The 52778-nt window shown below is 70.4% G+C and carries 65 protein-coding genes and 1 tRNA gene (2 of these 66 running past the window's edge); 39 read left to right on the top strand and 27 right to left on the bottom strand.

The features are described from left to right. The 3 genes in view from AC27IY_RS28465 to AC27IY_RS28455 are tightly spaced (at most 53 nt apart) and all read left to right on the top strand, a layout consistent with a single transcriptional unit that may run on beyond the window. A protein-coding gene (locus tag AC27IY_RS28465; protein WP_364462830.1) for a Mur ligase family protein crosses the window boundary here: on the top strand, positions 1-522 show its end. Its footprint begins 708 nt before the window's first position; the window shows 522 of its 1230 coding nt (coding positions 709-1230); its start codon lies beyond the left edge, outside the window; its stop codon occupies positions 520-522. After that, positions 512-1225 carry a type 1 glutamine amidotransferase gene (locus tag AC27IY_RS28460; RefSeq protein WP_344217991.1) on the top strand — a complete coding sequence of 238 codons (714 nt, stop codon included), beginning with the start codon at positions 512-514 and terminating at the stop codon, positions 1223-1225. The genes AC27IY_RS28465 and AC27IY_RS28460 overlap by 11 nt, the downstream gene beginning before the upstream one ends. A gap of 53 nt (positions 1226-1278) precedes the next feature. Continuing rightward, positions 1279-2229, top strand: coding sequence for a YihY/virulence factor BrkB family protein (locus tag AC27IY_RS28455; RefSeq protein ID WP_344217989.1), 951 nt, complete (start codon positions 1279-1281; stop codon positions 2227-2229). A 5-nt stretch (positions 2230-2234) separates the two neighbouring features. Here AC27IY_RS28455 and AC27IY_RS28450 read toward each other — a convergent pair whose 3' ends face one another. Continuing rightward, positions 2235-2597 carry a DsrE family protein gene (locus AC27IY_RS28450; RefSeq protein ID WP_344217987.1) on the bottom strand — a complete coding sequence of 121 codons (363 nt, stop codon included), beginning with the start codon at positions 2595-2597 and terminating at the stop codon, positions 2235-2237. 38 nt (positions 2598-2635) lie between these two features. Here AC27IY_RS28450 and AC27IY_RS28445 point away from each other — a divergent pair, with 38 nt between their 5' ends. After that, positions 2636-3124 (top strand): heme-binding beta-barrel domain-containing protein, encoded by a 489-nt coding sequence (locus tag AC27IY_RS28445; RefSeq protein ID WP_344217985.1) that lies wholly within the window; start codon positions 2636-2638, stop codon positions 3122-3124. Continuing rightward, entirely contained in the window at positions 3121-3417 is a 297-nt protein-coding gene (locus AC27IY_RS28440; protein WP_020544689.1) for a DUF2470 domain-containing protein, read from the top strand. The genes AC27IY_RS28445 and AC27IY_RS28440 overlap by 4 nt, the downstream gene beginning before the upstream one ends. 16 nt (positions 3418-3433) lie before the next feature. Here the strand turns inward: AC27IY_RS28440 and AC27IY_RS28435 are convergent, their stop codons facing one another. Further along, the gene (locus AC27IY_RS28435) at positions 3434-4120 is read right to left on the bottom strand and encodes a DUF899 domain-containing protein (protein WP_449946610.1); all 687 of its coding nucleotides are present in this window, start codon (positions 4118-4120) and stop codon (positions 3434-3436) included. 371 nt (positions 4121-4491) lie between these two features. Between AC27IY_RS28435 and AC27IY_RS28430 the strand changes: the two genes are divergently transcribed. Both AC27IY_RS28430 and ygfZ read left to right on the top strand, forming a co-directional pair. Then, positions 4492-4905: a Fur family transcriptional regulator gene (locus AC27IY_RS28430; RefSeq protein ID WP_344217979.1), complete on the top strand. Its 414-nt coding sequence runs from the start codon at positions 4492-4494 to the stop codon at positions 4903-4905. 10 nt (positions 4906-4915) lie between these two features. After that, positions 4916-5854, top strand: a complete 939-nt coding sequence (ygfZ, locus tag AC27IY_RS28425; RefSeq protein WP_329585872.1) for a CAF17-like 4Fe-4S cluster assembly/insertion protein YgfZ — start codon at positions 4916-4918, stop codon at positions 5852-5854. Positions 5855-5862: 8 nt separating this feature from the next. Here ygfZ and dtd read toward each other — a convergent pair whose 3' ends face one another. Beyond that, positions 5863-6288: a D-aminoacyl-tRNA deacylase gene (gene dtd, locus AC27IY_RS28420; protein WP_487179774.1), complete on the bottom strand. Its 426-nt coding sequence runs from the start codon at positions 6286-6288 to the stop codon at positions 5863-5865. A 72-nt stretch (positions 6289-6360) separates the two neighbouring features. Between dtd and AC27IY_RS28415 the strand changes: the two genes are divergently transcribed. Next, positions 6361-7257: an asparaginase gene (locus AC27IY_RS28415; RefSeq protein ID WP_479724962.1), complete on the top strand. Its 897-nt coding sequence runs from the start codon at positions 6361-6363 to the stop codon at positions 7255-7257. Positions 7258-7261: 4 nt separating this feature from the next. Here AC27IY_RS28415 and AC27IY_RS28410 read toward each other — a convergent pair whose 3' ends face one another. Both AC27IY_RS28410 and AC27IY_RS28405 read right to left on the bottom strand, forming a co-directional pair. Next, positions 7262-8872, bottom strand: coding sequence for a DUF2207 domain-containing protein (locus AC27IY_RS28410; RefSeq protein WP_364462845.1), 1611 nt, complete (start codon positions 8870-8872; stop codon positions 7262-7264). 27 nt (positions 8873-8899) lie between these two features. After that, on the bottom strand, positions 8900-9988 hold the full coding sequence (locus tag AC27IY_RS28405; RefSeq protein ID WP_487179773.1) for an FAD-dependent monooxygenase: 1089 nt from the start codon (positions 9986-9988) through the stop codon (positions 8900-8902). A 106-nt stretch (positions 9989-10094) separates the two neighbouring features. Here AC27IY_RS28405 and AC27IY_RS28400 point away from each other — a divergent pair, with 106 nt between their 5' ends. Further along, on the top strand, positions 10095-11039 hold the full coding sequence (locus tag AC27IY_RS28400; protein ID WP_423477597.1) for a TetR/AcrR family transcriptional regulator: 945 nt from the start codon (positions 10095-10097) through the stop codon (positions 11037-11039). A gap of 6 nt (positions 11040-11045) precedes the next feature. Here AC27IY_RS28400 and AC27IY_RS28395 read toward each other — a convergent pair whose 3' ends face one another. Further along, positions 11046-12125: an ABC transporter substrate-binding protein gene (locus tag AC27IY_RS28395; RefSeq protein WP_487179772.1), complete on the bottom strand. Its 1080-nt coding sequence runs from the start codon at positions 12123-12125 to the stop codon at positions 11046-11048. After that, entirely contained in the window at positions 12122-12658 is a 537-nt protein-coding gene (locus tag AC27IY_RS28390) for a SigE family RNA polymerase sigma factor (RefSeq protein ID WP_487179771.1), read from the bottom strand. Before AC27IY_RS28390 ends, AC27IY_RS28395 begins: the two co-directional genes overlap by 4 nt. A 268-nt stretch (positions 12659-12926) precedes the next feature. Between AC27IY_RS28390 and AC27IY_RS28385 the strand changes: the two genes are divergently transcribed. Continuing rightward, positions 12927-13133 (top strand): cold-shock protein, encoded by a 207-nt coding sequence (locus AC27IY_RS28385; protein WP_020544678.1) that lies wholly within the window; start codon positions 12927-12929, stop codon positions 13131-13133. A 65-nt stretch (positions 13134-13198) separates the two neighbouring features. Here the strand turns inward: AC27IY_RS28385 and AC27IY_RS28380 are convergent, their stop codons facing one another. After that, a complete protein-coding gene (locus AC27IY_RS28380) occupies positions 13199-13459 on the bottom strand; it encodes a helix-turn-helix domain-containing protein (protein ID WP_423451631.1) in 261 nt (86 codons plus the stop codon). A gap of 581 nt (positions 13460-14040) precedes the next feature. After that, positions 14041-15057 (bottom strand): GlxA family transcriptional regulator, encoded by a 1017-nt coding sequence (locus AC27IY_RS28375; protein ID WP_487179770.1) that lies wholly within the window; start codon positions 15055-15057, stop codon positions 14041-14043. Between the two features lie 95 nt (positions 15058-15152). Between AC27IY_RS28375 and AC27IY_RS28370 the strand changes: the two genes are divergently transcribed. Then, positions 15153-16019 carry a dienelactone hydrolase family protein gene (locus AC27IY_RS28370; protein WP_487179769.1) on the top strand — a complete coding sequence of 289 codons (867 nt, stop codon included), beginning with the start codon at positions 15153-15155 and terminating at the stop codon, positions 16017-16019. Here the strand turns inward: AC27IY_RS28370 and AC27IY_RS28365 are convergent. From AC27IY_RS28365 to AC27IY_RS28345, 5 genes are all read right to left on the bottom strand, one after another. Then, positions 15958-16323: a DUF2516 family protein gene (locus AC27IY_RS28365; RefSeq protein ID WP_020544674.1), complete on the bottom strand. Its 366-nt coding sequence runs from the start codon at positions 16321-16323 to the stop codon at positions 15958-15960. The two genes, AC27IY_RS28370 and AC27IY_RS28365, sit on opposite strands and share 62 nt — an antisense overlap. 182 nt (positions 16324-16505) lie before the next feature. Then, positions 16506-16940, bottom strand: a complete 435-nt coding sequence (locus AC27IY_RS28360) for a hypothetical protein (RefSeq protein ID WP_344217956.1) — start codon at positions 16938-16940, stop codon at positions 16506-16508. 3 nt (positions 16941-16943) lie between these two features. Further along, on the bottom strand, positions 16944-17435 hold the full coding sequence (locus tag AC27IY_RS28355; RefSeq protein ID WP_364462864.1) for a helix-turn-helix domain-containing protein: 492 nt from the start codon (positions 17433-17435) through the stop codon (positions 16944-16946). 60 nt (positions 17436-17495) lie between these two features. After that, a complete protein-coding gene (locus tag AC27IY_RS28350; RefSeq protein WP_344217952.1) occupies positions 17496-18401 on the bottom strand; it encodes a M56 family metallopeptidase in 906 nt (301 codons plus the stop codon). After that, positions 18398-18754 carry a BlaI/MecI/CopY family transcriptional regulator gene (locus AC27IY_RS28345; RefSeq protein ID WP_487179768.1) on the bottom strand — a complete coding sequence of 119 codons (357 nt, stop codon included), beginning with the start codon at positions 18752-18754 and terminating at the stop codon, positions 18398-18400. The genes AC27IY_RS28350 and AC27IY_RS28345 overlap by 4 nt, the downstream gene beginning before the upstream one ends. Positions 18755-18842: 88 nt before the next feature. On the opposite strand from AC27IY_RS28345, the gene AC27IY_RS28340 reads away from it, so the two are divergent. Then, a complete protein-coding gene (locus tag AC27IY_RS28340; RefSeq protein WP_423477593.1) occupies positions 18843-19358 on the top strand; it encodes an O-acetyl-ADP-ribose deacetylase in 516 nt (171 codons plus the stop codon). Here AC27IY_RS28340 and AC27IY_RS28335 read toward each other — a convergent pair. After that, a complete protein-coding gene (locus AC27IY_RS28335; RefSeq protein ID WP_423451063.1) occupies positions 19355-20161 on the bottom strand; it encodes a class I SAM-dependent methyltransferase in 807 nt (268 codons plus the stop codon). The genes AC27IY_RS28340 and AC27IY_RS28335 overlap by 4 nt on opposite strands. 52 nt (positions 20162-20213) lie before the next feature. Continuing rightward, positions 20214-20954, bottom strand: a complete 741-nt coding sequence (locus AC27IY_RS28330; protein ID WP_487179767.1) for an SDR family NAD(P)-dependent oxidoreductase — start codon at positions 20952-20954, stop codon at positions 20214-20216. Positions 20955-21065: 111 nt separating this feature from the next. Between AC27IY_RS28330 and mshA the strand changes: the two genes are divergently transcribed. The 3 genes from mshA to AC27IY_RS28315 are packed head-to-tail and all read left to right on the top strand — an operon-like array spanning position 21066 to position 23615. Beyond that, a complete protein-coding gene (mshA, locus tag AC27IY_RS28325; RefSeq protein WP_344217942.1) occupies positions 21066-22343 on the top strand; it encodes a D-inositol-3-phosphate glycosyltransferase in 1278 nt (425 codons plus the stop codon). A gap of 11 nt (positions 22344-22354) precedes the next feature. Further along, positions 22355-22834 (top strand): type III secretion system chaperone family protein, encoded by a 480-nt coding sequence (locus tag AC27IY_RS28320; protein WP_344217940.1) that lies wholly within the window; start codon positions 22355-22357, stop codon positions 22832-22834. A gap of 37 nt (positions 22835-22871) precedes the next feature. Continuing rightward, the gene (locus AC27IY_RS28315) at positions 22872-23615 is read left to right on the top strand and encodes a phosphoglyceromutase (protein ID WP_329585812.1); all 744 of its coding nucleotides are present in this window, start codon (positions 22872-22874) and stop codon (positions 23613-23615) included. 4 nt (positions 23616-23619) lie between these two features. Here AC27IY_RS28315 and AC27IY_RS28310 read toward each other — a convergent pair whose 3' ends face one another. Both AC27IY_RS28310 and phoU read right to left on the bottom strand, forming a co-directional pair. After that, a complete protein-coding gene (locus AC27IY_RS28310) occupies positions 23620-23853 on the bottom strand; it encodes a hypothetical protein (RefSeq protein WP_487179766.1) in 234 nt (77 codons plus the stop codon). 49 nt (positions 23854-23902) lie between these two features. Further along, positions 23903-24547 (bottom strand): phosphate signaling complex protein PhoU, encoded by a 645-nt coding sequence (phoU, locus tag AC27IY_RS28305; RefSeq protein ID WP_344217935.1) that lies wholly within the window; start codon positions 24545-24547, stop codon positions 23903-23905. A gap of 133 nt (positions 24548-24680) precedes the next feature. On the opposite strand from phoU, the gene AC27IY_RS28300 reads away from it, so the two are divergent. Together AC27IY_RS28300 and AC27IY_RS28295 are read left to right on the top strand one after the other, a co-directional pair. After that, complete coding sequence (locus AC27IY_RS28300) at positions 24681-25856, top strand: sensor histidine kinase (protein WP_344218092.1); 1176 nt, start codon at positions 24681-24683, stop codon at positions 25854-25856. A 45-nt stretch (positions 25857-25901) separates the two neighbouring features. Beyond that, positions 25902-26594, top strand: coding sequence for a response regulator transcription factor (locus AC27IY_RS28295; protein ID WP_242377497.1), 693 nt, complete (start codon positions 25902-25904; stop codon positions 26592-26594). Positions 26595-26660: 66 nt separating this feature from the next. On the opposite strand, the gene AC27IY_RS28290 is transcribed toward AC27IY_RS28295, so the two are convergent. After that, the gene (locus AC27IY_RS28290) at positions 26661-27242 is read right to left on the bottom strand and encodes a copper chaperone PCu(A)C domain-containing protein (RefSeq protein ID WP_344217931.1); all 582 of its coding nucleotides are present in this window, start codon (positions 27240-27242) and stop codon (positions 26661-26663) included. Between the two features lie 274 nt (positions 27243-27516). On the opposite strand from AC27IY_RS28290, the gene AC27IY_RS28285 reads away from it, so the two are divergent. The 4 genes from AC27IY_RS28285 (at position 27517) to AC27IY_RS28270 (ending at position 29339) form a co-directional block, all read left to right on the top strand. Then, entirely contained in the window at positions 27517-27999 is a 483-nt protein-coding gene (locus tag AC27IY_RS28285) for a CarD family transcriptional regulator (RefSeq protein ID WP_020544658.1), read from the top strand. A gap of 17 nt (positions 28000-28016) precedes the next feature. Further along, positions 28017-28490, top strand: a complete 474-nt coding sequence (gene ispF / locus AC27IY_RS28280) for a 2-C-methyl-D-erythritol 2,4-cyclodiphosphate synthase (RefSeq protein ID WP_344217929.1) — start codon at positions 28017-28019, stop codon at positions 28488-28490. Between the two features lie 187 nt (positions 28491-28677). Continuing rightward, on the top strand, positions 28678-28974 hold the full coding sequence (locus AC27IY_RS28275) for a GlsB/YeaQ/YmgE family stress response membrane protein (RefSeq protein ID WP_364462888.1): 297 nt from the start codon (positions 28678-28680) through the stop codon (positions 28972-28974). A gap of 95 nt (positions 28975-29069) precedes the next feature. Beyond that, positions 29070-29339 (top strand): GlsB/YeaQ/YmgE family stress response membrane protein, encoded by a 270-nt coding sequence (locus AC27IY_RS28270; protein WP_091080742.1) that lies wholly within the window; start codon positions 29070-29072, stop codon positions 29337-29339. A 120-nt stretch (positions 29340-29459) separates the two neighbouring features. Here the strand turns inward: AC27IY_RS28270 and AC27IY_RS28265 are convergent, their stop codons facing one another. Next, positions 29460-30866: a DUF2637 domain-containing protein gene (locus AC27IY_RS28265; protein WP_487179765.1), complete on the bottom strand. Its 1407-nt coding sequence runs from the start codon at positions 30864-30866 to the stop codon at positions 29460-29462. Positions 30867-30918: 52 nt separating this feature from the next. On the opposite strand from AC27IY_RS28265, the gene AC27IY_RS28260 reads away from it, so the two are divergent. The 4 genes from AC27IY_RS28260 to AC27IY_RS28245 all read left to right on the top strand — a co-directional run bounded on the left by AC27IY_RS28260 (position 30919) and on the right by AC27IY_RS28245 (position 33877). Beyond that, positions 30919-31305 (top strand): PPOX class F420-dependent oxidoreductase, encoded by a 387-nt coding sequence (locus AC27IY_RS28260; protein WP_344217923.1) that lies wholly within the window; start codon positions 30919-30921, stop codon positions 31303-31305. A gap of 43 nt (positions 31306-31348) precedes the next feature. Further along, positions 31349-32740 carry a cysteine--tRNA ligase gene (gene cysS, locus AC27IY_RS28255; RefSeq protein ID WP_487179764.1) on the top strand — a complete coding sequence of 464 codons (1392 nt, stop codon included), beginning with the start codon at positions 31349-31351 and terminating at the stop codon, positions 32738-32740. A gap of 66 nt (positions 32741-32806) precedes the next feature. Further along, on the top strand, positions 32807-33784 hold the full coding sequence (gene rlmB / locus AC27IY_RS28250; RefSeq protein ID WP_423451059.1) for a 23S rRNA (guanosine(2251)-2'-O)-methyltransferase RlmB: 978 nt from the start codon (positions 32807-32809) through the stop codon (positions 33782-33784). Between the two features lie 20 nt (positions 33785-33804). Further along, positions 33805-33877 (top strand) — tRNA-Thr (locus AC27IY_RS28245). Positions 33878-33951: 74 nt separating this feature from the next. On the opposite strand, the gene AC27IY_RS28240 is transcribed toward AC27IY_RS28245, so the two are convergent. Continuing rightward, positions 33952-34944: a hypothetical protein gene (locus AC27IY_RS28240; RefSeq protein WP_487179763.1), complete on the bottom strand. Its 993-nt coding sequence runs from the start codon at positions 34942-34944 to the stop codon at positions 33952-33954. Between the two features lie 699 nt (positions 34945-35643). Between AC27IY_RS28240 and AC27IY_RS28235 the strand changes: the two genes are divergently transcribed. The 6 genes from AC27IY_RS28235 to AC27IY_RS28210 all read left to right on the top strand — a co-directional run bounded on the left by AC27IY_RS28235 (position 35644) and on the right by AC27IY_RS28210 (position 40989). Further along, on the top strand, positions 35644-35871 hold the full coding sequence (locus AC27IY_RS28235; protein ID WP_487179762.1) for a hypothetical protein: 228 nt from the start codon (positions 35644-35646) through the stop codon (positions 35869-35871). Positions 35872-36226: 355 nt separating this feature from the next. Further along, complete coding sequence (locus tag AC27IY_RS28230) at positions 36227-37159, top strand: hypothetical protein (protein ID WP_487179761.1); 933 nt, start codon at positions 36227-36229, stop codon at positions 37157-37159. Between the two features lie 284 nt (positions 37160-37443). Continuing rightward, positions 37444-38358, top strand: a complete 915-nt coding sequence (locus AC27IY_RS28225) for a DUF6461 domain-containing protein (RefSeq protein ID WP_487179760.1) — start codon at positions 37444-37446, stop codon at positions 38356-38358. A 77-nt stretch (positions 38359-38435) separates the two neighbouring features. Then, positions 38436-38567 (top strand): hypothetical protein, encoded by a 132-nt coding sequence (locus AC27IY_RS28220; protein WP_487179759.1) that lies wholly within the window; start codon positions 38436-38438, stop codon positions 38565-38567. Between the two features lie 83 nt (positions 38568-38650). Then, positions 38651-39442: a GNAT family N-acetyltransferase gene (locus tag AC27IY_RS28215; RefSeq protein ID WP_487179758.1), complete on the top strand. Its 792-nt coding sequence runs from the start codon at positions 38651-38653 to the stop codon at positions 39440-39442. Between the two features lie 131 nt (positions 39443-39573). Further along, a complete protein-coding gene (locus AC27IY_RS28210) occupies positions 39574-40989 on the top strand; it encodes a serine/threonine-protein kinase (RefSeq protein WP_423451053.1) in 1416 nt (471 codons plus the stop codon). Between the two features lie 77 nt (positions 40990-41066). Here AC27IY_RS28210 and AC27IY_RS28205 read toward each other — a convergent pair whose 3' ends face one another. From AC27IY_RS28205 to AC27IY_RS28195, 3 genes are all read right to left on the bottom strand, one after another. After that, positions 41067-41417 carry a DUF1330 domain-containing protein gene (locus AC27IY_RS28205; protein ID WP_423451052.1) on the bottom strand — a complete coding sequence of 117 codons (351 nt, stop codon included), beginning with the start codon at positions 41415-41417 and terminating at the stop codon, positions 41067-41069. Positions 41418-41523: 106 nt separating this feature from the next. Continuing rightward, complete coding sequence (locus AC27IY_RS28200; RefSeq protein ID WP_487179757.1) at positions 41524-42252, bottom strand: SDR family oxidoreductase; 729 nt, start codon at positions 42250-42252, stop codon at positions 41524-41526. 58 nt (positions 42253-42310) lie between these two features. Continuing rightward, positions 42311-43351 carry a DUF418 domain-containing protein gene (locus AC27IY_RS28195; RefSeq protein ID WP_487179756.1) on the bottom strand — a complete coding sequence of 347 codons (1041 nt, stop codon included), beginning with the start codon at positions 43349-43351 and terminating at the stop codon, positions 42311-42313. A gap of 300 nt (positions 43352-43651) precedes the next feature. Here AC27IY_RS28195 and AC27IY_RS28190 point away from each other — a divergent pair, with 300 nt between their 5' ends. After that, the gene (locus tag AC27IY_RS28190) at positions 43652-44206 is read left to right on the top strand and encodes a shikimate kinase (RefSeq protein WP_487179755.1); all 555 of its coding nucleotides are present in this window, start codon (positions 43652-43654) and stop codon (positions 44204-44206) included. Between the two features lie 241 nt (positions 44207-44447). On the opposite strand, the gene AC27IY_RS28185 is transcribed toward AC27IY_RS28190, so the two are convergent. Next, positions 44448-44906, bottom strand: a complete 459-nt coding sequence (locus AC27IY_RS28185) for a MarR family winged helix-turn-helix transcriptional regulator (RefSeq protein ID WP_423477563.1) — start codon at positions 44904-44906, stop codon at positions 44448-44450. Positions 44907-44969: 63 nt separating this feature from the next. Here AC27IY_RS28185 and AC27IY_RS28180 point away from each other — a divergent pair, with 63 nt between their 5' ends. The 3 genes from AC27IY_RS28180 (at position 44970) to AC27IY_RS28170 (ending at position 47161) form a co-directional block, all read left to right on the top strand. Further along, complete coding sequence (locus tag AC27IY_RS28180) at positions 44970-45473, top strand: SgcJ/EcaC family oxidoreductase (protein ID WP_487179754.1); 504 nt, start codon at positions 44970-44972, stop codon at positions 45471-45473. A 17-nt stretch (positions 45474-45490) separates the two neighbouring features. Then, positions 45491-45835, top strand: a complete 345-nt coding sequence (locus tag AC27IY_RS28175) for a VOC family protein (RefSeq protein WP_487179753.1) — start codon at positions 45491-45493, stop codon at positions 45833-45835. Between the two features lie 192 nt (positions 45836-46027). Continuing rightward, on the top strand, positions 46028-47161 hold the full coding sequence (locus AC27IY_RS28170) for an NAD(P)/FAD-dependent oxidoreductase (RefSeq protein ID WP_487179752.1): 1134 nt from the start codon (positions 46028-46030) through the stop codon (positions 47159-47161). Positions 47162-47167: 6 nt separating this feature from the next. Here the strand turns inward: AC27IY_RS28170 and AC27IY_RS28165 are convergent, their stop codons facing one another. Together AC27IY_RS28165 and AC27IY_RS28160 are read right to left on the bottom strand one after the other, a co-directional pair. Then, positions 47168-47623 carry a flavodoxin family protein gene (locus tag AC27IY_RS28165; RefSeq protein WP_487179751.1) on the bottom strand — a complete coding sequence of 152 codons (456 nt, stop codon included), beginning with the start codon at positions 47621-47623 and terminating at the stop codon, positions 47168-47170. Between the two features lie 168 nt (positions 47624-47791). Next, positions 47792-48784, bottom strand: a complete 993-nt coding sequence (locus tag AC27IY_RS28160) for a sugar-binding transcriptional regulator (protein WP_423451044.1) — start codon at positions 48782-48784, stop codon at positions 47792-47794. 297 nt (positions 48785-49081) lie between these two features. Between AC27IY_RS28160 and AC27IY_RS28155 the strand changes: the two genes are divergently transcribed. The 4 genes in view from AC27IY_RS28155 to AC27IY_RS28140 are tightly spaced (each overlapping or abutting the next) and all read left to right on the top strand, a layout consistent with a single transcriptional unit that may run on beyond the window. Further along, on the top strand, positions 49082-50074 hold the full coding sequence (locus tag AC27IY_RS28155) for a sugar phosphate isomerase/epimerase family protein (protein WP_344218090.1): 993 nt from the start codon (positions 49082-49084) through the stop codon (positions 50072-50074). Further along, complete coding sequence (locus AC27IY_RS28150) at positions 50071-50964, top strand: transketolase (RefSeq protein ID WP_487179750.1); 894 nt, start codon at positions 50071-50073, stop codon at positions 50962-50964. Before AC27IY_RS28155 ends, AC27IY_RS28150 begins: the two co-directional genes overlap by 4 nt. Next, positions 50961-51911: a transketolase family protein gene (locus AC27IY_RS28145; protein ID WP_487179749.1), complete on the top strand. Its 951-nt coding sequence runs from the start codon at positions 50961-50963 to the stop codon at positions 51909-51911. Before AC27IY_RS28150 ends, AC27IY_RS28145 begins: the two co-directional genes overlap by 4 nt. Continuing rightward, positions 51904-52778, top strand: the 5' portion of a protein-coding gene (locus AC27IY_RS28140) for an FGGY family carbohydrate kinase (RefSeq protein WP_487179748.1). 583 nt of this gene lie beyond the right edge of the window; the window shows 875 of its 1458 coding nt (coding positions 1-875); the start codon lies at positions 51904-51906; its stop codon lies beyond the right edge, outside the window. Before AC27IY_RS28145 ends, AC27IY_RS28140 begins: the two co-directional genes overlap by 8 nt.

Raw genomic sequence — 52778 nt, 5'->3', positions numbered from 1 at the left:
GGGCAGCGCTGGATGCTCGACATCCAGCTGCCCGGCTCGGCCAACCGCTCCAACGCGGTGATGGCGCTCGCGGTGGCGGAGACGTTCGGGGTGCCCGTGGACCGGGCGCTGCCGCGGCTGCGCGAGGTCACCTCGGTGGCCGGCCGCTACACGATGGTCGAGCGCGACGGCCGGCACGCCCGGCTGCTGCTGGCGAAGAACCCGGCGGGCTGGCTGGAGGCGTTCGACGTCGCCGACGCGCAACTGCCGATCATCCTGTCGGTCAACGCTCAGGGCCCCGACGGGCGCGACACGTCGTGGCTGTGGGACGTCGACTACCGCATCCTGCGCGGCCGGCCGGTGTTCGTGACCGGTGAGCGCCGGCTCGACCTCGCGCTCCGGCTCGACGTGGCGGACGTGCCGTTCACGCTGTGCAGCTCGTTCAACGAGGCGCTGGCCATGCAGCCGCCCGGCCGGGTCGACGTCATCGCCAACTACACCGCCTTCCAGCAGATCCGATCGGAGTTCGGTCGTGCCGTCTGACAGCGTCCTGCGCATCGTCTGGATCTACCCCGACCTGCTGAGCACCTACGGCGACCAGGGCAACGTCCTGGTGCTGGAGCAGCGCGCGCGGCGGCGGGGGATCGACACCGAGACGGTCCACGTGCGCTCGTCCGACCCGGTGCCGGAGAGCGGCGACGTCTACCTCATCGGCGGCGGCGAGGACCGCCCGCAGATCCTGGCCGCCCAGCGCCTGCGCAAGGACGGCGGCCTGCATCGCGCCATCGCAGGCGGGGCGTCCATGCTGGCGGTGTGCGCCGGCTACCAGATCATGGGCAGCACGTTCGGCGGCGAGGAGGGGCAGCCGGTCGACGGCATCGGCCTGCTCGACATCGCGAGCACGCGCGGCCCGGCCCGCGCCGTGGGCGAGCTGGTGGCCGAGGTGGACGCGGCGCTCGGCCTGCCCACGCTGACCGGGTTCGAGAACCACATGGGCGTCACCCGCCTCGGCCCCGGCGTCCGGCCGCTGTCGCGCACGGTCAAGGGCACCGGCAACGGCGACGGCTACGAAGGCTGCTACGCGGGCCACGTGGTCGGCACCTACCTGCACGGCCCGGCGCTGGCCCGTAACCCGGCGCTCGCGGACCTGCTGCTGGCCTGGCGGGTGGGGCAGCTCGCCCCGCTCGACGACTCCCGCTACGAGGCGCTGCGCCAGGAACGCCTGGCCACGGTCCTGGCCGACTGATTCCCTGATCAATCCGGGCGAACCAGGGTAGTCCGTTCGTCGTGGGTTCAACGGTGACGGTCCCCCAGACCCGGACGATGAGCGGCGAGGAGCTGTCCGCCGACGACGCCTGGGCGACCATGCGCAGCTACGGCGGCTGGCAGCTCGTACGCGACTCGCTGGTGAGGTTCCGCTACGGCGACGGCATGAGCCACGCCCGCGCGCTGGCCTTCCAGCTCTGCCTGGCCATCATCCCCGGCACGATCGCGCTGGTCGGGCTGAGCGAGGTGACCGACCACGGCCAGCTCGGCCGGGTGCTGGGGCTCACGCTGCGCGGCCTGGCGCCCGGCGGCGGGGCCGAGGCGGTCAAGGAGGCCCTGGAGGGCGGCAACCACCTCTCCGGCACGCTCGCCCTCCTGCTCGGCCTCGGCACCACGCTGGTGGCGCTGGCGACCGCGATGGCGCAGTTCGAGCGCGGCGCCAACCGCATCTACGGCGTCGAACGCGACCGGCCCTTCCCCCGCAAGTACGCGCGGGCGGCCGCGCTGGCGCTGACCGCCGGCGTCCTCATGATCACCGGGTTCACGGTCCTGGTGGGCGGCGGCGCGCTCGGCCACGCGCTCACCGAGGTCTACGGCTGGGGTGACGGGATGCGGCAGGCGTTCTCGCTGATCCGCTGGCCGCTCGGCTTCCTGCTGGCGATGGTGAGCACGGTCACGCTGTTCCGGGCCTCGCCCCGGCGGCGGCAGCCGGGCCACACCTGGCTGGCCGTGGGCGCGCTGGTGGCGCTCGCCCTGTGGACGGTCTTCACGCTGGCGCTCGCGCTCTACACCGACAACAACAGCTCGTTCGGCGAGACGTACGGGCCGCTGACCGCCGTCATGGCGCTGCTGCTGTGGTCGTTCCTCAGCTCGATCGCGCTCTTCCTGGGGATGGCGTTCGCGGCGCAGCTGGAGGCGTGCCGGGCCGGCTGCGCCGCGCCCGCCCACCCCGACCCGCTGCCGGACGGCACGGGCGCCCAGTAGACCGCTCAGTAGACGAGCGCCTGCACGCCCTCCGCGGTCGCCTCCTCGACGAACGTCGGCGCCCCGGCGATGCGTACGCCGTCGATGACGTCGTCCACGGTGATCCCGCGGCGGGCGGCGCACTGCGTGCAGAGCGTCACGCGGCCCGCGGCGAGCACGGCCGCGAGCAGGTCGGCGAGCGGCGCGGCGTGCGGGAGCTCGAACTCCGCGGCCCGCCCCGGCAGCGCGAACCACGACGACTCGCCGGTCAGCCACAGGGAGACGGGGACACCGCTCGCCAGCGCGGCGGCCGCGACGTTGAACGCCTGGTTGCAGCGCTCGGGGGCGTCGGCCCCGGCGGTAACCTTGATCACCAGAGATCGTGCCATGCCCGCCACCCTAGCCCCGGCCACTAGGCTTGGGGACCATGGAAGAACCTGAGGTGCACCCCGCCCTGGAGCCGATCGCGTTCCTGCTCGGCCGGTGGGAGGGCGCGGGCGTCGGCGGCTACCCGACGATCGAGAGCTTCAACTTCGGGCAGGAGATCGAGTTCGGCCACAACGGCAAGCCGTTCCTGACCTACGTCAGCCGCACCTGGCTGCTCGACGAGGACGGCAACCGGGTCCGGCCGCTGGCCACCGAGTCCGGCTACTGGCGGGCCCTGCCCGACCGGCAGCTCGAAGTGGTGCTCTCGCACCCGACCGGCATCGTCGAGATCTACATCGGCGAGGTCGTCTTCCACAAGATCGAGCTGCGCACCGACGTGGTGGCCCGCACCGCGAGCGCGAAGGAATACACCGCGGGCTACCGCCTCTACGGGCTGGTCAACGGCAACCTCATGTGGGCCTACGAGATGGCCGCGATGGGACAGCCGCTGTCCGACCACATGTCGGCCGAGCTGAAGAAGGTCGCGTGAGCACGCCGTTCACCCCCGACGCGGTCGAGGCGATCAAGCGCCACATGAACGACGACCACGCCGGCGACTCGCTGCTCATCGTCCGGGCGCTCGCCGGCCGGCCGTCCGCCACCACGGCGGTGACCAGCGACGTGGACGCCGAGGCGATCGAGTTCACGATCGACGGGGGCGAGCGCGTACGCGTGCCGTGGGGCGAGACGCTGACCGAGCGGGCGCAGGTGCGCAAGGCCGTCGTCACCCTCTACCGGCGCGCCTGCGCCGACCTCGGCGTCACGCCGCGCGGCGAGCACTGACCGACGGACCGACCGGCTAGCCGGGGCCGTAGCGCGCGGCGAGGTCCTGCGAGGACGCCCAGCCGCTGTAGGCCGGCCGCTGCGGCCAGCCCTCCGGGGAGTCCTGCCACTCCTCCTGCCGCCCGTACGGCAGCAGGTCGATCAGCGCGAAGGTGTGGGTGAGCTGCTCGGTGCCGCGCCCGTCGGTGTGCCAGGTGCGGTAGACGGTGTCGTCGCCGTCGCGCAGGAACACGTTGACGGCGAAGCCGCCGCCGGGCGGGGCGCCGACGTCGGCCCCGAACGGGCTGTTCGCGGTGGAGTACCACGTCATGGCGTTGCCGACGCGCCGCTTGTAGGCGAGCGCCTCGTCGATCGGGCCCTGGGTGACGACGACGAACCTGGCGTCGTAGTCGTGGAGGAACTCCAGGCGGGTGAACTGCGCGGTGAAGCCGGTGCAGCCCGGGCACTGCCACTCCTTGCCCGGGAACCACATGTGGTGGTAGACGATCAGCTGCCGCGCGCCGTCGAAGACGTCCGCCAGCCGGACGGGGCCGTGCTCGCCGTCGAGGACGTAGTCGGGCAGCCGCACCATGGGCAGGCGGCGGCGCTGGGCGGCGATGGCGTCGAGCTCGCGGGTGGCGGCCTTCTCGCGGGCGCGCAGCGCGTCGAGCTCACGCCGCCAGGTCGCGGCGTCGACGACGGGCGGCAAAGGGTTGGCGCTCATGGTCCCTCTCTCCACGGATGTGCGGGTACACAGCTGTGGACCGGAACCGGGCGCGGAACTCATCGGGGGTGCCGGGAAATGAAGAAGGGCCCCGGACAACACTCCGCCCGCTCGTGCGGACGGGCCGGATGGACCACGGACGGGATGCGTTCGCTCCCGCCCTCCGGCTGTCAGGGGCCCCGGTGGTTGCCTCGTATTCGCGTCACGTCACGAGACCGAGACAGGCGTCCGCGACGTCAGCGGACAACCACCTCGCTAGCCCGACTATGACTCACCATTATTCGGACCACCTCCTTTCCGCGTACTCATGAAGTTATGTGCTCGTTCGCGTGGGAGGCAAATGAATATCACCGGGCCGTAGACTCGGGAGCATGACCGACACGCAGTGGCACGAGGAACTCCGCGCGAAGGGCTACCGGGTCACGCCGCAGCGCCAGCTCGTCCTCGAAGCGGTCAAGGATCTGGAGCACGCCACACCCGAGGAGATCTGCGTCAAGGTGCGCGAGACGGCGCGCGGGGTCAACATCTCGACCGTCTACCGCACGCTGGAGCTGCTGGAGGAGCTGGGGCTGGTCACCCACACGCATCTCGGGCACGGCGCGCCGACCTACCACCTGGCGGCCGAGGCCGACCACGTCCACCTGGTGTGCCGGGGCTGTGACCAGGTGTTCGAGGTGCGGCCGGAGCTGGCCGAGGGGATGGTGAAGGCGCTGGACGACGAGATGGGGTTCGTCGCCGACGTCCACCACCTGACCGTCTTCGGACGTTGCCGCGACTGCCGATAGCCTGGAGGGCATGCGTAGCCCTCTGCTCGACCTTCCCGGCGCGGTCGCCGCTGACGCCCCGGACTCCGACGTAGCCGCCCACTACGGCGACCTGTTCGCCGAGCAGCGCGCGCTGGCCAAGGGCGAGGCGGTCGTCGATCGCAGCAACCGCGAGGTGGTCCGGATCTCCGGCGCAGACCGGCTGAAATGGCTCAACGACCTGACCTCGCAGAAGCTCGACACGCTCAAACCGGGCGAGTGGACGCAGACGCTCGACCTCGACCTGCAGGGCCGCGTGCTGCACCACCTGACCCTGGTCGACGACGGCGAGAGCGTGCTGGCCCACGTCGAGCCGGGCACCGCGCAGAGCCTGATCGACTATCTCGACCGCATGCGGTTCATGCTGCGGGTCGAGGTGTCGCGGGCCGACGACCTCGCCGTGCTCTCCACGGCCGACGCCGACGTCCTGGTGCCGCGCGCCGAGCTGCCCGAGCACCTGGGCAGGCCGCTGGCGGGGCTGTGGGCGTACGAGGCGCTGCGCATCGAGGCGCACCGGCCGCGGCTGGGCTTCGAGACCGACCACAAGACGATCCCGCACGAGGTGGGCTGGATCGGCGCGGCCGTCCACCTGACCAAGGGCTGCTACCGCGGCCAGGAGACCGTGGCGCGGGTGCACAACCTCGGGCACCCGCCGCGCCGCCTGGTGTTCCTGCACCTCGACGGCAGCGTGGACACGCTGCCCGTGCACGGCGACCCGGTGATCTTCGAGAGCCAGGAGGTCGGCGTGGTCGGCTCGGCGGCCCGCCACCACGAGCTGGGCCCGATCGCGCTGGCTGTGGTCAAGCGCACGGTGCCGGTCGACGCGCCGCTGCTGGCGGGCGGCGTCGCGGCCAGCCAGGAGGTCGTGGTGCCGCCGGACGCGGGGCGCAACGTCTCCATCGACCCGTCGCTGCGCCGCCGGATCAGGTAAGCCGGGGTTCAGAACTCCAGGACGAGGGTGATCGGGCCGTCGTTGACGAGCGAGACCTTCATGTCCGCGCCGAACACGCCCGTCTCCACGCGGGCGCCGAGCGCGCGCAGCTCCTCGACGACGGCGTCCACCAGGGGCTCGGCGACGGGCCCCGGGGCGGCGGCCTGCCAGGTGGGCCGCCGGCCCTTGCGCGCGTCGCCGTAGAGGGTGAACTGGCTGATCACCAGGAGCGGGGCGGCGACGTCGGAGCACGACTTCTCGCCGTGCAGGATCCGCAGGCCCCACAGCTTGGCGGCGAGCTTGGCCGCCTCGACCCTCGTGTCGGTGTGCGTGACCCCGACCAGGACGAGCAGGCCGGGCTCGGCGATCTCGCCGACCGTGCGGCCCTCGACCTCCACCGACGCTGAACTCACTCGCTGCACCACTGCTCGCATGACATCTCATTCTGGACCAGGAAAGACCCTCCGTAGACTCGTCCCGAAAGGGGTTCGGATATGTCGTTGCTCGTGGAAGTCGTGCGATCCGGGTTCGTGGAGTCCACGCATCAGGCCCGCATGCTGACCGTGGACGCCGAAGGCCGCCTGGTCGAGACGCGGGGCGCGGTGCACGTGCCCGCCTCGCCGCGCTCGTCGATGAAGCCGCTCCAGGCGCTCGGCATGCTGCGCAGCGGGCTGGCGCTGGAGGGCGAGCTGCTGGCGCTGGCCTGCGCCTCGCACTCGGGCGAGCCGTTCCACGTGGAGGGGGTACGCAAGATCCTCGCGGGCGCCGGGCTGGAGGAGTCGGCGCTGCAGTGCCCCGAGGACCACCCGGCCGACCGGCGCTCGACCGAGTACGGCCGGATCTACATGAACTGCTCGGGCAAGCACGCCGCCATGCTGGCCACCTGCGTGGTCAACGACTGGCCGCTGACCACCTACCTGGAGCCGTCGCATCCGCTGCAGCGGGCGATCAGGCAGACCGTCGAGGAGCTCACCGGCGAGCGGGTGGCGGCCTCGGGCGTGGACGGCTGCGGGGCGCCGCTGTTCTTCGTGTCGATGCTGGGGGTGACCAAGGCGTTCCGGGCGTTCCCGAGGTCGTCTGAGGACTCGTACGAACGCAGGATCTTCGACGCGATGCGCGCCCACCCCGAGTGGACGTCCGGCACCGACCGGCCCGAGGCGAAGCTCATGCGCGCGCTGCCCGGCCTGATGCTGAAGGCGGGCGCCGAGGGGTTCGACGCGTTCGCCTTCGAGGACGGCAGGGCGGGCGCCGTCAAGATCGAGGACGGCTCGGCGCGCGCCCGCGGGCCGGTCACGGTGGCGGCGCTGCGCTCGCTCGGCCTCGACGCCCCTGAGCTGGCCGAGCTGGCCGCCCCGCAGGTGCTCGGCGGGGGGCGGCCGGTCGGCGAGATCCGGATCCGCTAGCCGGTCACAGGCTGCGGAACTGGCGGGTGGCGGAGATGGCGCCCGAGGTCGTCGTGCAGAACGTGCGCATCGAGCCGGCGAACTTCGACAGGTCCCACTCCGCGGGCCCGTGATACCAGTAGAGGTTGTCGGCCTGGTGGCCGTTGCCGGTGACGGAGGCCACCACCCGCGACCAGTGCTCCACGCCGTCGAAGATCACCGCGTACGGCAGGTAGCGCGAGAACAGCTCCACCCGGTGCTGCTCGGGCACGTGGCCCAGCTCCCCGGAGAACAGGTACTCGCGGAAGCCCAGGGTGTGGGCCAGCGCCGCCGAGCCCTTGGCGGTCTTGGCCGGCATGTACTGTCCGCCGATGGCGAGCGCGGCCCCCGCGATGATGACGGCGAGGCCGAGCAGCCCGTACGTGGTGAACCAGGCGAGCCCCGCCGTGGCGAGCACGCCGGCCACGATGAGGACGACGCCGACCGTCGTCCAGCGGGTGCGCTCGGTGTCGGGCCGCCGGGCGAACCAGCCCTGCTTGACCACGTCGGCGTAGAGCGCGTCGCGGACCTTGCCCAGGTGCGCGGCGAACGTCCCCGACAGTTGCGACAGCAGCACCGCGTCCCGGCCGTCGAAGATGGCGTCGTGGAGCGCCTTCTCGTAGGGCAGCAGGGCGTCGACCGGCGCGGTGGGGAGGCGTACGAGCAGCCAGTCGGGCGCGTCGTAGGTCTGGCGGGGCTGCTCGTCGATGCGCAGGTAGCCGCGGACGGCGAGGTCCACGATGGTGGCGGTGACGTCCACGACGTCGGCCTGCTCGTCCACGAGCGTGCCGATCTGGCCGGGACGGACCCCGTCCGGCGGGGAGAAGTGCCCGTTCTGTACGGGGTTGACCGCCCCCTGGTCGCCGCCCGCCACGCGGGCGTCGCGGCCCCGCGTCCAGTAGAGCAGGCCCACGCCGCCGAGCAGCAGCACCAGCAGGCCGGCCAGGGCGCCGCCGGTGACGGTGTTCAGCGTGAACGCCGAGGCCAGCGAGAAGCGCCGCTCCAGGATCGGCGTGCCCTTGCTGGAGCCCGCCGGATAGCCGATGACGACGGTCAGGGCCTCGCCGGTCGCCAGGTTCTCCTGCTCGAAGTCGGCCTGCGTGCCGGTGTGGTCCATGGAGGCGGCGGTGCAGCCGACGGCGGAGCTGAGCTCGCCGGCGAAGCAGGACAAGTTCTGCACCTGGCCGGGGCCCTGCACCTTGACGGTGGCCTTGGCGACCTGCTGGTTCCAGCCGCTCACCGCGAACCAGCGCAGCTCCTCGACGCCGCCCGAGGACATCACCGCGCCCTTGACGTCGTACTCGACGGTGCCGCTCGTCACGGTGAGGACGTCGCCGTCGAAGGTGCCGCCCTTGACGTTCGAGATCTGGTAGAGGCGGTCGTTGCCGTCGTCGTACCGGGTGCGGGTGATGAAGGTGCGCTTCAGACCGCTCGACCCGCCGCTGATCTTCTCGACCACGTGCAGGGTGCCGTCCTTGCCGAGGGTCATCGTGACGTCGTCCGTGATCCCGGCCGTGCCGGCGAGGGCGGCGGGAGCGGCGGTCAGCGTCAGAGCGGTGGCCCCCAGCGCGGCCAGCGTGAGTCTGAAACCGGTCATGGCGGCAAATCGTAGCGGTTTGTCCCGTCAATCGAGCGTGATGGCGTTCGCCGCCCGCTCGATGCTCTCCGGGGCCGCACCCTGCCCGGGGTTCTCGGTGGCGAGCGCCTGGTTGGCGGCCACGAACGGGCGCATCCGCCGCTCGTAACGGTCGAACGCGCCGTCCGGGGCCGCGCCGAGCTCCTGCGCCAGCACGTACGCCCCCACCATCGCGAGGCTGGTGCCCTGCCCCGACAGCGGCGAGGCGCAGTAGCCGGCGTCGCCCACCAGCGTCACCCGCCCGGCCGACCAGCGGTCCATCACGACCTGCGCCATCGCGTCGAAGTAGAAGTCGTCCGCCTTCCCCATCGCGTCGAGCAACCGGGGCACCTCCCAGCCGAGGCCGGCGCAGCGCTCGTGGACGAGCCGCTTCTGGGCGTCGAGGTCGCGGTGGTCGTAGGCGATCGGGCCGTCCTCGAAGCCCAGGTTGACCCGCATCGTGGTGGCGTCGCGGTCGCTGTAGACGACGCCGCCCACCTGGCCCTCGCGGAACCAGGTCTGCCAGTGGTCGAGGCCGAGGAAGTTGGGCGCGGTGAAGATGGAGACGTACGCGCCGAGGTGGCGGACGTAGCGCTCCTCGGGGCCGAAGGCCAGGCGGCGCACGTTGGAGTGCAGCCCGTCCGCGCCGACCACGTGGTCGTAGCGCTCGCGCCGGCCGCTGTCGAACGTGACGTCCACGCCGTCCGCGTCCTGGTCGAGGGCGGCGATCGAGTCGCCGTAGACGATGGCCGGGTCGGCGGCGGCGAGGACCAGCGCGGTCAGGTCGTCGCGCATGATCTCGACGTCGGGGCTGTCGAACGCGCCGCCGCTCAGCGTGCCCTCGGTGCTGCGCATGAGCTCGGTGCCGGAGCCGTCCACCATCGACATGCCGCGCATCCGGGTGCGCAGGGCCCTGGCCCGCTCCAGGACGCCCATCCGGTCGGCGACCGTGAGCGCCGCGCCCCGGACGTCGATGGCCTGCCCGCCGGTGCGCGGGGCCGGGGCCCGCTCGACGATCTCCGCCTCGATCCCGTGCCGCCCCAGCCAGTAGGCCAGGACGGGACCGCCGACGCTCGCGCCCGAGATGAGCACCTTCATGTTCCGCTCCTTGGTTTGTACGTTGTACGCGGAACTGAATGTACGTCGTACATACAGCAGGCCACAAGGCTATGATGAGATGATCTGTACTAGAACAGGGGATGAGATGGACACTCCGCCCTACGCCCGCATCGCCGGCGACATCAAGCGCCGCATCGCCGACGGCAGGCTGCGCCCCGGCGACCGCGTGCCCTCCACCCGCCAGCTCGCCCGCGACTGGGACGTCGCCCTGGCCACCGCCGCCAAGGCCCTCGCGCTGCTGGCCCAGGAGGGAGTGGTGGTCGCGGAGCCGCGGGTCGGCACGGTGGTCGCCGAGCTCCGAGGGCCGGGTCGTTCGACCGGCCGTTCCACTGGCCGCCGCGGCTCAGGGCAGGCGGCCCGCGAGCCGGGCGGCGCCCGCGAGCGCGTCGTGCGGGCGGCCGTCGAGCTCGCCGACGCCGACGGGCTCGACGAGCTGACCATGCGCGCGCTCGCCGACCGGCTGGGGATGGCCACCATGTCCCTCTACCGCCACGTCAGCGGCAAGGACGAGCTGGTCCTGCTCATGGTCGACGCGGTGCTCGACGACCACCCGCTGCCCGGGGAGCGTCCCGCCGGCTGGCGCGAGGCGCTGGAGACGAGCGCCCGGCTGCAGTGGGCCGCCTACCGGGCGCACCCCTGGATGGCGGGGGTCACCTCGCTGTACCGCCCGCTGCCCTCCGCGGCCCTGCTGAAGCACTCGGAGTGGGTGATGAGCGCCCTGGCCGACACCCGGCTCGACGCGACGGCCAAGATGAACGTCCACATCCTGCTCTACAGCTTCGTGCAGGGCCTGGCCGCCAACTTCGAGCAGGAGCGGCGGGCCCGCGCCGCCACCGGCCTGTCGGACGAGGAGTGGATGAGCGCGCAGGAGGAGCGCATGCGGGCGGTCAGCGAGTCGCCGGGATACGCGGCCTTCGCCGCTTTCCTGGGCGAGCTGGGGGAGTTCGACCTCGATCTCGACCGGCTCTTCGAGTTCGGGCTGCGGCCGCTGCTCGACGGCCTGGCCCGGCAGATCGACCAGCCGGGCTGAGGCCGCTCACTCGGTCTTCGCGACCGCCTCTCCGGGCTCCGGCAGGCGTTTGAGCCAGCCGTGAGCACGGGCCAGGACGGCGATCCGCGTCAGATGGGTCAGATCCAGCTTGTCGGGATAGGAGCCGAGCGTGACCTTCGCGACCGCCTTCTCGGAGATCTTGGTGTACGTGGGCAGCACCGCGCGGGCGCGCTCCGGGTCGGCGGCGACCAGGCGTTGCGCCTTGCCCAGCGCCCGCTGGAAGGCCGCCAGCGTGCGCGGGTTGCGCCGGATCCAGTCCTCGGTGGCGGCCATGCCCGAGGTCTGCAGGTTCGCGAGGTCCCCGCTCGTCAGGTCCCCGACGACCCGCACCTGCCCGCCCTCGCGTCCGACCGTGATGAAGGGCTCGGCCAGCAGCGCGGCGGCGTACCGTCCCCGCTTCAGCCCGCCGAGCATCTCGGGATAGGAGGTCTCGATCAGCAAGACGTCCTCCAACGTCAGCCCGGCCCGCTTCAGCACGGCGGTCAGAGCCAGCGTCGGGAGCCCGCGGAGTCCGGGGACGGCGATCTCCTTGCGCTTGAGGCCGGCGACCGTCCGCACCTTCGAGGTGGCGTTCACCACGAGGGCCAGCGTTCCCGGCGCGGACTGATGCAAGGCCGTCACGAGCTTGAGGTCCTTGCCGTTCTCGTTCGCCATGAAAAGCGTCGCGTAGTCGAGCTGGGCCAGATCCAGCCGCTTCAGCTCAAGCAGGGGCACCCCGACCGCCGACGACTGCAGGAACACCGGCCGCACGCTCAGCCCCTCCTCCCGGAAATAGCCCATCCTCTGGGCCACGTGCAGGACCGCAGACTCCACTGTCGGCACCACGCCGACGCTGATGCTCGGCCGCTCCGGCGGGAGGGTGGGGCCGACCGCGGCGCGCGGTTCCGCGAGCAACGTCCGCGCCCCGATCGTGGCGGCGAGCAGGGTGACCACGACCGTCGCGGCGGCGGCGAACGCCACCAGGGTGCGCCTCCTCCGCTGATGGCGCTCCAACACCGCCGCGCCGAGGTCGCGCTGCGGCATCTCGTCGGCGATGCGGCCGAGCTCATCTCCGAGCCAGGTCATCGGCGTGCCCCCTCGTTCCAGGCCGGGTCGTCGTTCAGTACGGGCAGATGGGACGCCAGCTCGGGCGCGAGCGCGCGCAGCCGGGCCAGCGCGTGGTGCGCCTGGCTCTTGACCGTGCCGACCGAGCAGCCCATGAGGGCGGCCACCTCGCGTTCGGTCCGGTCCTCGTAGAAGCGCAGCACCAGCACGGCGCGCTGCTTGGGCGTCAGCCGCATGAGCGCCTGACGCAGCACGATCCGCAGGACGGCGGAGTCCTCGCTCGAATGGGCGCGCTCGGGCAACTCGGCGCTCAGCACTTCACCTGAGCGGCGGCGCCGTCGCCACGAGATGTACTGGTTCACCAGCGCCTTGCGGGCGTAGGCGTCCATATTGTCGATATGACGCAGCTTCGGCCACCGGCCGAGCATGCGGACCAGCACGCTCTGCAGGAGGTCCTCCGCGAGATGGACCTCCCCGGTGAGCAGGTAGCACAGGCGCAGCAACGGGCGTTGGTGGGCATCCAGGAACGCCGTGAACGCGGCATCGCGATCCAACGTCTCTCCTCATGTCGGCACTGCCCCTTGAACGCCGTGGCCGCGGAGAAAGGTTGGCATCGCTGCGCCGTTCGCATCACGGTCGACCGTGTGCTAGGCTGACGGAAGTTGCAGTTGTGGTACCCATAATGAACTTGTGTGCGCCTGACGGTATGTAGCGTCAGGTGCATTTTTTGTTTGCCGGTCTTCTCCGGGTGTGGGCCTTTCTGGCGACGCGAGATCCGTGCCGTGCGGATTTCGGCTTTGCACCGACCAAGAGGAGATCATCATGGCTTCCGGCACCGTCAAGTGGTTCAACGCGGAAAAGGGCTTCGGCTTCATCGAGCAGGACGGCGGCGGCGCCGACGTCTTCGCCCACTACTCCAACATCGTCTCCCAGGGCGGCTACCGCGAGCTGCACGAGGGCCAGAAGGTGTCCTTCGACATCACGCAGGGCCAGAAGGGCCCGCAGGCCGAGAACATCGTGGCCGCCTGACGCGACAGCGCCACACCAAGACCCGGTCGGCTTCACGCCGCCGGGTCTTTTTGCGTCACGGGGTGCTACTGTCCGGCCGGCTGGTCGCGCGCGTCGTTCACGCGCAGCGCCTCGGCGAGCTGATCTTCGAGGACGATGATCCGGCAGGCCGCTTCGACGGGTGTGCCCTGATCGACGAGTTCGCGGGCGCGCGCGGCCAGCCGCAGCTGCCGGCGGGAGTAGCGGCGGTGCCCGCCGCCGGAGCGTTTCGGTTCGATCAGCTGCGCGGCGCCGAGAGCCCGCAGGAACGCCGGGCTGACCCCGAGCATCTCCGCGGCGGCGCCCATGCTGTAGGCGGGGTAGTCCTCATCGTCGAACCGGTCTTCTGCGCCGGCTCCAGTCGTGGATCCGGCGGTGTCCGCAATCCTGCCTCGCGGGAGCGTGTCACCGTCGGCAGCCGAGCGAGGTTGATCCATGCATTCCTTTCCCTCACGCGCACAGGGGGCCCCGGCGCCTGTAGCGCCGGGGCCCCGAAGAGTTCAACACCATCTACCGGCCGTTCGGCCGGCTCACTGTTTTCCGCATTCGCCGTGCTGAACGGCGGTGCTGCGGGGATCGCGGATGCGTGACCGTAGACCACCTTCCTATCTGTGGAACTGCGGTACCCGAGCGGCGAGACTCAGCCGGCAACGGGCGATCCCGATGGCGTTCAACACTCCCTTCATCTCTGACTTCCGGACCACTGTCCGACTTCACCTGTGGCAGCGCGTCCACGATCTGGGCCCCTGACAACTGCGCTGGCCCTTCACGTCCGACCTTCTGCCGTTCATCGTGCTCCGGGCAGTTCATCGTGTTGCCAATACTTCCGCTGCCCGGTCAAACCGTTCCTTGCGATACGAGAAACACTAGCCTCAGCGGCCACAAATGTCTACTGCGGCGAAGACAGATTTTCGGTGTCCGGTGCGGAAGGTCCTCGGCCTGCATCGCGGCGGAAGGCCGCCCGGTAGTCCTGCGGGCGTCGCCCGGTGTGCCTGGCGAACAGGGCGGCGAAGGTGCCGGGGTCCCGGTAGCCGACGGCCGCGGCGATGCCGGCCACCGTGCGGTCGGTCGTCTCCAGGAGATGGCGGGCGCGGCGGACGCGCGAGGACTGGAGATAGGCGAGCGGGCTCTGACCGGTCTCGCCCGCAAAGCGCCGCAGCAGCGTGCGGGTGCTGACGTCGAACGTCCTCGACAGCGCGGCGAGGTCGTACCGCTCGGCGAGGTTCTGGTCGAGCCGGCGCATGATCCGGCGCGAGAACTCGTGCCCGGGTCGCGGCAAAAGCCGGGTGTCGACGTACGGGGTCTGGGACGAGCGGGCGTCGTCCACGAGCGCCACCCGCGCCGTCGTACGCGCCACGCGGGCGCCGCTGTGCTCGCGGATCAACGCCAGCGCGAAGTCGTACATCGCGCTGAAGGCCGCCGTCGTCGTCACCCCTCCGTCGGTGACGACCAGGTGCTCGGGCCGGACCTCGGCGTCCGGGCAGCGCCGGGCCAGCTCGTCGGCGAGGAGCCAGGCCGTCGTGGCCCTGCGCCGATGGAGCAGCCCCGCCTCGGCGACCAGGAAGGCGCCGGCGCAGATGGCGACCACGGCGTTGCCCGCGGCCGCGTGCGAGCGGATCACGGCGATCTCAGGGCCGAGGGGCGCGAGCTTCGCGGCCACGTCGAGGCCGGGTCCGAGCTCGAATCCCGGCACCACGAGGACGTCGACCTCGCGTACCGGGCGGACGCCCAGCGTCGTGCCGCCCGAGGCGGCGACCCGGCTCCGCGGCGACATGACCGCCACCTCGTACCTCACGAGGCCGGGACCGCCGAGGTGGGTGGCCATCGTGAGCAGATCGGGGACACCGAACACCTCGGAGGCGAAACACCCCGGATAGGCCAGGACGCCCACACGCAGCTCGCTCACGCCCGCCCTCCTCGGCACGCCTGTGGCGAGATTACCCCTGGACCTGGCGATCCGGCCGATCGCCCCGGCCTGCCCGATCAGTACAGGCTGCCCTCATGAGCCTTGACGATCCCATCACCGATCTCCGCCGCCGCAGCGTGGACGTGGAGGGGGTGGTGAAGACGGTGTACGTCGCGGGCTCCGGGCCCGCGGTGGTGCTGATGCCGGAGATGCCGGGCATCAGCCCTGACGTCCTCCGCCTGGCGCGGTGGATCCGCGACGCCGGCTTCACCGTGCATGTTCCGTCGCTCTTCGGCAGGGACGGCGCCTATCCCACCGTGGAGGACGGCGAGAAGGTCGTCCGCCGCGCGTGCGTGAGCGAGGAGTTCCGGGCGTTCGCCGGAGGCGGCACCAGCCCGGTCACGGCATGGCTGCGCGGGCTCGCGCGGCAGGCCCACGCCGAGTGCGGAGGTCCGGGCGTCGGCGCGATCGGACTGTGCTTCACCGGCAACTTCGCCCTCACCATGGCGCTGGAGCCGGCCGTCGTCGCGCCGGTGGTCAACCACCCGTCACTGCCGCTGGACGACCCCGCCGGGCTGGAGCTCAGCGAGGCCGACGCGCTCGCGGTGCGCGAACGCGTGAGGCGCGACGGGCTCAAGGTGCTCGGCTACCGCTTCGAGGGCGACCCCTGGTGCACCGGCCGGCGCTTCGCCGCCTATCGGGCGCTCCTGGGGAACGCCTTCGACGGCCGGATCCTACCGGGCGGCGTCGCCCGCGAGGACCCGCCGCCGTTCTTCCGCGACGTGGTGGGAACCCCGCACAGCGTGGTCACCGCCCACCTCGTGGACGAAGAGGGACATCCCACGCTCGCGGCCAGGGACGAGAGATCCTCGCCTTCCTGGCCGGCGCGCTCGGGGTGGGTCACCAGGGCCCGTAGGGGCCGTTGTTGCCGCCCCGACCCATGCCCTTCACGGCGGGCTTGACGTCCACGATGTAGACGGCCGCGGCGATGACGGCCAGGATCGAGAAGATCCCGAGCCCGATGCCCATGAACTGGCTGCTGCCGAGGAAGAGGAAGGTGATGAGGTATTCGTAGGCGTTCGCGGCGGAGAACAGCGTGGCGAGCACCAGGATGAGCAGCCAGAGCGGCTTCTGGAGCTTGCCCGCCGCGAGGAACGCGTTGGCCGGCACCCGCAGCGCGTGCACGAGCGCGTAGACCGACATGCCGAAGATGACGGCGGCGAGCACCAGGAAGAGGAGGTTGAAGACTCCGTTGATCAGACTCATGTGTCGGCTCCGCCCAACGCCCGTGATGAAAAACCGTTCCCCAGCCTAATAGCCGGGACCGACAGCCGGGCACCCCAGAACAGAAAGGCCCGCCTCCGCGGTACGGAGACGGGCCGTGCGCGACCGGCGCGGATCAGCGGATCGGCGGATCAGCGGATCAGCGGATCAGCGGGGTCGACGGGTCAGGCCTTGGCGGCCTTGGTGGCGGCGGTGCGAGGGCGGGCGGCCGGCTTCTTCGGCTCGACGGGCTTGGCGACGGGCGGCTCGGCGGCCTCCGACACCTCCTCCAGCTCAAGGGCGGCCGTGCCGCTGGCCTGGCTGACGACCTTGCGGCCGCGCGTGGCGAGGTCCTCGTAGACCTCGGTGGCGCGGTTGGTCAGCTGGTCGGCGTACTCGCGGGCCTTGTCGGGGAACTCGCGGGCGACGGCCTCGACCTTGTCGGCGTAGGCGCGGGTGCGCTCGGGCAGCTCGCGGGTGAGCTCGGAGCGCCGCGACTGGAGCTTCTGAAGCTGCTCGGGCAGCTCGCGCAGCTTCTCGACGGCGTAGTCGCCGACACCGGCGACGACGTAGAACGGCTTGGAATCGGTGAGCTTCTTGACCTCGGTCGCGAGCGTCATGGGTTAACCTTCCTTGGTTTCCTGGTTGACGTTGCCGTTGCGTGAGGTCGCCGCGTAGGGCTCAAGCGCGGCGAGAAACTCCTCGGGCAGCGGCTCGTCGTCCTGCTCGGATCCGGAGTGGGGGCGAGCGTTCTGGGAGGTCTGCTCGCCCTCCTCCGGGTTCTCCTTGCGGAACGACTCGTAGATGTCGATCAGCACCTGGCGTTGCCGCTCGGTGAGACGCGGATCAGCCCGGATCGCCGTGATCACGTCGCTCGGCGGCTCCCGGTCCTCGATCAGGCCGGCTTGCACGTAGAGCGCCTGTGAGGAGATCCGCAGACCCTTGGCGATCTGGTTGAGGATCTCCGCGCTCGGCTTGCGCAGCCCCCGTTCGATCTGGCTGAGGTAGGGGTTGGAGACCCCGGCAGCCTCCGCGAGCTGGCGCAGGGAGATCTTCGCCTGCTGCCGCTGCTCGCGGATGTATTCACCGATCGAACCGACCTTGGGTAGTGCCATACCCATAGTCTGCCGCCCGCTGCTTGCAATTGCAAACGCGGAAGTTAACACCAGCAAGCATCAGAGCTGGTAGACCCACAGGGTGGGAGCGGCGGTGAGCAATGTCACAGCGAGCGTGAGATAACCGTAACGCACTGTCGCCGCGAGCTCGGGACCGGGCTTGACCAGGCGGTTCACCCGCGCCATGACGTTGTGGGCGTGCACGCCGAGCATGCCGTGGGGCGTCGGCATGGCCCCCGCCGAGCCGAACCTGAGCAGCGCCGTGGCGAGCCGCCGCGGCGAGCAGTAGCGCCGGGCCCGGTCGTCGGCGGCCATCTCGATGAGCAGCTCGACCTGCGCCTGCGCGTCGGCCACGACCTTCGACCACGGCAGCGCCCTGCGCAGCGCGGCGAAGGGCAGCAGCACCAGGTCGTGACGCTCGCGTACGTGCGCCGCCTCGTGCGCGAGCACGGCCGCGAGCTCGTCCTGCGACAGCAGCCTGCGCGCGCCCTCGCTGACCACGACCTGCGAGCGCAGCCCGGGGACGCAGTAGGCGGCCGCGCCCGGGTGGTCGAGCACCCGCACGCCCGGGATCGCCGGATCGTCGTGGGCGATGAGCGCGAGCAGCGTGCGGTGCCGGTGACGCGCCCGCAGCGCCTGGACCCCGGCGGTGAGCAGCACCGCGACGAGGACGGCCAGCGCGGTGACGCCCGCGATCATGGCGAGCACGTGCAGCGCGTCCCACGGGGTCGCCGGAGTCTCCCCCCGCGCGAACGCGATGAGCCCCGGCAGCACGCCGAGGTCGTAGGGCTGGACCGCGTACGCCAGCATCGCGCCGGTCGTCGCGAGCCCCCAGGCCACGCCCAGGGACTGCCAGAGAAAGATGGCCAGCCGCGGCGCGCGCGGAGTCCAGTCGGCTCTGGTGAAACGCCAGGAGCCGACAGCGCACGCCGCAGCGAGCACCGCCAGCGCCGCTGCCGTGATCACTCTTCCTCCAGCTCCGTGAGGGCTCTGCGCAGGATGTCCGCCTCGGGGCCTGAGACGGCCTGGGCGAAGCGGGTGAGGGCGGCCGACCGGTCGCCCGTCATGCCCAAGGCTTCCAGCATAAGCTCGGCGACGTAGGCGTCGCGGCTTTCGGCCGGCTGATATCTCCAGGCCCGGCCGTCGCGGGTGCGCTGCAGGAACCCTTTGCGGGTGAGGCGGTCGAGCACGGTCATCACCGTGGTCGGCGCGAGGTCACGGTCGGCGATGAGCCTGCCGACCTCGCGGGCGGTCAGTGCGCCGTCCTCCGCCCACAGGATGTCCATGATGCTGCGCTCAAGCTCGCCAAGACCCTTCACGTCCTTCAGGGTAGCTCTACAAGGCGTCGAGCAGGCATTCGGGTGCCGGATGTCACAGACCCGATTCTTGCCGGGGGAAGAGGCGGACATGAACATCACGCTGGTCCAGGGCGACATCACCGCGCAGCCGGTGGACGCCGTCGTCAACGCCGCCAACTCCTCCCTCATGGGCGGCGGCGGCGTGGACGGCGCCATCCACCGGCGCGGCGGCCCCGACATCCTGCGGGCCTGCCGGGAGCTGCGCGCCGGTCACTACGGGCGCGGCCTGCCGACCGGTCAGGCCGTGGCCACGACCGCGGGCCTGCTGCCCGCCCGCTGGGTGATCCACACCGTCGGGCCCGTCCACTCGGCCGCGGAGGACCGCTCGCACCTGCTGGCCTCCTGCTACCGCGAGTCGCTGCGGGTGGCCGACGAGCTGGAAGCCGCCACGGTGGCCTTCCCCGCCATCTCCACCGGCATCTACGGCTGGCCGATGGACGACGCCGCCCGCATCGCCCTGGCGGCCGTGCGGGCGGCGGAGACCTCGGTGACCTCGGTGACGGAGGTGAGGTTCGTGCTGTTCGACTCCGCGGCGTACGAGGTCTTCGCGGCGCGGCTGGGTTAGGGCGCGTTCCCTGTCCGAGGATCGACCGCGGCCCACGGCAGGGTCAGCTCGCCGAGCCGCCACCGCCGCCGCCCGCCGAGCGGCGGCCGGTCGCACACCGGCCAGGAGTCCATGAGGAGGCGTACGGCGGCCAGCCACCGCTGCCGCGCCCCGTGCGCCCCATAGGGGGCGCTCACCGCCCAGGCGTGGTCGAAATCGCGCAGGAACGCATGGATCCGCTCACCCGGCACGTTCCGGTGGATGAGCGTCTTCGGCAGCCGGTCGGCGAGGTCTGAGGGCCGCTCGAAGGCGTCGAACCTGGCCGAGAACGTCAGCGTGCCCGGCCCCTCGGGCGACAGGCCCACCCAGACCGCCCGCCGCCCGTTCTCCGAGCAGGTGCCCTCGACCAGCGCGCCGTCCGGGGCGAGCTTGCCGCACAGCACCTCCCAGTAGTGCCAGGCGTCCGCCTCGGGGTACTGGCGCAGCACGTTGAACGCCCGGACCAGCGCCGGCGGCCGGTCCACGGGCAGCTCGAAGCCGCCGAGCCGGAAGCTCAGGCCCTCCCGCTCGTACGGCTTCGCCAGCGCCACCCGCGCCGGGTCGATCTCGATGCCCACCACCTCGACCCGGGGCGCGACCCGGCGCAGCCGGGTGAACAGCTCCAGCGTCGTGGTGTGCGAGGCCCCGTAGCCCAGGTCGACCACCAGGGGCCGCTCGGCCGCCCGCAGCCGCCGCCCGTGGACCGCGACCACCCAGCGGTCGCTGCGGCGCAGCCGGTTGTGGCCGGTCGTGCCCCTGGTGACGGCCCCGACGGGCCTGCTCACCTGACCCTGCTCATCGGACCCTGCTCACTGGACCCTGCTCACTGGACCCTGTTCATCGGACGCGGTGCACCTTGTGCTGGGCCGCCTGGGCGCGCGGCCTGATGACCAGGCGGTCGATGTTGACGTGGGCCGGCCTGGTGACGCACCAGGCGATGGCGTCGGCGACGTCGTCGCTGCTCAGCGGGTCGGGGACGCCTTCGTAGACGCGGTCGGCGGCCTCCTGGTCGCCGCGGAACCTGGTGACCGCGAAGCCCTCGCTCCGCACCATGCCCGGCGCGATCTCCACCACGCGCACCGGCTGACCGACCAGCTCCAGGCGCAGGGTCTCGGCCATCGAGCTCTGGGCGTGCTTGGCCGCGCAGTAGCCGCCGCCGCCCTCGTACGACACCAGGCCCGCGGTCGAGGTCAGCATCACCAGCACGCCGTCGCCGGAGTCGATCAGCTTGGGGGTCAGCGCCTGGGTCATGCGCAGGGAGCCGAGCACGTTGACGTCGTACATGCGCTGCCAGTCGTCGAGCCGCCCCTCGGCCACGGACTCCAGGCCGAGCGCGCCGCCCGCGTTGTTGACCAGCACGTCGCAGCGCTCCAGCGAGGCCGCGAGCGCGGACACCGACTCGTCGGAGGTCACGTCGAGCGTCACCGCCCGGATGGCGGGCACCTCGGCGGCCAGCTTGTCGAGCCGGTCGCGCCGACGCGCGCCGGCCACCACGTCGTACCCCTCGGCGGCGAGCCGGCGCGCCGTCGCCTCGCCGATCCCGCTGCTCGCCCCGGTCACCACAGCCGTCTTCCGCATGCCCCACATCCTGCCAGCGCGGGGCCGGCGCGTCCGACGTGCCCCCGGTGTGGTCACATGTCGGGAATGTCGTAAAAATCTGGATGGTTAGCAGCAGGGAGGTGATGTCGAGTGAGGCGACGACGGGTCAGCCGGGTCGCGACCATCAGCATGCACACGTCGCCGCTGCACCAGCCCGGTACGGGCGACGCCGGCGGCATGAACGTGTACATCGTGGAGTCCGCCAAGCGGCTCGCCGAGCTCGGCGTGGAGGTGGAGATCTTCACCCGCGCCACCGCCCGCGACCTGCCCCCCGTGGCCGAGCTCGCCCCCGGCGTCCTCGTCCGGCACGTCACCGCCGGCCCGTACGAGGAGATGGACCGCGCCGACCTGCCCGCCCAGCTGTGCGCGTTCCTGTCCGAGGTGCTGCGCATCGAGGCCATGTACGACCCCGGCCGCTACGACGTCATCCACTCCCACTACTGGCTCTCCGGCCAGGTCGGCTGGCTGGCCAAGGAGCGCTGGGGCGTCCCCCTCGTCCACACCATGCACACCATGGCCAAGGTCAAGAACCTCCTGCTCGCCGCCGGCGACAAGCCCGAGCCGCAGGCCCGCGTGGTCGGCGAGGAGCAGGTCGTGCAGATCGCCGACCGCCTGGTCGCCAACACCGGCGACGAGGCCCGCGAGCTCATCGACCTGTACGGCGCCCCCGAGCAGCGCGTCGCCGTCGTCAACCCCGGCGTCAACCTCAACGTCTTCAGGCCCGCCTCGCAGGCCGCCGCCCGGCACCGGCTGGGCCTGCCGCTGGGCGCGCACGTGCTGCTGTTCGTCGGCCGCATCCAGCCGCTCAAGGCGCCCGACGTGCTGCTGCGGGCCGCGTCCCGGCTGCTCATCGAGGACCCGTCGCTGCGCGGGCGGCTCGTCGTGGCCTGCGTCGGCGGCCCGTCAGGCAACGGACTCGCCCGCCCGTCGATCCTCGCCGAGCTGGCCGTCGAGCGGGGCATCCTCGACGTCGTCAGGCTCGTGCCCGCGGTGCCGCAGCAGGAGCTCGCCGACTGGTACCGGGCGGCCACGGTCACGGTCGTGCCGTCGTACAGCGAGTCCTTCGGCCTCGTCGCCCTGGAGTCGCAGGCGTGCGGGACGCCGGTCGCCGCCGCGGCCGTCGGCGGGCTGCGCACCGCCGTCAGGGACGGCGTCTCCGGCCTGCTCCTCGACACCCACGACCCGGCCGAGTGGGCGCGGGCGCTGAGCCGCTTCGTCACCGAGCCCGCCTGGCGCGACCGGCTCGCCGACGGCGCCCGCGCGCACGCCGCCGCCTTCGGCTGGCAGGCCACGGCGTCCCGGCTGGTGGAGGTCTACGCGGCCGCGGTCGCCCACCTGCACAAGACGCCCGTGGCGATCAATCTGTAGCCTGCGTAACCATGCGAGAGATCGTAGAAGCCGCGCTGAAGGCCTCGGAGGTCACCTACGACGAGCCGAGGCCGGGGGCGTTCCTCGTCAAGCTCCCCGGACAGCACAAGCTCGCCACCATGACCTGGCTCATCGTCGGCGAGCGGGTGCTGCACGTCGAGGCGTTCTTCTGCCGCAGGCCGGACGAGAACCACGAGGAGTTCCAGCGCTGGCTGCTGGAGAAGAACGGCTCCATGTACGGCGTGCACTTCTCCCTCGACCCCGTCGGCGACGTCTACCTCGTGGGCCGCGTCCCACTGGCCGCCGTGGACGCCGACGAGATCGACCGGCTGCTCGGCTGCGTGCTCACCTACGCCGACGACTGGTTCGACCGGGCCCTTGAGCTGGGCTTCGCCTCCTCGATCCGGCGCGAGTGGGCCTGGCGGGCCAAGCGCGGCGAGTCGCTGGCGAACCTCCAGGCGTTCGCCCGCTTCGCCGACCCCGACCGCTGAAAGCCCGCGCGGACCGGCCACCCCTAGGATTGGGGCCATGGCGACTTTGGTGCTGCTACGGCATGGCGAGAGTGACTGGAACGCGAAGGGCCTGTTCACCGGCTGGGTGGACGTGAGCCTGTCCGCCAAGGGCGAGGAAGAGGCCCGCCGGGGCGGCAAGCTCCTGGTGGAGGCCGGGCTGCGCCCGGACATCGTCCACACCAGCCTGCTCAGCCGGGCCATCCAGACGGCCCAGCTCGCGCTGGCCGAGGCCGACCTGGCCTGGCTGCCGGTCAAGCGGAGCTGGCGGCTCAACGAGCGCCACTACGGCGCTCTCCAGGGCAAGAACAAGGCGCAGACGCGCGAGGAGTTCGGCGACGAGCAGTTCATGCTCTGGCGCCGCTCCTACGACGTGCCGCCGCCCCCGATCGCCGACGACGACGAGTTCTCCCAGGCCGGCGACCGCCGCTACGCGCTGCTCCCGCCGGAGCTCATGCCCCGCACGGAGTGCCTGAAGGACGTTGTGGAGCGCATGCTCCCCTACTGGTACGACGAGATCGTCCCCGACCTCTCGGCCGGCCGCACGGTGCTGGTGGCCGCCCACGGCAACTCGCTGCGGGCCCTGGTCAAGCACCTCGACGGCGTCAGCGACGAGGCCATCGCCGGGCTCAACATCCCGACCGGCATCCCGCTGCGCTACGAGCTCGACGCCGACTTCCGCCCGCTCGTCAAGGGCGGCGAATACCTCGACCCCGAGGCCGCCAAGGCCGCCATCGAGGCCGTGGCCAACCAGGGCCGCTGAGGCTTCACCCGCCCGTGGTAGGGCCGAACGGGAGACCCCGTTCGGCCTTGTTTACGCAGTCCGGGCAGACCGGCTGGTCCGCCGAGCGGGCCAGCGCCTCCGGCGTCGCCGGCCGCAGCGTGCCCGCGACGGTGATGCCCGGCGGCAGCCCGGTCGCCCGGTCCACCAGGAACGTCGTCACCTCCGCGGGGTCGTAGTCGAACTCCCGCCTGCACGCGTAGCAGCGACCGCGCTCCATGAGGCCCGCCCCTTCCGACGCCCGACGGGCCCCAGCCTACGACGTGGTTTCAGCTCGGGCGGCTGCCGGTGACGAGGTAGACGACGTCCTGCGCGACCCGTACGGCGTGGTCGGCGTAACGCTCGTAGTAGCGGCCGATGAGCGTGACGTCGATGGCCGACTCCACCCCGTGCGGCCAGTCCTTGCTGAGCAGCATCCGGAACAGCCGGCGGTGCAGCCGGTCCATCGCGTCGTCGTCCTGCGGCAGCTCCAGCGCCGACTCCACGTCGCGCGAGGCGACGCAGCTGCCGGCCTTGGTGACGAGGGCCTCGGCGATCTGGCCCATCTCCACGATCGTGGAGCGCATCTGCGCCGGGATCGCCGAGTCGGGGTGGCGCAGCCGGGCGACCTTGGCGACGTGGACCGCGAGGTCGCCCATCCGCTCCAGGTCGGTGCCCATGCGCAGCGCGGTGATGACCAGCCGCAGGTCCACCGCCACCGGCTGCTGCCTGGCCATCAGGTCGAAGATGGTGGTCTCGATCTCGGCGAAGATCGCGTTGACCTCCTCGTCGCGCGAGATGACGCTCTCGGCGATCGCCAGGTCCGAGTCGAGGAGGGCGGTGGTGGCACGGGAGATGGCGGACCGGACCAGCCTGGTCATCTCGACCAGTTTGTCGGTCAGTCCTTCGAGTTCTTCATGGTAGGCGTCGCGCATGTCGTCACCGTACGAGGCGCATGATGAACGAACTTCGACCGCGAGATGAACTTTCCACGAAAGGGACGTTCATCCCCTGATGAGAGGGCATGTAGCCCGAAGCGGGCCACCTACCATCGAAGACATGAGTGAGATGGCCATGAGCTTCGCGGCCCTGGCCGGGTTCGTCGTGGGAGCCCTGGCGGTCCTGTTCTACCGCAACCAGATCGAGGCGCCGAGCCGCGCCGCCGCCGACGAGGGGGCGACGCCGGGGACGGCGCTGCCGCAGGGCGTGGCCTCCGTGCTCGCCGTGCTGCCCTCCTCCGCCGTGGTGCTCGACGCGCACGACCGGGTGCTGCGCGCCAGCTCCGCGGCGCGGGCGTTCGGGCTGGTCAGGGGGGACCGGCTGATGGCCGCCGAACTGCTCGCCCTGGCCCGCCAGGTACGCCGCGACGGCGAGATCCGCGAGAGCGAGATCGACGTCGCCGGGCACAAGTTCGGCCAGGAGACCACGAACTTCGCCGTCCGCGTCGCGCCGCTCGGCTCCTACGGCCAGGTGCTGGTGCTGGCGGAGGACCAGACCGAGCGGCGCCGCGTCGAGGCCGTGCGCCGCGACTTCGTCGCCAACGTCAGCCACGAGCTGAAGACCCCCGTCGGCGCGCTCAGCCTGCTGGCCGAGACCATCCAGGACGCCGCCGACGACCCCGAGGCCGTCACCCGCTTCGCCAACCGCATGCAGCACGAGGCGGCCCGGCTCAACTACCTGGTCCAGGACCTCATCACGCTGAGCAGGATCCAGGGCGCCGAGCCCATCCCCATCCCTGAGCAGGTCGCGATCGACGAGGCCGTCCAGGACGCCATCGACCACTGCAACACCAAGGCCGGGGCGAAGGACATCGCGATCGTCACCGGCGGCACCGAGGGCCTGCGGGTCTGGGGCGACGACGAGCTGCTCGTCACCGCCCTGCGCAACCTCATCGACAACGCCGTCGCCTACAGCCCCGAGCACACCCGGGTCGTCGTCAGCGTCAGACCGGCCGGTGACTCGGTCGAGATCAGCGTCAGCGACCAGGGCATCGGCATCCCGGAGGAGGCGCTGGAGCGCATCTTCGAGCGCTTCTTCCGGGTCGACGCGGCGCGGTCCCGAGCCACCGGCGGCACCGGTCTCGGCCTCGCCATCGTCAAGCACGTCGCCGTCGCGCACGCCGGCGAGGTGTCCGTCTGGAGCAAGGAAGGGTCCGGCTCCACCTTCACCCTCCGCCTGCCGGCCTTCGGCGGCACGGCGGTGGCAGTACCACCCGCAACCCCTCTGGAGGCAGCCCGTGACTGAGCGGAGCCCACGAACCATCGGACACAGCACCCCCAGGGAGGCGTCGTGACCCGGGTGCTCGTCGTCGAGGACGAGGAGTCGTTCTCCGACGCCCTGTCCTACATGTTGCGCAAGGAGGGGTTCGAGGTGTCGGTCGCGGCCACCGGGCCGGAGGCGCTCGACACGTTCGACCGCAACGGCGCCGACCTGGTGCTGCTCGACCTCATGCTGCCCGGCCTGCCCGGCACGGAGGTGTGCCGGTCGCTGCGGCAGCGCTCCAAGGTGCCGGTGATCATGCTGACCGCCAAGGACAGCGAGATCGACAAGGTCGTCGGCCTGGAGCTCGGCGCCGACGACTACGTGACCAAGCCGTTCTCCTCGCGCGAGCTGGTCGCCCGCATCCGGGCGGTGCTGCGCCGCCAGGGCGACGTCGTGGAGGAGCTGGAGAGCGCCGTGCTCGCCGTCGGCCCGGTGCGCATGGACGTCGACCGGCACGTGGTGGCGGTGCGCGGCGAGCAGGTGCAGCTGCCGCTGAAGGAGTTCGAGCTGCTGGAGGTGCTGCTGCGCAACGCCGGCCGGGTGCTCACCCGCGGCCAGCTCATCGACCGCGTCTGGGGCGCCGACTACGTGGGCGACACCAAGACGCTCGACGTGCACGTCAAGCGCCTGCGCGCGAAGATCGAGGCCGATCCGTCCAACCCGCGGTGCATCCTCACCGTGCGCGGCCTCGGCTACAAGTTCGACGTGGTGGACGACTGAAAAACCCCTTGTTCCGGTACGTGACGCGTACCGGAACAAGGGGTTTTCCGCTGTCTCGGGCTGTCGCTAGTGCGACTCCTCCTCGGCGGGGGCCGAGGCGGAGGGGGTGGGCGTGGGGGCGGGGGTCGCGCCGGGGGCCGGGGGGTATTCGGCGAACTCGCGGCTGCGCGTGACCACAGGCACGTTGAGGGACACGGTGCCGGCGTTGGCGAACTGGAGGTCCAGCTTGATGGTCTCGCCGCCCCTGAGGCTCTTGGAGATGCTCTCGAGCATGAGCTGGGGGCTGGGCTTGCCGGTGTTGACGAGCTGGTTGCTCGGGATCTGGATCGGGCTGGCGATCTTGACGCTGCCCATGTTCCCGGCCGAGACCGCCTGCAGGGTGTCAGGGGTGGCCGCGGTGTTGAGGATGTTGAGATAGATCGGGGCGGAGCCGCGCCACGGGAGCTGGGCTCCGGAGTCGGGGCCGAGGATGAACGCCTGCGGGATGTTGATGCCACGCGAACCGTAAGCGCCGTTCTCGATCAGAACCTGAGCTTCGTTAGGGGCGTACGGCTTGGCGGTGGTGGCGTCGAATCCCGCGCCGCAGCCGGCGAGCACGGGGGCAGCCAAGAACGCTGCGGCGGCGACAATCCAGCGACGGCTGGTCACGAGCGGGTACTCCTTGGGTCTTGCGCATGCGTGTCGGGGGCTCTCGCGCATGTATCAACGGCGCGTGAGTGCAGCGCCAACCATATCGATCCGAATCCATGGTCATATCCGCGCCCCCGCAGGTCATTCGCTATGTCCGGAAATGTCAGGCATAGAGTTGAGCGCATGTCAAGCCCCAATATGCGGCTTTGACCTGCAGTTATGAGGATTTCACTGTTCCGGGAGGCTGTGGATGCGTGGTACCCTGGAGTACAGCGGAAGGGGTACTTGTCACATGACTTTCCAGGTCGGCGACACTGTCGTCTACCCCCACCATGGGGCTGCTCGGATCGAAGCAATCACGACGCGATCCATCAAGGGTGAGGAAAAGACCTACCTGGTGCTCAAGGTCGACAAGGGCGACCTTACCGTCCAGGTGCCAGCCGAAAACGCAGAACTTGTCGGTGTGCGCGATGTCGTCGGCCAGGAAGGCCTTGAGCGGGTTTTCGATGTCCTTCGCATGCCGCACACGGAAGAGCCGACCAACTGGTCTCGTCGATACAAGGCCAATCTGGAGAAGCTCGCGTCCGGAGATGTGAACAAGGTCGCCGAAGTCGTTCGGGACCTGTGGCGGAGGGACCGCGAGCGCGGTCTGTCCGCGGGCGAGAAGCGCATGCTCGCCAAGGCGCGCCAGATCCTGGTCAGTGAGTTGGCGCTCGCCGAGAAGACCAATGAGGACAAGGCCGAGGCCCTTCTCGACGAGGTTCTCAACAGCTGAACACGAATCTTCCACGGGTGGGCGTCGGTGTCGACGTCCACCCGTTCGCTTCCAAGGACTCAGGGCGCGAGCTCAGCCTCGCCGGCCTGCGCTGGCCGGGGGAGCTCGGCCTTGAGGGCCACTCCGACGGCGACGCCGCCGCCCACGCGGCCTGCGACGCGCTGCTGTCCGCGGCCGGTCTCGGCGACCTCGGCCGCCTGTTCGGCACCGCCGACCCGCGCTGGGCGGGCGCCACGGGCGTCGTCCTGCTGGAGGAGACCGCCCGCCAGGTGCGCGCCGCGGGCTACGAGATCGGCAACATCGCCGTCCAGGTGATCGGCAACCGGCCGAAGCTCGCGCCACGCCGCGTCGAGGCCGAGCTCGCGCTGACCAACGCCGCGGGCGCGCCCGTGAGCGTCTCCGCCACCACCACCGACGGGCTCGGGCTGACCGGCCGTGGTGAGGGCATCGCCGCCGTCGCGACCGCGCTGGTGGTGAACCTCTCCGGCTAGCCGGGCGTCTCTCATGTGGGATGCGTGAGGGTGTCCCGGCGGGTCGTCAGCCAGCCCGCCTGAATCGGAGGCGGCGGTTCGTCACTGGCGCGGTACGGACCGCCGCCTTCCTCGTCCATTGGGTTGTTTGTCCTGCTCAGGGGTACGTCTTCCCGAGACATGTGAACGTCTTCGGGGGGAGCTACACATGATCGGCGCGATTGTCTCCGCCGTGATCATCGGCGCCATCGTCGGTGCGCTCGGCCGCCTGCTGGTCCCGGGCCGGCAGAACATGTCCATCGGCCTGACCCTCATCGTCGGCATCGTCGCGGCCTTGATCGGCACAGCGATCGCGGCAGCGCTCGGCGTGGCCAACACGAGAGGCATCAACTGGATCGAGCACATCATCCAGATCGTTCTGGCCGTCATAGGCGTGCTGCTCGTCACCCGGATGGGCATCGGGGGCGGCCGCGGAGGACGTTCTCGCGGCAGGACGACCACATGACCTGCGCAAATCAAAATAAGCGCATAATCGCCGGAGACCGGGTAGCGACATTCCCGTGAGCGTGAATGGGTCACCTCACGGGGAGGTTTCGAACCATGACAATCCAGTCCATCCTTGGCGCCATCGTGATTGGTGCCGTGATTGGCGCAATCGGTCGCCTGCTGCTTCCCGGTAGGCAGGCCATCGGGTGGATCCTCACCGTCGTCGTCGGCATCGTGGCCGCCCTCGTGGGCACGCTGCTCGCGCAGGTGCTGGGCGTGGAGACGACCCCCGGCATCGACTGGATCGAGCTGGTGATGCAGGTCGTGCTCGCCGTCGTGGGCGTCGGCCTGGTCGCCGGACTCAAGCGCGGCCATCGCGTCTAGCGAACGCGAACAGACAGCAGGCCGGCGGCACGGCACTGGCGCGCTTACGCCGGAGATGCGCCGGACATACATCGGCCCGCCTCGCTCCGCGAGGCGGGCCTTCCTGCTGCGGCTTGTTCGTCAGTCCTCCGGCTCCGGAGGGCGCGGAGTGCTCCGTAGACGGCCGGAGGGGGCCGGGGTGTCCTCGCGGATCACCGGGTGGGGGGCCGTGTCCTCTAACTCGCCCTCAGGGCCGTCCGGCGGGGACTGGGGCTTGGGGGGCTCGTCCCTGATGACGGGCTGGGGCTGGGTGTCGGCGTTCCTGGGGTCGGGGCGAGGGTGGACCAGGACGTCGGTGGGCTTGTAACGGTCACCCCAGCGGACCGGGCGGGTGGGGGGCTCCTGCGGTCGGGGGGCGGGTTCTGCGGGCTGTGCGGGCTCTGGGGCGGCGTCCTGGCTGGGCTGAGCGTCACGGCCCTCATGCTCGTCGTCCAGAGCGTCGTTGTGATGGTCGTCGCGGGGGGCGGGGTGTTCCTGCGGCGGCTCCTGGGCGCGCTCAGACGCGGGCGCGTCCGTGAACTCAGGCCGGGACTCCGGCTCTCGGGACTCCGACTCTCGGGACTCCGGCTCCCGGAACTCCGGCTCCCGGAACTCCGGCTCCTGGGGCTCTGGCTCCGAAGCTTGTGGCTCCCGGAACTCCGGCTGCTGCCGCTCCTGTTCCCGGAGCTCCGCTGACTGCCCCGAAGCCCGCTCCGAAGCCCGCTCCCGGTCTTCCTGGGGCTCCTGAGACTTCTGGGCGGCATGCCACTCGGCGACCTGAGCCGATACTGGGGCCTGAGGCGATGCCGAAGCGCTCAGCGACCCGGGCTCGTCGTCCTCCCTCGTGGCCGCCGCTACCGCTTCGTAAGGCGAGACCGGGGGAGTCTCGGGGGCGGGGGTGGGCCCGACGACCGGCGTGGGCTCAAGCACCGCGGCCGCCGCCGCAGCCGGGGAACCCGTCGCACTCGCCGTCACCAGGGGCGGCGGACTCGCCTCGGCCGCGCTCCGCCCCCGGTGGAACGGCACGATGTCCGTCTCCGCTGTGCCGTCGTCCCCAGCACCCGAGGCACGCCCACCGGTCACCCTCCCGCCCGACTGGACATGCTTGATCAGCAGCAGCCACAGCCACAGGGCCACGGCGAGCATGACCCACGGAGCCAGCGCCACCCCCACGGCCACCTGCCGGGCGTCGAAGGCGAAACGCGTCGCGGTGGCCACGTTGACCGCCGCCGCGGCGACGATGAGCAGGACCAGCACGGTCGCCGCCTGCACGCGTACCAGCACGCGGGCCGAACGCAGCAGCAGCACGCACACCAGCGCGACCACGAGCAGCGCGTCGAAGGCGGCCGGGTAGAGGTAGGCGAGGTCGGTCCTGGCCTCGCCGACGACGGCGAGCGCACGCAGGTCGTCGAACGAGAGCGCGCACGCGGCACCGGCGAGCGCGGCGACCGCGAGCCCCGCGAGGGCGATGCCCAGGCGGCGGAGCAAAGAGGGGGGAGTCACGTCCATGGCGGTTTCGAGACTACAGAAGAATGTGATCCGAGACCGATCAAGGAGAGACATGGCCGAGTTGCCCGAGGAAGCGCGCAAACTCCTGGACGCGCCCAATTACGCCACCGTCACCAGCCTCAACGCCGACGGCGGCCCCCAGTCGACGGTGGTGTGGGTACGCGCCGACGGCGACGATGTGCTCTTCTCCACCGTGAAGGGCCGCGTGAAGCCGCGCAACTTCGAGCGCGACCCGCGGGCGAGCCTGCTGATCATCGATCCCGACGATCCGTACCGGTATCTGGAGGTCCGGGGCACCGTGACCATGACGCCGGACCCCGAGGGAGCGCTGATTCAGGAGCTCTCGCAGAAGTACCGGGGCCAGCCGTGGCAGGACAAGCCGGGCACCGAGCGCCTTGTTGTCCGGATTCGGCCGGACAGGGTCGTGTTGCGAGACTGATTTATCGGCCTGATGACGGCCATGAGGCGTTAGCCTTGCCTTCGTGAGCCTGCACATCTACGACACCAGCACGCGCGCCATCCGTGAATTCGTTCCGGTCGAAGCCGGCCGGGCGTCGATTTACCTGTGTGGGGCCACCGTGCAGGCTCCGCCGCATATCGGGCACATCCGCTCGGGCGTGAACTTCGACGTGCTCCGGCGCTGGCTGACCCGTTCCGGCTATGAGGTGACGTTCTGCCGCAATGTCACCGACATCGACGACAAGATCATCAGGGTGTCGGCCGCGGAGGGCGTGCCCTGGTTCGTGGTGGCCGAGCGCAACCAGCGGGCCTTCACGTGGGCGTACGACACGCTGGGCTGCCTGCCGCCGACGGTCGAGCCGCGGGCGACGGGGCACGTGCCCGAGATGATCACCCTCATGCAGCGGCTGATCGATCGCGGGCACGCCTACGCCTCCGGTGGTGACGTCTACTTCGACGTCCGCTCCTGGGCCGAGCACTACGGCTCCCTCTCCAACCAGAAGCTGGAGAACATGCGGGGCGCGGGCGACACCGACGACGAGAGCTGCAAGCGCGACCCGCGCGACTTCGCCCTGTGGAAGGGCGAGAAGCCGGGCGAGCCCACCTGGCCCACGCCGTGGGGCCCCGGGCGTCCCGGCTGGCACCTCGAATGCTCGGCGATGGCCACGAAATACCTCGGGCCGACGTTCGACATCCACGGGGGCGGCATCGACCTGATCTTCCCGCACCACGAGAACGAGATCGCCCAGTCCCAGGCGGCCGGCGACGGGTTCGCCCGCAACTGGATGCACAACGGCATGCTCAAGATCGGCGCGGAGAAGATGAGCAAGTCGCTCGGCAACTCCCTGCTGATCCCCGAGATGGTGCAGAAGGTGCGGCCGGTCGAGCTCCGCTACTACCTGGCGGCGCCGCACTACCGCTCCTCGATCGAGTACTCCGAGGAGGCGCTGCTGGAGGCGGCGGCCGCCTACCAGCGCATCGAGGGCTTCGTCACCCGCGCCGCCGAGGTCATCCACGACGTGGACGCGGACGCGCCGCTGCCGCAGGCGTTCGTCGACGCTCTCAACGACGACCTGGGCACGCCCCAGGCGCTGGCGGTCGTCCACGAGGTGGTGCGCGAGGGCAACGTGGCGCTGTCGCGCGGCGACAAGGAGGCCGTGGCGCGGCTGCTCGCCGAGACCCAGAACATGCTCGACGTCCTCGGTCTCGACCCGCGTTCGCCGCAGTGGCGCGGCACCGGCTCCGACCTGTCGCCCGTCGTGGACGCGCTGGTGGCGGTGGCCCTGGAGCAGCGCAAGGCGGCCCGCGCCCGTAAGGACTACGCGGCGGCTGACGCGATCCGCGACCAGCTCGCGGCCGCGGGCATCACGGTCGAGGACACGCCGCACGGCGCCCGCTGGGAGCTGTCCCGCTGACGGAGCCTCACTCCGCCCGAGTGCGAGTGGAGTGAGGCGCCCGGCGGCCCGAGTACCCTTGTTCACATGGCAGCAGGCGGTAGGGCTTCGGGCAGGCCCGCGAAGAAGAAGGGCCCGACCAAGGGCACCGGAGGCCAGGTACGCCGCGGTCTCCAGGGCAAGGGCGCGACCCCGCCTGCCGAGATGCGTCACTGGTACAAGGACAAGGCCCGCTCCGAGCGCGTCGCGCGCGAGGAGCGCGGCGGGGGCACGGGCGCCCGCCGCCCGTCCGCCGGAGCGTCCCGCCAGCGCCGCTCCGAGGACACACCGGAATACATCGGCGGCCGCAACCCGGTCCTTGAGGCCCTGCAGGCCGGCGTGCCCTGCACCGCCCTCTACATCGCCCAGCGCCTCGACAACGACGACCGCGTCCGCGACTCCATCAAGATCGCCGCGGAGCAGGGCATCGCGCTGCTCGAGATCACCCGCGACAAGCTCGACCGCCTGACCGAGGGCGCGGTCCACCAGGGCATCGCACTCCAGATCCCGGCGTACGACTACGCGCACCCGTCCGAGCTCGTCGAACTCGCGCAGGACGCCGCCGAGACCCCGCTGATCGTCGCCCTCGACTCGGTCACGGACCCGCGCAACCTGGGGGCCATCGCCCGCTCGGCCACCGCGTTCGGCGCCCACGGCCTGCTCATCCCGTCCCGCCGCTCGGCCGGCGTCACGGCGGGGGCCTGGAAGACCTCGGCCGGCACCCTCGCCAGCCTCCGCGTCGCCCGCGCCTCCAACCTCACCGCCGCCCTCCGCGAATACCGCGACGCCGGCCTGTTCGTCATCGGCCTGGACGGCACCGGCGACACCGACATCGCCGACGTCGACCTCCTGACCGAACCGGCCGTCATCGTCGTCGGCTCCGAGGGCAAGGGCCTGTCCCGCCTGGTCCGCGAACAATGCGACGTCCTGGCCCGCATCCCGATGCAGGCCGCCGCCGAATCCCTGAACGCGGGGGTGGCGGCCGGAGTGGCGTTGTACGAGGTCGCTCGTCAGAGACGCCTCTAGCGTCTACACTGATAGGCCGCGCCGACGTAGCTCAATCGGCAGAGCATCTGTCTTGTAAACAGAAGGTCAGGGGTTCGATTCCCCTCGTCGGCTCTGCGAGATGAAGCCCCTGAACTGGCTTTTCCGGTTCAGGGGCTTCAGGCGTTGGTGGCGGCCCTGGATTGGAGCTAGGAGTTCATTTCATAGCGGTACCAATGGCGCGGGTCTCCGTCCTCGTGTAGCCACAGTGTTCCGTCTCTGCCGATCTTCCCTCGTGCCCAGCCGTTCGGGTGTCGGTCGTGTGGCAGCAGCAGGTTCAGCCGGTCCGACTCGGTGACGGCGCCGCTTTGTCGGCGGGCTCTGCGGATCTCCCAGCGGAATCCGCCGCCCGTTCGGTGTTGATCGAGGAAGGCCATCTCAGGACCAGAGATGGCCAGGCCGTGGCAGCTTGTGATGGGGTTCGGGGTGATGCTGCGGACGTCGTGATGATCGATCTCGATCAGCGGAAAGTCGGGGTAGGGGTAGGCGTGGACCACGTCACGACCGACGTTCAACGCGTAGCAGTGGCACCAGAAGACGTCTGGAGTGTGGAACGGCGCCATCCAGGGTTGGCCACCGTCGCTGCTCCAGCGCGTCAGGCCGATCGCGAAGCCGTTGGAGCGGGTGCCGTCTGGGTTGGGAAACCAGTAGTTCGACTCGTCGAAGTAGCTGATCCAGATGCCGCCCTGGGCGTCTGTCATGAGTTGCTCGAGGCCGTCACCGGCGTAGAAAGCCGACTGGGTTTGTCCGCTTCCATCGATGATTCGAACGTTGTCGGTGAGGTGTAGTTCGTCCTCTGGAACCGGCTCTTGATAGTGCTTGCTGCCGAGGCCTATGGGCCTACAGCGGGCAGCGGCCACCACGATGCCGTCGCCGTAGCTGTCGATCAGGGTGAACCGTTGGTCGAGGCCTGTCAGCGGAATCTCGTGGACCTCCGCCCCGTCGCAGATGACGGCGGTTGCGTCGTAGCGTGGGGGTGGCCGGAGTGCGGAGAGACGCGGGATGGCGACGAAGCCCTGGGCGGGGTCGGCGACCAGGGCGGCGAGCCGGCCGCAGCGGTCGATGGTCGAGGCCAGGACCTCATGTCGGGCGTAGCGGTCGGGGAGCGTCGCGTGGAGCGCGAGGCGGTGCTCAGCGACCATGAGCCTTTCTCGTTGTCATTCCTGCATGGTCGCATGCTAGGCGGCGCTGAGCCGCCGTACGGTCGCCGGACTCGGCTGTCACAACTCCTGCTGACAGTAAGCTTCCTCCGCTGGGTTGCTTCTGATCGCTCCGAAGCGCGTCTCCGCTGGTCCTAGTCCGTACCTGATCTTGCTAACGCGGATGTCAACAACGTCCGTGGACGCGGGTGGAGGTCCTTGGAAATCGATCAAGCTATGGGGGTCGCCAAGCAGGCGTCCGTGATGGCGGTGGAGAAGGTCAGGGGTTCGATTCCCCTCGTCGGCTCTGCAGCTCAAAGGCCCCTTCCGGGATTCGGGAGGGGCTTTTTTTGATCTCTGTGCAGCTGCGCCGTACAGCAACGGCCTCGCACCGATCCGACGCCTACTGCACACGAAGCCGCACTGCACGGACGTAGTTGTCGGAGGCAGCTTGGAGATCGTCGTGATGCTCCATCCCATCCGTCTTCGTGTAGATGATCAGATGATCCTTGGCCTTCTCCGTCACCCGATAGCTCGCTGCCGAGGCGAAGACCTGGACTTCGGACGAGGTCGGCCCCTCGACGAGTGGACGGACCTTCTGGCGACAGCGGCGACGGCCGGCCCAAGATGACTTCGGTGAGATACTTTCGCCGGCTCTGGGACGCTGATCGTGGGGACCAGTACGCCAGTTGGGGAACGTCGGTGTACTACCTCGCGATCGACGGCGCCGGAACCGTTCGTCAACAGGTCGAGGTATACGCCAACGGAGTAGTCCTCGCGTATGACGAGCTGCACGATGATGACGAGTTCGGCGGACTGACCTACGCGGACCTCGATCTGAAGGAGTTCTCGCCTTTCGAGATCTCTCGGCAGGAGTTCTTCGACGCCCTGGCCGAGCTCAAGCCCATGAATCGGCGACGTGGTTCCTGAACAGGGGATTCGCGGTCAGAGGCTTCTTGTTCTGTCAGGACCATGTCGAAATCGTGCTGACGACAGCCTGATCGTCTCGCCCGCCATCGACCCGGGCAGGCTCAGCAGACCGACTCCTCCAGCTCAAGCTCGACTGCGGCCGATGGCATCCAATGACCAGGAACTGCGACCAGGTTGACGTACACGCGAGGCCGGCATAGCCCTTCTGTCCCCGGCCCGCTTCCGCTCCGCGCAGATGCACTGGCGGATATATCAGTCACGATCCAGCCGAGCGATCAATAATGTGTCCCCCATGCGAGGCCGAAGCGGGAGAAGTCGGAAGGTGGGCGTTGCGAGGCTGCGCCACCATGCTGACTTGGTTGCGCCATTCCAGGATGCGAAGCTGGTGCGTGCGGCGACAGGTCCCGAGGGGGAACTGGTCGTCTTGTGGGCGCCGCGAGAGAACGCCGAGGCGCTGACCGCACGTACTGTCGGACCAGGTGGAACGTCCTTTCCTCATTCACGTACGGCCGCGCCCGTCTCCGTGCATGTCGCTACGTACAGACCCCACCTGACGACGACGGTGCCCATCGCCGGGCAGTCACTCGCGCACCCCATTGCCCAGCCGCTGCGGGACGGGAGGGTGCTCTTGGTGGGTGCGCGGTGCCGCTGGCGTAACGGGGCTGCCGAGTCCAACGCCGCCATCTACGATGCCGACGGGAAGCGCCAGCGAGAGGGTGTGCTGGGAGACGGAATAGAAGACGTGCAGACGACGCCTTCCGGCGAGATATGGGTGAGCTACTTCGACGAAGGGGTGTGCGGCAACCGCGGATGGGGAGAGGCGGACAGTCCTGCACCTATCGGCTCCCCCGGACTGATTCGCTTCCGGTCTTATCTGGACATCGCGTGGCGTTATCCGTACGACGGGGAGTTCGGTGGGATCGCCGACTGCTACGCGTTGAATGTGGTGGGAGAGGATGCCTGGGCTTACTACTACACCGATTTCCCCATCGTGCGAATCCGGGCTGCGGTGATCGCCGGCTGGTCCACGGAGGTGCGCGGCGCTCATGCGCTTGTAGTCGCCGATGACCGAGTCGTCTTCGTGGGCGGCTATAAGGGCCGGCGTCGGCTGGTCGCTGGGAGCATTCGAGGAGGAGCCTTTTCGGCGGATCGTCCGGCACAGCTGGTGATGCCCAACGGGCGAGCGGTGTCCAGGACGGCGACTGTGCTGGGTCGAGGCAGTGAGCTTCATGTCGTCGTGGGGCAGAGCTGGCTGAAGCTGGGTTTCGAAGATCTCGCTACAGGGTGAGCGACCGATCGCCAGTGAGCGTCTGCGAATCATGACGGTCAGTGGGTGCGGGCTGAGCCGTAGAACTGCACATCATCATGTGGTTATGTCGAACTGATTTCGTGACGAAGGGCCGAAGGCGGTCTTTCTGACTGCTTTCTCACTACCGTCAGTTTCTTCAAGAGGAGCCGGGGTTACGAGTGGCATCCTGCTGGACTGTCGTCCTCCCGCATGACGGAACACCCGTCTCGGATGCAGATGTAGGGATGCTTGTGAGCGGTGGTAGTCAGCACGAGGTTTTCGGGGTGACGGATCCAGCCGATTATGGATACCTCGGCGACCATCTGATGCTGATCGACCGCGTGGATTCGGCTCTGATCTTGTTCGAGAACAACGGCTTCCTGGGAACACTGGATTCCGCCCTGCGACGGCTCAGCCGCGGGGGGCGTGCGTGCAGCGTTCAGTGGAATGTCAACGCCCACAACAGCTTCAACTATGCGGTTGACGGCGAAGTCGTGGTCAGGATCGACGCCATGTTCCCTGATGGGTGGGCGGACAAGCGGCATCCGTTCATCGAGAATGAGCTGCACCGGCTCGCGACCGCTCTCGCCGAAGAAGAGGCGGATTGGCGTGCAGGGGCGATGGCCGCCGTTGAGCTGTGCACGGGGGTCAGGATCAGTGGCGAATGGTTCAACAGGCCGCTGCCCTGCATCACCTTCAAATGGCCCATCGCCGATGAGCCGATATCGGCGAAGATGAAGGCTGAGTTCGATAGAGATCCCGAGCTGCAGCTGAGGATAGAGGCCAGGGCCGCATCAGAATCTCGTCAATTCACCGTCTTGTCGCATCTGGCAGATCAGTTGAGCTTGCGATTCCGGCTCGATGAGTTCCCTGTGGCCCGGGAGGTTCTCGCCGACCTGCGCGTCGGGCGTTGTGCCGACTATCAGAGGATCGTGGAGCTTAGAGAACAGCTCGTGGCGCCACTGACCGGGGAATACTACGACACTCTGAACGAAGACGAAGACGACGATATACCGATGGAGGAGAACCCGGCGTGGCTCAAGATGCAGGCCGGTATTGCTCTTGACATCGCGGCGCGAGGACCAGGAAGTCACCCCAGGGGATTCGGCGCCTACCACCACGCGAGCTTGGCATTCGGCAACGATTGGCCACCTCTCCGGGAGGCCATCCGCGAGATGCTGCGTATGCCGGGCGACTGATGGCAGAAGTCAGCGGCAGGGCAACATGTCTTGTGATCCTGGGGAGGGCCATAGAGTCGTCGGCCTCATTGCAGGTGATGAGCGTCTTGGCGAACCTGTTCACCGTCGTGCATGGCGCCGCGGACGTGATCGCCGCCGGCGATCCACCGGAGCGCTGGTTGGAGGCCGTACGCGACCTCACCCGCCAATGGTTCGGATCGCCGGCGTGACGAGGCGCCGCCGGGGTTCGCTCGGTTGCGCCTAGTGGTGTGGCCGGACAAATCAGTTGTCATGACCCTTACTGTCTTGTCCTGTGACAGACATCGACGACTTGCTCGCGGCCTATGACCAGCAGATGCGGGGAGTGCCTCCCCACCCGCCCGCCGGGGTCACGTACGAGCAGGACGGTCCGCTGTTGCGGATCGTCGGCCAGTTCCGCGGCTTCGTCAGCGCCCCGCGTGACGTCGGCGTCCGCGGCGGAGAGCTCGACCGGCTGATCATCCGCCAGCGCGACTACTTCGCCGCGCGTGGCGAGGCGGTCGAATGGAAGACCCGCGGGCACGACCAGCCGGCCGACCTCACCGAGCGTCTGCTCGCGGCGGGCTTCGTACCGGAGGAGCAGGAGACGGTCCTCATCGGCCTGGCCAAGGACATGACCGCCGCACCGGCTCTGCCGAGTGGTGTCACCCTGCGGCAGATGACCGACGATGTCGACATGCGTCGCATCGCGGCCATGGAGTCCGTCGTCTGGGGACAGGACTGGTCCTGGCTCGGCGATGATCTGATCGCCCGCGTGTCGGCGGCTCCGGACGAGATCGTGGTCATGGTCGCCGAAGCCGATGGGGAGGTGGTCTCCGCAGCCTGGCTGGTCTTCCGGGAGGGCACCGAGTTCGCCGGTCTGTGGGGCGGCTCCACGTTGCCGGCATGGCGTGGCCGGGGCATCTACCGGGCGCTGGTCGCCGCCCGGGCGGATCGCGCCGTTGCCCGCGAGGTCAGGTACCTGCACGTGGACGCGTCCGACGACAGCGCGCCGATCTTGCGGCGGCTCGGCTTCCGCGCGGTGACCACGACCACGCCGTACGTGTGGTCGCCGCCGCACCCTTGACGGGTAGGGGGTCGTGCCTGCCACGTCACCTTTCCGAAGGCGTTCGGCGTACACCGCGGGTCTGGGGATTTGACAGATTCGCGCGCGTACGCACAGGTACGCTGTCAGGACTTCGGCGCAGACGAGGGAGCATGGTGGCCGCGCAGACACAGCCAGGACGTCTGATCAGCGGGCGGTACCGCCTGGAGTCTGTTCTGGGCGGCGGGGGCTTCGGGCGGGTCTGGAAGGCTCACGACGAATCTCTCGATGTGGATGTGGCGGTGAAGGAGGTCTGGCTCCCGTCGGCCGCCTCCGACGAGGAGCATGCGCAGCGGCTGCGGCGCGCCGAGCGGGAGGCGCGCAACGCGGCACGGCTGCGGTCGCATCCGCACATCGTCACCCTCCATGACGTGGTGATCGAGGATCAGGCGCCGTGGATCGTCATGGAACTCGTCGACGGCGGCACTCTCGCTGAGCGGATTCTCCAGAATGGTCCGTTGGAGGCCCGCGCGGTCGCACTGGTCGCCAAGGGGTTGTTGGAGGCCCTCGGTACGGCGCACGCGTCCGGGATCGTGCACCGGGACGTGAAGCCGGCGAACGTGATGTTCGGGGGGGACGGGCGCGTGCTTCTCACCGACTTCGGGATCGCGGTGAAGCAGGGGGACACCGCTCTCACGATGAGCGGTGGGCTGATGGGCTCGCTGGAGTACATCGCGCCGGAACGGTTCAACGGCGTGGACAGCGGGGGTGCGGGGGATCTGTACTCGCTCGGGGTGACGCTGTACCAAGCGTTGGAGGGGGTGTCCCCGTTCCATCGGGACACCCCGACGGAGACGCTCACCGCTGTGCTGTTAGGGGAAGCGCCTGTTCCTCGCGAGGCCGGCGGGCTTGGGACACTGATCACCCGGCTGCTGGATAAGGATCCGGCCAGGCGGCCCACCGCTGCCGAGGCTCTGGCCATGATTGATGCTCTTGAGCTGCCCCGGGTGCCGAACGGCCCTGTGGCGGCGGCCGGTCGTCCTGTCTCGGCGGTCTCGTCGCCGACCCGTACCGAGAACGTCCCTCCTCCTCCGCAGGGGAATCGCAAGCTGCTTATCGCGGGTGGTGCGGTGGTCGCTGCGGTGACAGCTGCGGTTGTCATCGTCGTGGCCACCCAAGGAGACGGAACTCAGGTTCCGCAGGCTGATTCGTCCAGTTCGGCAGCGGATTCCACGGCGCCTGCCGCGAAAGAATCCGGCGCGAAAGGGCAGGGGATGCCGCCGGGGTGCGAGAACCTGACCGAAGTCATGGAGAAGTGGAACCAGGTCCCGTTGAGCGGAACGGTGCCGCTTCCGCCGACCGAGCACGTCCTGACCGAGATCCTGGACCTTCAGAAGGCCAATCTGGCGAAGGCGGTTCGGCCGGCGGTCAAGACCGCGCTCCAGAACGACATCGACATCGCTGAGAGGGCACTCAAGGCGCTTCGTGCCGATGACCCCGAGACATATCGGCAGGCCGTGGCGAAGGACAAACTCAAGCACCTGACCGAGCTCTCCGACGCCTGCTTCTTCAACAATCTGGGTTCGTGAGAGTGGCGATGGCCACGAGGGACGGCACAATGGGCCGCCCGGTGAACCTGCCGACCCGGGCGCGACGTCGTCAGTGCCTATCCACGGGCGCCTAGCGCCTCCCGCATCTCGTTCGCGGTGGAAATCGGGTCGAAGCCCTCGGGGACGCCTTCCACCAGGATGATGTCGCCCTCGATGTGCCGTGAGCGCAGCGGTGCGATCTCCTGGTACGCGGGCGAGTCCCACCAGCTCTGCGCTTCTTCGATCCCCGGGAAGCCGATCATCACGATGTCCCCCGGCCAGCTGCCCTCCAGCACCTTGCGCTTCGCGCCGCGCACGAGAAAGCGGCCGCCGTACGGCTCGAAGGTGGCGGGGATGCGCTCCATGTACTCGACGATCTCCGGGTGCGGGGCGGCCTCTCGCAGGTGAGCTATGACGTAGGCAGACATGGGATCCCTTCCGGTCGGTCGCGCTTCGTACTCCGTGATCGTGGCAGGCGGCCGTGCAGTGAGTCGATGACGTCACAGGTAAAGAGCGGGCGGCGATGTGACCCGCTCAGACCTGTTCGAAGTGGAATGCCTTGATGAAGCAGTCGCGGGGCTGGGTGACCGCGAAGAGGATGCAATCCACGAGTGACTGCGCGGTGAGGGCGTCCTTGGCCTCCCGTGGCGTGGACTCCCACTCCTCGGAGAGGGGGTCGGGGTTGTCGAAGTCGGGCGGGTAGAGCGATATCACCCGGACTCCCCGGGGCCGCAGGCGCTTGGAGAGGATCTCGGTGAAACCGGCTTGGGCGCTCTTGGCCGCGTAGAAGGCGTCGTGCGCGTCCGAGCGGTGATGCCCGGCCGTTCCGCAGGCGGAGACCATCGTCACCACGTCCGGCTTGTCCGAGTTGAGCAGGAGGGGGAGGAAGTTCTTCACGGTCAGGACCGTGCCGGTCGCGCCGGAGGCGATGGTGTCGACGACAGCGGCGTCGGAGGCCGACTGGAGGTCCGGCCCGTGGAGGTAGCTCGCGCCGTTGTTGATCAGGATGTCGACGCGGTCGGTGTGCTGGGCGACGCCGGACGCGAAGTCGCGGATCGAGGCGGGATCGGTCAGGTCGCAGGCGTACGCGTGGACCTGCTGATGGCCTCGGCCGCGGATCTCGTCGCGGACGCGCTCGGCGGCGGCGAGGGTGCGCGCGGACAGGAAGACCTCCGCGCCGAGGTCCGCGAATCGGAGGGCCAGGGTTCGCCCGAAGTCGCGGCCGGCAGCGGTGATGACAACGCGATGGTCGTCGAATCTCATGGGTTCGCTCCTTGTTCGGTGAACGGCCGGTTGTCCGGTTCGGGGCATGGATCACTCACTATGCCCTCCCGTCCCGGCTGAGGGGTGGGCGGTGCGTCCAGGTGGCCCAGCGCCAGAGCCACTCGACGGGGCCCTGGCGGTAGTGGCGGAGCCAGAGCGTGCAGAACAGCCACTGGGCGGCGAGGATGGCTCCGGCGGTCCAGTACGCCGTCGTCAAGGACTCGCCGATCGGCAGGCCGAGGACGCGCGCGGCCAGGAGAACGAGGAGCGTGGCGGTCAGGTAGCCGGTCAGCGCCATCCGGCCCAGTGGTGCGAAGACGAAGCGCAGCGCCGGTCGCAGCGGGGTTCTGAGCAGGATCAGCATGCCGCACACGTACACGCCGACGAGCAGCAGATCGGCCAGGGTGGTCACGGCGGGCAGGTACGTCGTGGCCCCCACGGCCCGCATGCTCGCCTGGGCCCACAGAGCGGCGGCCAGTCCCGCCGCGAACGCCAGGCCCAGCAGGAGCGGGCCGCGGGTGGAGCGCTCGATCTGGCCGATCACCCCGTAGCGGACCAGTGTCGCGCCCAGCAGGAACAGGCCGGCGATCAGCAAGGGGCCGCCCCCGCCGAGGACCAGCGCCGCCGGGATGAGTACGGCGGCGAGGCCGGCCGTGGCCCAGCGCGGCAGCCAGGTCGAGGGCAGCAGCACCAGCATGCCGACGACGGCGTAGTCGGTCAGGATCTCGCCCGGCCACAGCAGCATGTGTACGAGACCGATCGCGAGCAGCGCCCCGAGCCGGCGCAGCAGGACCAGGCGTGGGCGAGGGACGCGGCTCGCGGCGGAGTCCAGCAGCAGCGCGAAGCCGATGCCGAACAGCAGGGAGAAGATCGGCAGCCCGAGCCAGGGGTCCCAGTCGCCCATGGGTTGCACCGCGACGGCGGAGCCGCCGGTGGCCATGAGCTGGATGTTGGCGAGCAGGATCTCGCACAGCGCGAAGCCGCGCAGCACGTCGAGCGCGATGATCCGAGGGCGGCCCGAGGAGGGCGCGGCGCTCTCGGGTTGCCGGTCGGCCGGGACCTGGGGGTGCGAGTTTTGGGGGAGGTCTTCGCGTGGCATGGGGCTTCATCCTGGAGAGCCACGCGAGGTGACGGCACCGGTCGGAAGCAGGGGCTGTGGGGGCCGGGATCATACTTTCGGTCGGTTCAGGGGCGGGTGTGCGGTGTACGGCCACCCGGCGGAGTGGTTCGTCGCATGCCGAAGTCGTCGGGGAGTCCATGGGGCGGGGGAGCGCACGCGTATGGGGCCGATCTCGCCTGTCGCGCCGAACAGGGCCATGATGGCGAGCGCTGTCACGGTGCCGGAGCATGGCAACCTGTCGCGGGCCGCCAGGATGGAGGAATGCGTACAGCCCCGTGGATGGTTCTCATCGGTCCGGCCGCAGCAGGAAAGACCACGCTGGGGGAGGGACTGGCCTCAGCCACAGGAAGAGAGTTCGTCGATGTGGACGCGCTCGGCGAGGTCTATTACGCCGAGGTCGGATGGAGCATGGATCGGCTGCGTGACCGGATCCAGGCCGTGGGCAGGGTCGAGGCCGAGCGGGAGTGGGAACCCGCGCGTGCTCATGCCGTGGAGCGCATGATGGCCGACCATCCGGGCGCGATCGTCTCCCTCGGAGCCGGGCACAGCCACTACACGCGGTCCGAGTTGTTCGAGCGGGTTCGGCTCGCGCTTCGCCCTGTCGATCATGTGGTGCTCGTACTGCCCTCCTCCGACCGCGAACGGTCCGTCCAGATCCTGCGGCAGCGCAGTCTCGCCACGAAGGGGACCGACTGGATCAGCCGGGACGGGCACGACTTCCTCCGTCAGTGGGTGCACGACCCGGGGAACGAGGCTCTTGCGACGACGGTCCTCCACACCGAGGGGGAAGAACCCGGGCAGAGCATCAGCCGCCTTTTCACCATGTGTGCGTGATTCACGTGCACAGGTCCCGGTAGCCGCGGTCTTCCACCCCCTCAAGCCCTGCGGACGCTGGGGTACCGGGGGTGCCTGCGGGTGCGCCAGCGGCACGGCGACCGCGGCCTCCCACTGCGGGTCGGCGCTCAACAAGCTGAAACCGGCACGGCGGCCGTTACGACCATCGGCAGGCAGGCGGTGGACGAGCTGCGCAGGCACCTCGGGGTGTTCGCCGACGCCGGGTCCCGGCGTCGCCCGTTCATGAAGAGCTTCTGAGGCGGGTGGCCTGGTCCTCCTGGACGGCCCGGGCGGTGCGCAGGAAGTCGAGGATGACGGCGAGCTCGTCCGGGCCGTACCGCTGGAGCGCCTGGGCGCCCGCCAGGCCGACCGGGGCGAAGATCTCGGACTCGACCGTACGGGCGGCGTCGGTCGCTGTGACGAGGACGCGGCGGCGGTTGTCCGGATCGGGGGAACGGGTCACCATGCCCGCGCGCTCCAGCCGGTCGATGACCGTGGTGGTGGCCGCCGGGCTGAGCTTGAGCGCGGCACTGATCTGGCCTGCCGTCACCGGGCCGTCGGTCAGCACGCCGTCGAGGCAGCGCAGGTCGGTGCGGTTCAGTGCGAGCCGGGCGGCGGCGGCTTCGTCGAAGGCGTCGAAGCTCTGCTGCAGCAGCCGGAGCTGCATGGCGATCTCCCCGATGAGTTGACGTTTCGACATTCGAATCTTTCTGTTATCGTACATTTCGTTGATCGAAAGAACGATATCAGCCGAGGAGGCATCATGCGTACACCTGCCCTCGCCGAAGGGTCCACCAGTCGCGACACCGAGCGGATCGAGCGGCTCTTCGCCGACTTCAAGGCCGCCTGGACGGCGGGGGACGCGGAGGCGTTCGGGGCGCTGTTCACCGACGACTCCGACTACGTCTCCTACGACGGCACCATCGCCCGCGGCCGGCACGAGCACCAGCGCAACCACGACACGCTCTTCCGCGGCGTCCTGGCCGGCTCGGCGCTGGTCGGCGAGCTGGAGTCGATCCGCTACCTCACCCCTGACGTGGCGGTCGTGCACGGCACGGCCTCCGTCCTGATGCCGTGGCGGTCCGCTCTCCCCAAGCGGCGGCTGTCCCGGCAGACCGTCGTCATGGTGCGGACGGACGCCGGATGGAGGATCGGCGCCATCCACAACGGGCGCGTCCGTCCCGTCACCGTTCCCGAACCTGACGCCCTTCCTTCGCGTCTGTCGCGGTTGATGGCGCGGATCGCGCGCAGGTTCGGCCGCGGATGATCGCTACGCTGGCGGTCATGCGTGTGAGCCAGATTGTGGTGGACTGCCGGGATCCGGCGAACCTGGTGGGGTTCTGGGCGGCGCTGCTGGGCGGGGAGCCGGTGCACCGGGCGCGGGGGTGGGCGCACGTGGAGCCGCCCGGCGGCGTACGGCTCGCGTTCCAGCCGGTCGCCGAGGGCAAGGCGGTGAAGAACCGGCTGCATCTGGACATCGAGGTCGAGGCGATCGGGCCGGCCGTCACTGCCGCGGTACGGCTCGGCGCCGAGCCGATCGGCGAGCAGGTCGTGGACGATCAGGGGGCGTTCCAGGTCATGGCCGATCCCGAGGGCAACGAGTTCTGCTTCGTCGCGCCCGCCGGCTGAGGTCTGGTGCTGCTCCCGGGCGCACTCCGGTCAGCCCGAGGGTGAGCAGCCGGTCGGCTTGGGCCGCCGCGTCGGCGGCAGTGGCGCGAGCTGGCCGCGCATTTGTGGTGAATGCGGAGAAGGGGTGAGGGTGCCGGGCGGATACCGTGCAGACCGCCGTCCCGGCGCGGGAGCGCGCCTACCTTGCGAGATATGCGAAGAGTGGACGTACTGGTGGTGGGGGCGGGGCTGGCCGGTCTGCACACCGCCCGGCTGCTCGCCCGGCGCGATCTGGACGTGCTGGTGATCGACCGGCGCAGGTCGCCGGACTCGGGGATCCGGACGACGGGGATCTTCGTCCGCCGTACCCTCGACGACTTCGACCTGCCCGAGCACCTGCTCGGGCCGGGCATCCGGGACGTGCTGCTGTACCCGCCGTCGCGGCGCTCGCCGGTCCGGCTCACCAGCGATCGGGACGAGTACCGCGTGGCCGACATGCCGGGCGTCTACCGGTACGCGCGCCGCGCGGCGGAGGCCGCCGGGGCGGAGGTCGTCCCCGGTGTCCGGTACGTCGGGGCGCGGTCGGGCGTCGTGACCCTGGAGGGGGCGGAGCCGGTAGCGGCGCGGTTCGTGGTCGGCGCGGACGGCGCCCGCTCGCACGTGGCCCGTGACCTCGGCCTCGACGTCAACCGGCGGTTCCTGGTCGGCGCCGAGCTGGTGCACCCGATCGCGCCGGGGACGGACGGCCCGGCGTTCCACTGCGTGCTGGATCCGCGGGTCGCGCCCGGCTACCTCGGGTGGGTGGTGGACGACGGGCGGCAGGCGCACGTCGGCGTCGCGGGGGATCCGGGCGCGATGCGCGCCGGGGTACGGCACCTGCTGGACGCCTTCCTGGCGGACGGCGCGCCGGGGCACGCGCCGCCGGCCGGGCCGGTCGAGCGGCGGGGCGGGCCGATCCCGGTGGGCGGGGTGCTGCGGCGGCTGGCCTGCCCGGCCGGGCTGCTCGTCGGGGACGCGGCGGGCGCGGTGTCGCCGCTGACGGCCGGGGGGCTGGACCCGTGCCTGCGCCTGTCGGAGCTGGCGGCGGCCGTCGTGGCGGGATACCTGCGGACCGGCGACCAGGAGGTGCTGCGACGGTACGACGGGGGCGTGCTGCGGGCGCGGTTCCGGGGGCGGCTGCTGCTGCGGCGGGCGCTCGCCGGCGTACGGACGGCCGCGGCGGCCGAGGCGGCGGTGGGGCTGCTGCGCAACCGGGCCGGGCGGGCGCTGGCGGCGCGGGTCCTGTTCGGCGACGGCTCGTTCCCCGACGTACGGGCCGGACTCGCCGACCTGGCGGCCACCCGATGACGCGCCCTACGTGGGGCTGATGGTCGCGGCGAGGGTGGCGCCGAGTTCCCAGCAGGCCGCGAGGTCGTCCTTGCCCGGCGGCCCCGTCACCGTGACCGGCCGGACGACCCGCTCCCACCCGAGCCCGGCCGCGATCGACTCGACGGCGCGCACGGCCCCGGTCGTGTCGTTGTTGCCGTGGACGTACAGCCCGTACGGCATCCGCCGCGTCTCCTCCAGGCACGGGTAGTAGACGGTGTCGAAGAAGTGCTTGAGCGCGCCGCTCATGTAGCCGATGTTGGCGGGCGTGCCCAGGACGATCCCGTCGGCCTCGAACACGTCGACGGCGGTGGCCCGCAGCGCCGCCCGGGTGACCACCTCCACGCCTTCGACCTCGTCGGTCGTGGCGCCGTCGCGCACGGCGGTGAAGAGCTCCTGGAGCGTGGGCGAGGCGGTGTGGTGCACGATCAGCAGGCGTGACACGGCGACGATCCTCTCACGCCTCCGGCGGGCGGCCCGTGTCGGCGCGCGCGGCGTGCGCCGCGGCGGTCCGAGGACCAGGCTCTGACGGCGGGCTGTCCGGGAACCAGCAGGGCGGGCGGCGGGAGAGCCGGCTTCCCCGCCGCCAGGGCGGGCGGCAGTCCTGGGAGATCAGGCGTCGTCCGGCTCGTCGAGCAGGGCGCGGGCCGTGGCGACGTCGGTGATGATGACGTTGACCCAGCCGCCGCTGATCGCCGCTCGGATGGCGGCGTGCTTGCGCTCGCCGCCCGCCATCCCGATGCGGCGCGGGATCGAGCGGAAGACCTTGGGGTCGATGCCGACGACCCGGCTGTTGAGGTCGCTGTGGATCAGCTCGCCGGTCGCGTCGAAGAAGCGCTGGCAGACGTCGCCGACCGCGTGGGCGGCGATGAGTTTGTCCTGGTCGGTGGCGGCGAGGGCGTTGCCGCTGTCGCGCAGCAGCGGCGAGGGCTGCACGCTGCCGATGCCGACCAGCGCCATCGTCAGGCTCTGCCACTCCTCGGTCACCGCGCGCATGGCGGCGTCGCCGACCAGGCTCTGGCTGATCTCGGCGGTGCCGACCAGGCCGGGCGCCTGGACGTAGATCGGCTCGGCGCCGACCAGCTCGGCGAGGTGGCCGAGGAGCCGGTTGGCCTTGGCCTGGACGGTGCGCTCGCCGACGCCGCCGACGAGCTGGACCACGCGATCGGCGCCGGCCACCCGCAGCGGGCGGAGCCGGTCGGCGACGGACAGGAGCGTCTGGCTCCACGGCGAGATGCCGATGCGCTCGCCGCCGGCGAGGGTCGACTCGAGGTAGGCCGCCCCGGCCGAGCCGATGCCGGCGAGGATCTCCGACTCGTCGCCGTCGACGTCGACGACGACCGCCTCCCGTAACCCGTAGCGGTCCTCCAGCGCCTGTTCGAGCGTCAGGTGCACGCCCTGGGAGACCACGACGACGGTTCGTACGATGCCGATCTCGCCGGCCCGCTTGAGCAGCCGGGACACCTTCGTCTGCGAGATGTGCAGGGCGTCGGCGATGTCGGCCTGGCGGATGCCGCGCTCGTGGTACATGTGCGCGACCTTGGTGATCAGCCGCACCCGCCCTTCGGGGCCGGACCGGCCGACGCCGCTCGCGTGCACAGCCATCAGGATCCGCCCTTCTCGCCACCGCGAAGACTCCTCGCCCAACATTTTCCATCGGACGGGTCGTTCCCCGCGCCGCCGCGGCGACGGCTGATTGTTTCGCGCACGCTACGTCATCCTCACAGTCGGGTGGAGGAGGTGGCGAGAAGTTATTGACAGCCACCTCACGGATCAGCCACCCTACGGGAACGGAAGATTATGCGTTAGAGCATAAATATGCAATGGACCGTGGTGATGTGCCGCGTGCTGACCGCCGGGACACCACGACCTGCTCAACAAGGAGTGATCGACGTGACGGGCATGCCGACCTTCGGTGCCGGGATCTGGCACTTCGCCACCTACAAGGACCGTTACGCCACCGACGGGTACGGTCCACCGGTCGGGCTGCTGGAGCAGATCGACCGCGCCGGCGCGGTGGGCGAGCTGTCGGTGGTGGACCTGAACTGGCCGTTCGTCGGGTTCGACGGCAGCCTGGACGACGTCAAGGCGGCGCTGGCCAAGAACGACCTGAAGGCCATCGCGATCACGCCCGAGATCTACACGCGCGACTTCGTCAAGGGCTCGTTCACCAACCCCGACCCCGCCGTGCGCAAGAAGGCGATCGCGTTGATGCACGACGCCACCGAGGTGGCCTTGGAGCTGGGCTGCTCGTACGTGAAGCTGTGGCCGGGCCAGGACGGCTGGGACTACCCGTTCCAGGTGAACTACCACGACATCTGGCAGCTCGCACTGGACGGCCTGACGGAGCTGTGCTCCGCCCACCCTGAGATCAACTATGTGATCGAGTACAAGCCGCGCGAGCCCCGCGTGAAGATCATCTTCCCGAGCGTGGCCCGCACGCTGCTCGGCATCGAGCGCATCGGCCTGCCCAACCTCGGCATCCTGCTCGACTTCGGCCACTCGCTCTACGGCCAGGAGACCCCGGCCGACGCCGCGCAGCTCGCCATCGACCACGGCCGGCTGTTCGCCATCGACGTCAACGACAACATGCGCGGCTGGGACGACGACATGGTGGTCGGCTCGGTGCACCTGGTGGAGACGTTCGAGTTCTTCCACACCCTGCGCCGCAACAACTGGGACGGCGTCTGGCAGCTCGACCAGTTCCCCTTCCGCGAGGACAGCGTCCAGGCCGCCAAGCAGGCGATCCGCTTCCTCAAGGCGGTGCACCGCGCGCTCGACGTCCTCGACGACGACGCGCTCGCCGCCGCCCAGGCCGCGCACGACGCGCTGGCGGCGCAGCGGCTCGTCCAGAACGCGCTGCTCACCTCGATGGCCGGGCTGGAGGAGGCATGACCGAGCTGGCCGTGCACGAGCACGTCGGCCTGCCCGTCTTCGAGCGGCTCGGCCCGCACGCGAGCCGCGCCGAGCAGGTCGCGCACCTGGCCGAGGCCGCCCGGCAGATCCGCATCCAGGACCTCAAGCTCGTCCACCACGCCAGGGCGGGCCACATCGGCGGCGACTTCTCGGCCATCGACATCCTGGCCACCTTGTACGGCGCGGTGCTCGACCTCAGCCCCGAGCGGGTCGCCGACCCGGAACGCGACCGGTTCATCCTGAGCAAGGGCCACGTCGCAGGGGCTTTGTACACGACGCTGGCCGCGTTCGGCTATCTGCCGGTGGCCGAGCTGGCGACGTTCCTGCAGCCGCTGTCGGCGCTCAACGGCCATCCCAGCCGGACGAAGGTCGCGGCCGTCGAGGCCAACACCGGGCCGCTCGGGCACGGGCTGCCGGTCGCGGTCGGGCACGCGCTGTCGGCCAAGCTGGACGGCTCACCGCGCCGGACGTACGTGCTGGTCGGCGACGGCGAGCTGCAGGAGGGCAGCAACTGGGAGGCGATGATGGCGGCCTCCCAGCACCAGCTCGACCGGCTGACCGTGATCGTCGACCGCAACCGGCTGCAGCAGGGCGCCACCGTCGAGGAGACCAACGACCTCGACCCGCTGCACGACAAGGCGGCCGCGTTCGGCTTCGCCGTGACCGAGGTCGACGGGCACGACCACGGCGAGCTGCTGGACGTGCTGTCGTCGGTGCCGCTGCGGCCCGGCAAGCCGACCTTCGTGATCGCCCACACGCACAAGGGCCACCCGATCTCGTTCATGAGCGACAACGTCGCCTGGCACCACAAGGTGCCGAACGAGGCCGAGTATCAGCAGGCGCTCACCGAACTGGAGGACAAGGCATGACCTCGGTCGCCGACCTGCCCCGCTTCGACTGCCGGGACGCCTACGTCGCGACCCTGTCGGAGCTGGCGCACGAGGACCACCGGATCGTCGGCGTGGTCAACGACTCGGTCGGCTCCAGCAAGCTCGCCGGCTTCCGCACGTCCTTCCCCGACCGGCTGATCAACGTCGGCATCGCCGAGCAGGACATGGTCGGCGTGGCCGCCGGCCTGGCCAACGGCGGCCGGATCCCGTTCGTCTCCGCGGCCTCCTGCTTCCTCACCGCCCGGGCCTTGGAGCAGATCAAGGCCGACGTCGCCTACTCCAACCACAACGTCAAGCTGTGCGGCATGAGCCCCGGCCTGGCCTACGGCGAGCTGGGCGCCACCCACCACTCCATCGAGGACATCGCCTGGCTGCGGGCCATCGACAACCTGACCGTCATCGTCCCCGCCGACCCGATCGAGACCAGCGCCGCGCTGCGCTGGGCGGCCGAGGTGGAGGGGCCGGTGTTCGTCCGGGTCAGCAGGATGAGCGTGCCGCAGGTCAACGCCGACGACTACACCTTCGTCCCCGGCCGGGCGGTGACGCTGCGCGAGGGCGGCGACGTGACGCTGATCGCCAACGGCACCGTGCTGTGGCGGGCGCTGGTCGCCGCCGAGCAGCTGGAGGCCGAGGGCGTCTCGGCACGGGTGCTGTCGATGCCGACGGTCAAGCCGCTCGACACGGAGGCGGTCGTAGCGGCCGCGCGGGAGACCGCGGGCATCGTCACCGTCGAGGAGTCGACCATCGCCGGCGGTCTCGGAGGCGCCGTCGCCGAGACCGTCGTCCAGCACCACCCCGCCAGGGTCGCCATCCTCGGCGTCCCCGAGTTCGCCCCCACCGGGTCGGCCGCCTTCCTGCTCGACCGCTACGGCATGTCCCCGGAGGGCATCGCCGCCTCGGCGCGGAGCCTGCTCAGCCATGGCTAGCCCGCTCATCCTCGCCATCGACCAGGGCACCAGCTCCACCAAGGCGCTCCTGGTCGATGAGGACGGCCGGGTCGTCTCCCGCGCGGCCGTCCCGCTCGCCGAGGCCCAGCCGCGGCCGGGCTGGGTCGAGCAGGACCCCGCGGAGCTGTGGCAGAGCGTGCGGCGAGCGGTCGCCGCCTGCGTCGCCCCCGAGCACGCCCACCGGGTCGCCGGTGTCGGGATCAGCAACCAGCGCGAGTCCCTGGTCCTGTGGGACCGGCGCACCGGCGAGCCCGCCGGGCCGCTGCTGAGCTGGCAGGACCAGCGCACCGCCGACCGCTGCCACGAGCTGGCCGGCTCGGCCGAGCTGGTCCGCTCGGTCAGCGGCCTGCCGCTGGACCCGATGTTCTCCGCGCTGAAGGCCCGCTGGCTGCTCGACACGTACGGGCGGCGCGGGCTCTGCCTCGGCACGATTGATTCCTGGCTGCTCAGCCGCTTCGGCGGCGAGCACGTCATCGAGGTCGGCAACGCCTCCCGCACCCAGCTCCTCGACATCGGGACCGGGCAGTGGGACGAACGGCTGCTGGAGCTGTTCGGCGTGCCGGCCGAGGTGCTGCCCCGGGTGACGGCCTCGACCGGGCCGTTCCCCGGCGTCCGCGACCTGGCGCCGCTGCCCGACGGGACGCCGGTGCTGGCGGTGCTGGGCGACTCGCACGCCGCGATGTTCGCCCACGCCGGCTGGCGGCCCGGGGTGGTCAAGGCCACCTACGGGACCGGTTCATCGGTGATGGCGGTCGGCGGCGGGGACGCGCCCGGGCTGTGCCGCAGCATCGCGTGGGACCTCGGCGACGGCCCGGTGCCGGCCGTCGAGGGCAACATCCGGGCCAC

This window comes from Nonomuraea sp. B208, assembly GCF_057536035.1.
The sequence above is the reverse complement of the archived record's forward strand: the minus strand, read 5'-3'. Positions and strand labels throughout refer to the sequence as shown.

Excerpts from the sequence above, each read along its gene's own strand:
- AC27IY_RS28340 (WP_423477593.1), top strand. The coding sequence starts at position 18,843 with ATGAACATCACGCTGGTCCAGGGCGACATCACCGCGCAGCCGGTGGAC.
- AC27IY_RS28320 (WP_344217940.1), top strand. The coding sequence starts at position 22,355 with ATGCGAGAGATCGTAGAAGCCGCGCTGAAGGCCTCGGAGGTCACCTAC.
- AC27IY_RS28405 (WP_487179773.1), bottom strand. The coding sequence starts at position 9,988 with ATGAAGGTGCTCATCTCGGGCGCGAGCGTCGGCGGTCCCGTCCTGGCC.
- AC27IY_RS28240 (WP_487179763.1), bottom strand. The coding sequence starts at position 34,944 with ATGGTCGCTGAGCACCGCCTCGCGCTCCACGCGACGCTCCCCGACCGC.
- AC27IY_RS28400 (WP_423477597.1), top strand. The coding sequence starts at position 10,095 with ATGGACACTCCGCCCTACGCCCGCATCGCCGGCGACATCAAGCGCCGC.
- AC27IY_RS28365 (WP_020544674.1), bottom strand. The coding sequence starts at position 16,323 with ATGAGTCTGATCAACGGAGTCTTCAACCTCCTCTTCCTGGTGCTCGCC.
- AC27IY_RS28310 (WP_487179766.1), bottom strand. The coding sequence starts at position 23,853 with ATGGAGCGCGGTCGCTGCTACGCGTGCAGGCGGGAGTTCGACTACGAC.
- AC27IY_RS28275 (WP_364462888.1), top strand. The coding sequence starts at position 28,678 with ATGATCGGCGCGATTGTCTCCGCCGTGATCATCGGCGCCATCGTCGGT.
- AC27IY_RS28450 (WP_344217987.1), bottom strand. The coding sequence starts at position 2,597 with ATGGCACGATCTCTGGTGATCAAGGTTACCGCCGGGGCCGACGCCCCC.
- AC27IY_RS28210 (WP_423451053.1), top strand. The coding sequence starts at position 39,574 with ATGGTGGCCGCGCAGACACAGCCAGGACGTCTGATCAGCGGGCGGTAC.
- AC27IY_RS28160 (WP_423451044.1), bottom strand. The coding sequence starts at position 48,784 with ATGGCTGTGCACGCGAGCGGCGTCGGCCGGTCCGGCCCCGAAGGGCGG.
- ygfZ (WP_329585872.1), top strand. The coding sequence starts at position 4,916 with ATGCGTAGCCCTCTGCTCGACCTTCCCGGCGCGGTCGCCGCTGACGCC.
- AC27IY_RS28145 (WP_487179749.1), top strand. The coding sequence starts at position 50,961 with ATGACCTCGGTCGCCGACCTGCCCCGCTTCGACTGCCGGGACGCCTAC.
- phoU (WP_344217935.1), bottom strand. The coding sequence starts at position 24,547 with ATGCGCGACGCCTACCATGAAGAACTCGAAGGACTGACCGACAAACTG.
- AC27IY_RS28205 (WP_423451052.1), bottom strand. The coding sequence starts at position 41,417 with ATGTCTGCCTACGTCATAGCTCACCTGCGAGAGGCCGCCCCGCACCCG.
- AC27IY_RS28195 (WP_487179756.1), bottom strand. The coding sequence starts at position 43,351 with ATGCCACGCGAAGACCTCCCCCAAAACTCGCACCCCCAGGTCCCGGCC.
- AC27IY_RS28170 (WP_487179752.1), top strand. The coding sequence starts at position 46,028 with ATGCGAAGAGTGGACGTACTGGTGGTGGGGGCGGGGCTGGCCGGTCTG.
- dtd (WP_487179774.1), bottom strand. The coding sequence starts at position 6,288 with ATGCGAGCAGTGGTGCAGCGAGTGAGTTCAGCGTCGGTGGAGGTCGAG.
- AC27IY_RS28190 (WP_487179755.1), top strand. The coding sequence starts at position 43,652 with ATGGTTCTCATCGGTCCGGCCGCAGCAGGAAAGACCACGCTGGGGGAG.
- AC27IY_RS28355 (WP_364462864.1), bottom strand. The coding sequence starts at position 17,435 with ATGGCACTACCCAAGGTCGGTTCGATCGGTGAATACATCCGCGAGCAG.
- AC27IY_RS28150 (WP_487179750.1), top strand. The coding sequence starts at position 50,071 with ATGACCGAGCTGGCCGTGCACGAGCACGTCGGCCTGCCCGTCTTCGAG.
- AC27IY_RS28155 (WP_344218090.1), top strand. The coding sequence starts at position 49,082 with ATGCCGACCTTCGGTGCCGGGATCTGGCACTTCGCCACCTACAAGGAC.
- AC27IY_RS28410 (WP_364462845.1), bottom strand. The coding sequence starts at position 8,872 with ATGACCGGTTTCAGACTCACGCTGGCCGCGCTGGGGGCCACCGCTCTG.
- AC27IY_RS28285 (WP_020544658.1), top strand. The coding sequence starts at position 27,517 with ATGACTTTCCAGGTCGGCGACACTGTCGTCTACCCCCACCATGGGGCT.
- AC27IY_RS28260 (WP_344217923.1), top strand. The coding sequence starts at position 30,919 with ATGGCCGAGTTGCCCGAGGAAGCGCGCAAACTCCTGGACGCGCCCAAT.
- AC27IY_RS28300 (WP_344218092.1), top strand. The coding sequence starts at position 24,681 with ATGGCCATGAGCTTCGCGGCCCTGGCCGGGTTCGTCGTGGGAGCCCTG.
- AC27IY_RS28315 (WP_329585812.1), top strand. The coding sequence starts at position 22,872 with ATGGCGACTTTGGTGCTGCTACGGCATGGCGAGAGTGACTGGAACGCG.
- AC27IY_RS28430 (WP_344217979.1), top strand. The coding sequence starts at position 4,492 with ATGACCGACACGCAGTGGCACGAGGAACTCCGCGCGAAGGGCTACCGG.
- AC27IY_RS28360 (WP_344217956.1), bottom strand. The coding sequence starts at position 16,940 with ATGACGCTCGCGACCGAGGTCAAGAAGCTCACCGATTCCAAGCCGTTC.
- AC27IY_RS28330 (WP_487179767.1), bottom strand. The coding sequence starts at position 20,954 with ATGCGGAAGACGGCTGTGGTGACCGGGGCGAGCAGCGGGATCGGCGAG.
- AC27IY_RS28385 (WP_020544678.1), top strand. The coding sequence starts at position 12,927 with ATGGCTTCCGGCACCGTCAAGTGGTTCAACGCGGAAAAGGGCTTCGGC.
- AC27IY_RS28175 (WP_487179753.1), top strand. The coding sequence starts at position 45,491 with ATGCGTGTGAGCCAGATTGTGGTGGACTGCCGGGATCCGGCGAACCTG.
- AC27IY_RS28445 (WP_344217985.1), top strand. The coding sequence starts at position 2,636 with ATGGAAGAACCTGAGGTGCACCCCGCCCTGGAGCCGATCGCGTTCCTG.
- AC27IY_RS28180 (WP_487179754.1), top strand. The coding sequence starts at position 44,970 with ATGCGTACACCTGCCCTCGCCGAAGGGTCCACCAGTCGCGACACCGAG.
- AC27IY_RS28435 (WP_449946610.1), bottom strand. The coding sequence starts at position 4,120 with ATGAGCGCCAACCCTTTGCCGCCCGTCGTCGACGCCGCGACCTGGCGG.
- AC27IY_RS28395 (WP_487179772.1), bottom strand. The coding sequence starts at position 12,125 with ATGACCTGGCTCGGAGATGAGCTCGGCCGCATCGCCGACGAGATGCCG.
- AC27IY_RS28270 (WP_091080742.1), top strand. The coding sequence starts at position 29,070 with ATGACAATCCAGTCCATCCTTGGCGCCATCGTGATTGGTGCCGTGATT.
- AC27IY_RS28265 (WP_487179765.1), bottom strand. The coding sequence starts at position 30,866 with ATGGACGTGACTCCCCCCTCTTTGCTCCGCCGCCTGGGCATCGCCCTC.
- AC27IY_RS28220 (WP_487179759.1), top strand. The coding sequence starts at position 38,436 with ATGAGCGTCTTGGCGAACCTGTTCACCGTCGTGCATGGCGCCGCGGAC.
- AC27IY_RS28185 (WP_423477563.1), bottom strand. The coding sequence starts at position 44,906 with ATGTCGAAACGTCAACTCATCGGGGAGATCGCCATGCAGCTCCGGCTG.
- AC27IY_RS28200 (WP_487179757.1), bottom strand. The coding sequence starts at position 42,252 with ATGAGATTCGACGACCATCGCGTTGTCATCACCGCTGCCGGCCGCGAC.
- AC27IY_RS28380 (WP_423451631.1), bottom strand. The coding sequence starts at position 13,459 with ATGGGCGCCGCCGCGGAGATGCTCGGGGTCAGCCCGGCGTTCCTGCGG.
- rlmB (WP_423451059.1), top strand. The coding sequence starts at position 32,807 with ATGGCAGCAGGCGGTAGGGCTTCGGGCAGGCCCGCGAAGAAGAAGGGC.
- AC27IY_RS28370 (WP_487179769.1), top strand. The coding sequence starts at position 15,153 with ATGAGCCTTGACGATCCCATCACCGATCTCCGCCGCCGCAGCGTGGAC.